This window comes from Nocardia sp. NPDC056000 (assembly GCF_042269265.1).
GTDB lineage: Bacteria > Actinomycetota > Actinomycetes > Mycobacteriales > Mycobacteriaceae > Nocardia.
Map to the genome: position 1 here is coordinate 1 of NZ_JBHJXS010000017.1, position 56176 is coordinate 56176.

Here is a 56176-nt window from a genome sequence, read left to right on the forward strand (position 1 = left end):
AGTCTGTTTCGCGCCACGGCGCGGTTCGTCTCGCCCGGCTAGATCGGGTAGTACCCGGAGCCGATGCCGCCGTGCCCGTTCAGATCCGCCATGATCGCGGACATATTGGTACCGACCTCCGGGCCGAAGCAGGCCAGGGCCAGGTACGCGTTCACCATGCCCACCAGGGTGGTGCCGACGACGACCGGAGCGCCGGAATCGCCCTCCACCACGCACATCTGGCTCCAGGTCTCCACATTGCTGGCGAAGACGTCACCCCAGGAGAGTCCGCAGGTATTGCCGGTGGTGCGGCCTTCCTTGCAGACGATCATCGGGAAGCTCGGCGGCCCGCCGAGTCCGGTGATGGTGACATTGCCGATCCGGTTCACCGGGACGACCCGATCCCCGAAGAACTCGATGACCGCGTAGTCCAGATCATGGTTCGAGTAGACGAACCGGCCGATCTGTCCTGCGCCGCGGTCCTTTTCGGCCCATACCTTCGCGCCCGCGTCACCGCAGTGCCCCGCGGTGAGCCCGACCAGCCGACCGGTGCCGTCATGCCCGATGGTGGTGACGGTGCACTCGAACATGTCATCGATGATGATGCCGGAGCCACCACCGATGACTGCCGGAGCGGGGTCGGCGTTCGCGGCCCCGGTGCCCAGCAGCGCGGTCCCCAGGGCGATTGCGAAGACGCCGGCCACACCGGCGAGTTTCCTGAACATGTCCCTCCAGACGTCGGAAGCCGCTCGAGTCAAGCTGCGGAACTCATCCTGTCAGTATTCGTTCCGGGTTGCTGCTTGTACTGCCACATGTTGCGGAGCCGTGTCCTGCTCGTCTTCGCGAGCGATACCGAGTTGGATACGAGTTATGGAATTAATGCATAACTCGCTTCGATTTCCGATAAATTCTCTCCCATTAATTCTTACCCGGCGAAGCTTCACATCTCTGGAAATCGTTCGCAAACACTTGCGAAATTAGAACAAGTTCTAGTTGTTTGCCTGGTTCTTTGTGACAAAAACCAACCGTGATCTGCCAGTTCACAACAGTTCATGCAAAGTGATCTGCCTCTATGACTGAAACCACAACGCGTGGTGTGTTTTTCCTAACTCCGTAGTAAGGTGCGTCAAGCAAACAGGTGCCGGAGGCGGGTAACCCGGCGTCGAGAGGGGTAGTCAGTGCAGTTGACCAAGAGCCCGGGTGGGCAGGGGAGCCCCACGGAGTCGCGGATGAACGCAGCCGTGGACTGGGCCAGAGGCTACTGGCAGGACCATCCACAGAAGTCGCTGGAAACCGGCGGCCGAATGATGGCCATGGGCGTCTCCGCAATCGCCGAGTTGTTCATCGCGATCTTCCGGAAGCGTTTCCCCTTCGCCGAGTTCGTCCGGCAGTGCGCGTTCATGGCGAATGTCGCCGCCGCGCCCACCCTGCTGGTCGCCATTCCGATCGGCGTCATCGTCTCCATTCAGGTCGGCTCGGTCGCCGGACAGGTCGGCGCGACCTCGTTCATCGGCGCGGCCAATGGCCTGGGCATCATTCAGCAGGGCGCGCCACTGGTCACCTCGCTGATGATCGCCGGTGCGGTCGGCTCCGCCATCACCGCCGATCTCGGCTCGCGCACCATTCGCGAGGAGATCGACGCCATGAAGGTGATGGGCGTCGATCCGATGCGCCGCCTGGTCGCCCCGCGACTCGGCGCGGCCATGCTGGTCTCGGTATTGCTCTGCGGCTTCGTGGTTTTCGTCGGCTTCCTGACCGGCTACGTCTTCAATATCTTCGCGCAGGGCGGCACCCCCGGCTCCTACGTCGGCACCTTCGCCTCCTTCGCGATCACGACGGATTTGTTTGTGGCGCTGCTCAAGTCATTGATCTTCGGCGTGCTCGCGGCGATCATCGCCTGCGATGCCGGACTGAACACCCGCGGCGGTCCGGGCGGTGTGGCCAACTCGGTGAACACCGCGGTCGTCATGTCCGCGGTGATGCTCTTCGGCGTGAATCTGATTCTCACGCAGGTCTACAACTCCCTGTTCCCCCCACAGATGGTCTGAGTCGTGTCAGCAACGTATGTTCCGCCGCTGCTGCGGCCGTTCCAACGGATCAAGGGTGTGGCCTCCTCGCCGCGTGACTTCGTCGCGCGCATCGGCCACCAGGTCTTCTTCTTCCTGCGCTCGCTCGGCTCGATGCCGATGGCGTTCCGGCACTACCCCAAAGAGGTGTGGCGGCTGCTGTCCGATGTCACCTGGGGCAACGGCAATCTCATCGTCGGCGGCGGCACCATCGGCGTCGTGCTCATCCTGTCCGCGTTCGGCGGTATGACGGTCGCCATCCAGGGCTACACCTCGCTGAACCTGCTCGGCCTGAGCCCGCTGACCGGCGCCATCTCCGCGTTCGCCACCACCCGTGAACTCGGCCCGATGCTCGCCACCCTCGCCTTCGCGGCGCAGGCGGGCTGTAGGTTCACCGCGCAGCTGGGCGCCATGCGCATCTCCGAGGAGATCGACGCGCTGGAATCGGTTGCCATCCGGCCGCTTCCGTACCTGGTGAGCACCCGCATGATCGCGGCCATGATCGCCATCGTGCCGCTGTACTGCCTGGCGCTGCCGTTCGCGTACATCTCCTGCTCGCTGACCGTGCAGTTGATCGGCGGCACCGCGTCCGGGACATTCCAGCACTACTTCTATCAGTTCCTGGTGCCGCACGATGTGCTGTACTCACTGCTGAAGGCGATCATCTTCGTCGCGATCACCACGTTCATCCAGTGCTACTACGGGTTTTTCGCCTCCGGCGGTCCCGAGGGCGTTGGTGTCGCGGCGGGTCGCGCGATCAAGCTGAGCATCATCGCGGTGGTGTTCGCGGACCTGTTCATCACGTTGGCCATCTGGGGCGTCAACCCCGGCATTCGGATCTCGGGATAAGGGGGCGCACAGCATGATTCTCGATCCCAGCGGCCGCGGCCCGACCATGCGGCAACTGCTCATCGCGGGTGTCGCCGGACTCGTCGTCTTCGCACTCATCCTGGGTTTCCTGATGGCGCGCTACAAGGGCGCGTTCGTCGACAAGGTCAATGTCACCGCGAACCTCACCACCACCGGTGACGGCCTGCCCGATAACGCCGACGTGAAGTTCCGCGGCGTGCTGGTCGGCGCGGTCAAGAACGTCTCGGTCGCCGCCAAAGGTGAACTGCAGCAGGTCCACATCGAGATGAAGCCGGAGTACACCGGCGGCATTCCCGCGAATGTGACCGCGCGCGTGGTGCCCTCCAACCTGTTCGCCGTCACCTCGGTGGAGCTGGTCTACAACGGCGCGGACGCCGCGCACCTCAAAGAGGGTTCGCAGATCTCCGAGGACCGCTCCAAAGGCACCATCGCACTGCAGGACACGCTCACCACGGTCCGCAATATCCTCGGCAAGATCGATCCGATCCAGTTCGGCCGGGTGCTCGGCACGCTGTCCTACGCCCTCGACGGTTCCGGTCGCATGCCCGGCTCCTCCATCGAGCGGGTGGACCGCTGGCTGCAGTCGGTCGACGATTCGATTCCGGATCTCGGCGTCATGCTCAGCGACTTCTCCAATTCCTTCCGCGCGCTCAACCAGTCCGCACCGGAATTGATGGGCGTGCTCAGCGAATCGGTGAAGACCGCGCAGACCATCGCCGATCGCCGCGCCGAACTCACCTCGCTGATCTCCGGCACCGCGGTCACCGTGGACAAGGTCAACGCCCTGTTCGCGCGAAACCCCAACGTGGGCAAGGACGTCACGACCGGCACCAGCGCACTGTTCGGCGCCCTGTCCGACGATCCGAACGCCATCCCGCAGGCCATCGCGAACCTGAACAACTCGGTGCGCAAGCTCGGGTCCACATTCCACTGGGGCCCGCAGAAGCAGATGATCTGGAATATGGGGCTCACCTTCACGCCCTATAAGCCGTACACCCGTGACGACTGCCCGCGCTACGGCGAACTGGCCGCCCCGAGCTGCGCCAGCGCGCCGCTCATCTCCGATCCCGGCACACTGCCGGAATCGTTGCGGCCCAAGTCCCTCGACGTCGCCGCCGGACTGCCGAAACTGCCGCCGCCCGCGGGCTTCCCGCTGATCCCGGGCCTGACGATGGTCGAGCCGACCCCCGCCGCCGGTGACACCGCGCCCGCCAACCCCTTCGCGGGCACCCCGCTGCAGGGCCTCTTCCCGAACGCCGCCCCCGCGGCGCCGGGCAATCAGCCGGGTGCGGCGCCCGCCGCCGCACCGGCGTCACAGCAGACGCTGCCCAAGGGCGGGACAATCTCCTACCCCGGTGACTCCGCTATTACCGCGCTGCTGGGCCGTCGCCCGTCAGCGGCCGAATACCTGCTGCTGAGCCCGATTCTGAGGGATGGAACCTTGCAAGTGACCGAAAGCGAGCCCGGTCGATGAGCATTCGCAAACCGCTGATCGGTTTCGGCATCTTCGCGATCGTGTCCGTCCTGGTGACCGCGGTCATCTGGAATACCCTGGCGCGCACCGTGGACGGGACCACCAACCGATACACCGCGACCTTCACCGATGTGCTCGGCCTGCGCAAGGGCGATGACGTCCGGATGGCGGGCGTGCGCGTCGGCAAGGTCGAAGAGATCAAGCTGGACAAGAAGAACGCCGCCGAGGTGACCTTCATCGTGCAGCGCGATCAAACGCTGTACGGCGACACCAAGGCGCTGGTCCGCTACCAGAACCTGATCGGCCAGCGCTATATCGCGCTGGCGGAGCCGGTCAAGGGCAAGCCGGTCTCCGGCACGCACACGGTGTTGCGGAACAACGGGGCCATTCCGGTCGAGCGCACCGAACCGTCCTTCGACGTGTCCGGTCTGCTCAACGGTTTCCAGCCGCTGTTCCAGGTGCTGCAACCGGATCAGGTGAACAACCTGTCCAACACCTTCATCCAGGCACTGCAGGGTGACGGGGTCTCGTTGAGCGCCTTCATCACCCAGGCCGCCACCCTGGCCACCGACTTCCAGCGCCGCGACGCCATCCTCTCGGATGTGATCACCAATCTCTCCGGTGTCATGTCCGGGCTGGCCAAGCGCGGTGACGAACTGGAAACCCTGGTGACGCAGACTCGTTCGCTGATCGGCGGACTGTACGCGCAGGGCCAGTCGCTGCAGACCTCCACCGTGCAGATCGCCGACGCGACCTCCGCGCTGGTGACCATGATCGGTCAGATCCAGCCGAAACTCGTGCTGGCACAGAACTCCACGCATGACGCGCTCGCGCTGCTGCTCGCCAATGGCGACAAGCTCGACAAGGGCGCGGTGGACTTCCCCAACATCCTCACCGATATCGGCAAGTTCACCCAGAACGGCACCTACGCCAACGCGTACGTGTGCAGCCTGGATGTCTCGCTGTACGGAATCCTCTTCCCGCGCGGTCTGTTCAACCAGATCGGCGGCAACTCCCACTCGGCGGTGTGCCGGCCATGATGGTGAAACTCAAGTCCCGCTTCAACGCCAATCGCAATATGTGGCTCGGCCTGTTCGGCGTGCTGCTCATCGTCGGCCTGCTGGCCGGGTCCACGCTGTACCGCCAGATCGGTATCGGCGAGAAGACCATCAAGGCCGAATTCGTGCAGACCGCGGGCATCAAGACCGGTGACAAGGTCGCGGTCTCGGGTGTCTCGGTGGGCACGGTCACCGGCGCCGAACTCGAGGGCGACCATGTGATGGTCTCGCTCTCGGTGAAGAACGACGTCAAGTTCGGACCCGATGCCAAGGCGTCGATCAAGATGGCGACCCTGCTGGGCGCGCGCTATGTCGATCTGGTGCCCGGTGACGGCTCCGGTCTGAAGAACAATCGAATTCCCAAGTCCAACACGTCCGTTCCCTACAACCTGGCCGATGTGGTGCAGGAGGGCACGCCGAAGTTCGAGGAACTCGACACCAAGAAGCTCGCCGATTCGCTCAATCTGATCAATCAGCAGATGGGTGATTCCCCGCAGCTCACGGTGCAGGCGCTGGATTCGGTCGGCGCGCTGGCCAAGACCATGAACGACCGCAAGGGCGAGGTCGACCAGCTGCTCAAGGATCTGGACCGGGTCACCAAGATCCTCGGCGACAACCGCAACAGCGTGCTGCTGGTCATCACCCAGGGCGAGGCCATCGCCAACCGGGTGATGGAGCGGCAGACCCTGCTGCGCACCCTGCTGGACAATGTGGCCACGCTCAGCAGCCAGTTGCAGCAGATCGGCGCGCAGAACGACAACCAGTTCGGCCCGACCCTGATCCAGCTCAACACCATGGCCGAGGGCCTGCAGAAGAACAAGGACAACCTGGATCGCCTGCTGTCCGCCATGCCGGTCGGCGTGCGCACGTTCAACAACGCGTTCGGTGACGGCAACTACGGCAATGTCGGTCTGCCGTGGCTGTTCCCGGACAACTGGTTGTGCTTCGCTCAAGTCATTCAGGGGTGCCAGGGATGAAATCGGTCAAGCTCAACATCGGGCGCATCGCCAAGGCCGCCATGATCGGCACCGCCGCGCTCGCGGTCGGCAGCTGCTCCATTGTGCCGCTCGGGGTGAAGGACGCGGTCGGTCAGACCCAGCACTTCACCGCCGACTTCCTCAATATCGCGGGCATGTTCGAGGGCAACCCGATCACCGTGCTCGGGCTCGATGTCGGCAAGGTCGACAAGATCGTGCCCAAGGGTCAGTACGTCGAGGTGCACATGACGGTGGACGCCGGCGTGGACATTCCGAAAAACGTGCAGGCGGCGCTGATTTCGCCGTCCATCGTGACGGACCGGCATATCGAGCTGACCCCGCGCTACACCGGCGGGGACAAGCTCAAGGACGGTTCGCACCTGACCACCCAGCAGACCAAGACCCCGGTCGAGCTGGACACCATGATCAAGACCATCGACACCTTCGCCGCGGCGCTCAAGCCGACCGACGGCAATGACGGTCTCGGTCCGCTGTCCGGTCGCGTGCTGTACCCGATGATGAACGGGAACGGCGAGAAGATGCGCGATGTGCTCAACTCGCTCTCGGGCGCGCTGAAGGTCGGTGTCGACAACAAGGACGCCGTCTCCACCATCATCATCAAGCTGAACGAACTGACCACCATGCTGGCCGACAACGACCAGTCGGTCCGGGATTTCAGCAATCGCATGACCCAGATGACCGGGCTGCTCGCCGACCAGGCCCCCGGCCTGCAGGCCACGCTGGAACAGCTCAATGCCTTCCTGGCCAACACCAGTGGCGCGTTCTCGCAGTACTCCGATCAGCTCAACGGCACCCTCACCGGCCTCACCAATGTCACCAATCAGCTGCGAGCCAACGCCGCCGGTGTCATCGAGGTCGTCGACACCGCACCGCTGCTCATGCAGAACCTGGACCGCTCGGTGAACCGGCAGGGCCAGTTCATCCGCCTGCACGCGGTGCTCGGCACGGTGCTGTCCGGCGAGATCATCAGCCTGTTCTGTGAACGCATCCAGATGAAATCGGACGGCTGCCGCACCGGCAAGGTGGAGGACCTCGGCCCCGATCTCGGCCTGATGGCGGCAATGTTGGGAATGACGAAATGAGCAACCGTTTCCGCCGAGAGTTGCGGTCGGGCAGGCGAACCCGGCACACCATCGTCGCGCTGGCGGTGGCGGCCTCCACCCTCGCGGTCTCCGGCTGCGGCCTGACCGTGGAGAGCCTGCCGCTGCCCAAGCCCGGCGCGGGCGATAAGACGTACACCATCCACGCGGTCTTCGACAATGCGCTGAATCTGCCGGACCAGGCCAAGGTGAAGATCGGCGGCTCCGACGTCGGCGTCGTCACCAAGATCAGCACCAAGGATTTCAAGGCCAATGTCGATCTGGCCATCCGTACCGATATCGAATTGCCCACCGGCAGTACGGCGGAACTGCGGCAGGCCACGCCACTGGGCGATGTGTTCGTCGCGGTGTCCAAGCCCAAGACCGATCCGGGCGTGCAGATGCTGAAAAACGGTGACACGCTGACGAATACGTCGGCGGGCGCCACCGTGGAAGAACTGCTGCTGTCGATTTCCATGCTGTTCAACGGCGGCGGTATCGCGGCCCTGTCCAAACTGACCTCCGAGATGGACTCCATCGTCGGCGGCAAGGGGCAGACGCTGGCGCACCTGATCACCGAAATGACCGGTGTGGTGGGCAGTCTCAACAACAACAGCTCGCGGGTGGACAGTGTGCTCGCCCAATTCAGCGCGCTGGCCAACACCATTCAGGCCAATCACGATCAGCTCGGCCAGGTGGCGAATACGCTGCCCGCCATGATCGGCGCGGTCGCGGAGAACAATCAGGCGCTCGGCGATCTGCTCACCAAGATCTCCACAACCAGTGCGGCCCTGGGCGATTACGCCAACACCACCTCCGGTGATCTGGCCAGTCTGCTCGACAATGTGCAGCAGCTGATGGCCGCGCTGGCTCGCACCGAACCCGACTTCGGTCCCATGCTCGACGCCATCCACGAGCTGCGGCCGTCGGTGGACGCGTCGTTCAAGGGCAATACGCTCGCGGTGGCGGCCACGCTCAGCATGCTCGATATCGGCCTGCTCACCGATCCGGCCAATAGCAAGTTCCCGGACCTGCGCGACCTGAACGACTTCGGGGGCAGCCTGATCCAGGTACTGCAGATCATTTACGGCCGGATCAACGGGGGCCACCGATGAATTGGGTGAAGAACCACAAGAACCTGGTGTCGAATTCGGCGCTGGTGCTCATTCTGCTCGTCGGCGCGACCTATCTGGCGATCAGCGTCATGCGGGTCAATCCGCTGCGCGAAACCTATAGGGTCACGGTCGATCTGGATCGCTCCGGCGGTCTGCAGTCCGGCAATGACGTCACCCTGCGCGGTTACCGCATCGGCAAGGTCACCGATATCAAGCTGGAGAAGGACGGCTCCGCCATCGCGGCGACCGTCGAGATCGACAAGAAGTACCGCATCCCCAGCGATACCGTGATTTCGGTGGGCGCGCTGTCCGGCGCGGGTGAGCAGTACCTGGACTTCCGGCCCAATACCGATAAGGCGCCGTTCCTGAACAACGGCTCGATCGTCCAGTTCGACAAGGACAAGGTCAAGACGCCGACCCCGGTGTGGTCGGTGCTGGACAATTCCAGTGAGCTGATCTCGCAGATCGATCCGGACAAATTCTCCACCATCCTCACCGAACTCGACACCGCGCTGTCCGGTGGACCGGATCAGCTACGATCGCTCATCAACGGCATCAGCCTGGCGACCACCGGCCTGGACAACCTGCTGCCGCAGACCACGAATCTGATCAAGAACCTGCAGACGATCAATGCCACCACCTCGTTGGCGCAGCCGGATCTGGCTACGCTGACCCGCAATTCGAGTGTGTTGTTCCAGCAGTTCAACGATGCCAATGCCGAACTTCAGAAGATCCTGGAGCAGGCGCCCGCGCAATTGCAGGCCCTCGGAGCGGTGCTCGACAAGACCGCCGATCCGATGACCAGCCTGGCCGCCAATTTCGCCGCCATCACCAAGGGCGCGATACTGCGGCAGCCCGCCCTGCGCGCGCTGTTCCCGGCGCTGGTGGTCGGCACCTCGGCCATGGGTGTGCCGGCGCACGACGGCGAGTTCTACACCATCGTCGATATCTGGCCGCGTCCCTTCTGCGACTACTCGACGAAGCAGATCCGCCCCGAAGCAGCGACCGACGCCACCCTCTCCAAGTGGGGCAGCTACTGCACCAATGGACAGGCGGACCAGCAGATTCGCGGTTCGGGCAACGCCCCGCGACCGGATGTGCCGAACAATGGCGCGTACCCGCCCGCGGGTGCCGACCAGAACGAGCGGACTCTCCCGCCGATCCGGTGAGCGGGCATACTCGCTGAAGAACCTAGAACGGTGCGCCCGCAGCGCACCGAGGAAGTGATCGATACATGTCGGATGACGCTGCCCAGGACAAGAAAACCGAAGACGACTCGATCGCCGAGGCCGATGTACAGGGCAGCGCCGACGTAACGCCGACGGCGAAGCAGGAAGCGGCCGAACCGGAAACGGTCGCCCTCGGCAAGGACACCGACGCCGCCGACAAGGCCGCCGCTGCCGCCGACAAGCCCGCCGACGCGATCCCCGCCGCACCGGTTGCGGCCGCGGCGGACTCCGAGGTGCCGCCCGTTCCGGCGAGCTCGGCTCCGGCCACCCCGCCGCCCACGGCGAAGTCGTCGTCCTCGCTGCCGTTGCCGTTGATCGCCGCCTTCGCGGCGGGCGTGCTGCTGGTGGCCGCGATCGGCGCGGTCGTGTTCTTCTGGTTGCAGTCGAACAACGACAAGAACGAACTCGCCGACCGCGACGATTCCACCAAGGCCGCCTGCGATTTCGTCAAAACCGTCTCGGTTTACGACGACAAGAGCCTCGGCGACTACGTGCAGCGCGTCCAGGCCGCCACCACCGGCGACTTCCGGGACATGTTCGACAAGATGTCCGGCGACCTCAAGGACGTGCTGACCAGTGTGCACGCCTCCTCGAAGCTGAACACGGTCCGCTGCGGCTGGGAATCCGGTGACGACTCCAAGGCCACCGTCCTGGTCAGCCTCACCCAGACCTCCAGCAACACCATGCGCGCCCAGCCCCTCGTGCTGACCCTGCCCACCTACGCCGAACTGGAGAAGAAGGACGGCAAGTGGCTCGTCTCCAAGTTCGAGCCCATCGCCGACAACGGCAACAACGGCCTCTTCCCCGGCGGCGGCTCCCCCTCCACCCAACAGCCCGCCCCCTCCGGAGCCCCGGCCCCCGCCCCCACCCCGGCCCCGGGTAACTGAGCCACCACGCGAAAAGGCCCGCCCCCGATAAAAATCGGAGGCGGGCCTTTTCTGATCGAGCGGTCGAGGCGGCGTCCGCCTGGGGGTTTGGGGGCGTAGCCCCCAAGACCCAGCGTCAGCGTCCCCCCATTTCCCCTGTTCTAGAACAGGGTCAGCGCGTCGGGCGCCGGAGTTTTCGCCGGGGTGGCCCTGCGACGCGGAGTCGCCGGGGCCGTATGCGCTTGCGCCACGATCTTTTCGGCGACCGCCGAGACATTCTCCACCGGCGAGATCACCGGAATCGGCTCCGTCATCGGATCGATCGGAATCGGCTCGGTGATCGGATCATCGGTGGTGACATCGGGCGCGGGCTCGAGCGTCCCGGCGGCGATGGCGCGCGCGGCCTGCCCGCACAGCGTGTCCGCCTGCTCGTTGAAGTAGTTGCCGACATGTCCGCGCACCCAGCGGAATCGCACGGGCCCGGGCCGGGTGCTGATGGCCTGATCGATCGCCCGGATCAACTCCAGGTTCTTCACCGGCCCCCCGCTGGAGGTCTTCCACCCGTTCCGCCGCCACCCGTTGATCCATTCGGAGGCGCACTTGATCGCATAGAGCGAATCGGATTCGATGAACAGCGGTTCCGAGCTGGGATGGGCGCGGATGGCTTCCAATAGCGCGCGTAGCTCCGCGATCTGGTTGGTGCCCGAGGCCGCACCGCCGCTGGCCGATCCGCCCGCGTGATTGACCCACGCCCAGCCGATGGCTCCGCCCGGGTTACGCAGGCACGATCCGTCGGTGCTCACGATGATCATGCTCACAACCCTACGCAATCCGGCCGACAAGATCCGTTCCGTGGAATTCCTCTATCTCCCTTCGCAATTGCGATTCGGTGCGTCGCACGGCCGATTGTACGGCGGCGGCCAGCATTCGGGAGAGCAGGCGGCCGGTGAGCCCGCGCGGAACGCGGTACTCGGTTTCCGAGGTCAGCACCGCACGACCGTAGCCGAGCGGATCGAATCGCAGGGTGATGACGCACAGCGGTGCGCCGATCGGTGTGCCGCCATCGTGCTGCTGCGCGGGCGCCGACTTCCCCGTCCTGCGTCTGCGCAGCGTGTATTCGATGACCGCGTTGCGGCGGTAGTCGGTGATCTCGCATTCGATGACCGGATGCCAGAAGCCGACCCGCAGCCGCGCCCCGAAGATGGCTCCCGAGCCGTGATCGCTGTCTCCGAGGGGTTCGAAGGCGGTGACGGCGAAGGCCCAGTCCGGTACGAACTGATGGTTGTCGGTATAGGTGAACGCGACCTCCACCGGTGCCCCGACGTCGCACGCGTATTTCATGTGGCCCATAGGTGCTCCCTGTCCCACGGCTGCCAACAAAAGTACTACAGCAATCCTATTTAATGAATGGATACCCGGATTTGCTGTGCGTGCGCAATTCGGTCAGTTGTCCAATTGTTCGGCGATATGTGCCGCGATCGGCAGTGCCGAAGTGGCGGCCGGTGACGGCGCATTGAGCACGTGCACCGACCTCGCCGTCCGTTCGATCAGGAAATCGTGCACCAGCGTGCCATCCCGTCGCACCGCCTGCGCGCGGATTCCGGCCTCGCGTGGCAACAGATCCGCTACCGTCAATTCCGGACAGTAGCGCCGGCACTCCGCCAGATATCCGCGCCGGAACATCGAATTGCGCATCTCGCGCAGTCCCGTTCGCACATTGGCCGCGGCCACCCGGTGAAAACCCGGGAATCCCAGGATTTCCCGCGCATCGCGCAGATTCACGCTGCCCTTGCGATATCCCTCGCGCGCCAATCCGAGCACCGCGTTGGGCCCGACGGTCAGCCCGCCGTCGATGGTCGGGCTCAAATGCACGCCCAGGAACGGCAATTCGGGATCGGGAATGGGGTAGATGAGCGTGCTGACCAGGCCCTTGCGCTCGGGCGGCAGCTGGTAATACTCACCGCGGAACGGCACGATGCGCAGATCGGGGCGCAATCCGGCGAGCGCGGCGAGCCGATCGGCCTGCAATCCACCGCACACCACCAGCCGGGCGGCCCGCCAGCTCCCGGCGGGACCGGAAACGGTTACCGCATCGGTGTTCTCGTCGATCGCGGTGATCTCCGCGCCGAGCCGGATCTCGCCACCGGCCGCGCGAATCGCCTCCGCCAGCGCCGCGGTGACCAGCTTGTAGTCGATGATTCCGGTGCTCGCCACGAACAGCGCGCCCACCCCGGTGATCCGGGGTTCGCGGCGCACCAGTTCGGCGGCGTCGAGCAGTTCCACCTCGACGTCATTGGTCACCGACCGCTCGTACAGCGCCAGCATCCGGGCGTGTTCGGCGGAATCGGTGGCCACCAGCAGTTTTCCGCACACCTCGAACGGAATGCCGTGCGCCGCCGCGAATTCCTTGGTCTGTTCGGCCCCGGCCCGGCACAGCCGCGCCTTGAGACTGCCGGGCTCGTAATAGATTCCGGAGTGGATCACCCCGCTGTTGTGCCCGGTCTGGTGCACGCCCAGCGCATCCGCTTTCTCGAGCAGCAGCAGGCTCGCGCCGGGATGCCGTTCGAGAATGCGGTGCGCGGTGGCCACTCCGACGATGCCGCCGCCGATCACGCAGTAGTCGTACACACCGGAAGTCTCACACAGTGGTGAGTTCCGGGCCGCCCGTGCGGCCGGATTCCGCTCCCGTGCCGGGCGAGACCTGCTGTGCTCCGGCCTCGTTCGGCGTGACCACCTGGCTCGGCCCGGCTGCCTGGTTCGGCACGGTCGCCGCGGCGGGTGTGTTGTGCCTGGCCAACTGGACGCCGTAGCGGCCGATCGCCGGATCGGACAGTGTCACCGTCACTTCACCGCTGTGCGTATCCACATCGGTGCGCAGCTGGGTGTTGGCCGTCGGATCGGATCCGATGCCCAGGGTCTCCCCGATCGGCGTGTGCAGCACCAGATCGGCGATGGTGGCGAACACATTGGTGTCCAAGGTCAGCGAGACCGAATTGCGCTGTACCGGAACGACTGCCGCGCCGACGTATGCGCCGCCGAGTCGCAACTGCCCGGCTATCGGCTCGGGTTTGGCCGCGCGGGTGGTTTCGGTGGTCGTTCCGACGCGGGTGGCCGGAATATTCAGCGGTGCAGGATTTTCCGTGACATGCGGTGTGAAAAACGCTGTGAGGCCGATATTGTCGGCGACCGGCGTATTGTCGACCGGTGCTGTGACGTTGCCGGGCGCGGTCACCGTCGCGTGCCGGTCACCCGGCGCGGCCACGATCGTGCCGGATTTCTGTGCGTCGGCCATTTGGTTGGCGATGTAGGAGCCGGCGGCGACGGTGAGACCGATGCTCGCCATTCCGGCGGTGACGATGGCGCCGTAGCGGAGCACCTGTGCCGCACGCCGCGATGATCCGGCGGCCTGCGTCGCGAGTTGATGCGACATGACTGGTGCGGTCCTTTCCCTCTCCCCTGGTCCCCCTGCGTCTTTCGACGCCCACGACCCGCACCATTGAAAGTCGTACGCCCGTCCAGGTTACGGTGACGCGCGGTGACACCCGCGGCCCTCGAGACCAGGATCACAGCGACTGTACCGACAGATGAGACTGCCGGGTCCGAAATGGGAACTTCGCCCGGGTTTCTGCATCGGCAGGTTTCCGATATCGGAAGGCTGGGTAAATACCAGAGAGCGGCGAGCGCCCACTCGACTGCCACTCGAGGACCTCCGGCCAATGTCGTCCGGTCGGCACCAGGCACGGCGCACCCAAGGGTGGCGCTCGCTCGCTCTACTCCCTGGGAATTGGGGGAGATCTAGGCCGGAGGCCGGGATCGGCGGCGGGTCAGTGGAACTGGCCCGCCGTCCGGCCGACTCCGGGCGGACCGGCGAAAGCCTGTGCCAGCCCGAGCCATTCGAGCGCCTGCGCACCCTCCACCTGCAAAGACAGGTCATCGAGATGCCTGCGCTGGGTGACGGCGAGGCAGAAATCCACGGCGGGACCGCTGATTCGCTGCGCCGCGTCCGCGGGACCCCAGGTCCACGCGGAGCCGTCGGGTGCGGTCAGTTCGATCCGGAACTCCGCATCGGGCGCGGTGCGCCCGTGCGTGAGGTACGCGAAATTGCGGGTGCGCACGCCGAGATGTGCGACGTTCTTCAACCGAGCGGTCGGTACCCGGGTGACCCCGAGCGCATCCGCCACATCCTGCCCGTGCGCCCAGGTCTCCATGAGCCGCGCGGTCACCATGGAGGCCGCGCTCATCGGCGGTCCGAACCACGGCAGTTTGGTTCCGGCGGGCACCGTTCGCAAAGCCTCGACCAGCACCGCGCGATCACGCCGCCAGGCCGCGAGCAATTCCGGCGCGGGCGTCCTGGCCTCTTCCTCGGCGGCCTCGTCCACGAAGGTGAGCGCCTTGGGCAGCGCCGCCCGCACGAGCGCGTCGAAGGCGACCGTATCGGTGGCGGCGATCGCGGCGACGCGATCGGTCCAGGTCAGGTGTGCGATCTGATGGGCGATGGTCCAGCCGGGCGCGGGGGTGTCCCGCTGCCACTCGGCGGCATCGAGATCGGCGATGAGCCGGTCCAGGTCGTCGCATTCGGCGGTGAAGTCGGCGAGCAACGCCTCGAGATCGGCCATCGAAAGTCCTTGTCGCTCAAGCTCGCTGTGCCGAGACAGGCACAGAACGGGCACACACGCCATTGTGTGTGCCGTCGCCGCCAGCATCGCAGTGCGAGCGAAAAAATGCAAGCACGCGTGCTTGTATTTGCCTCGAAGCGGTCGTCTACCAGCCGAACAGGATCAGATGCACCGCGCCAACGCCGAGCCCGAGCGCCGCGCCGTGCAGATACAGCAGCCACGCGTCCTGTTCCACCGAGGCGTAGAACATCTCCATGAACTCGCCCGGCGTCAGCTGCTGGAGTTTGCGCGCGGCGAATTCGTCGATCTTCTTGGCCTGCGCCGCCGCGAATTCCTCGTCCTCGACCAGGCTCGGCGCGAGTCCGGCGGCCGCGGCGGTCGCGCCGACCTTCAGATTGTCGAAATTCCGGGCACCGAACACGGTGCGCACGAAGGTGTGCGTCGGCCCGAGCTGCCGGTGGATCTCGGCGGCGATGAGACGCTCGAGCAGCTGCCGGGTCTTGTCGCCATTGGTGCCGTCGAGCAATTCCTTGGCCAGATTGGGCAGCGTCAGCACCTGGTAGGCCAGGATGTGCGCGAGATCGGCCGCGGCCTCGGGCTGCCGCTTGGCCAGCAGCGCCTGCTTCCACAGGTACTTGTAGCGCGGTTGCGGATCGCCGGGCTCGAACACCATTTTCACCGCGATCACATTGACCAGTACGCCGATGGCGGCGGCCGCGGCCAGGATGACCACCCAGCTCGGCACCCAGCCCACGACCGGAATGCGGTGGTGCACTTGCATATACAGCGCCAGCAGCAGGCCGAACGGCGCGCCGAGCAGTCCGATGCGCACCATGAATTTGAGTTCGGGCGCGGCGATGGTGGTGGTGAGGTCCTTCAGGATGTGCGGATTCTCCTGCAGGTACCGAATGACGAAACTCTTGATGTCGATGAGCTGATCGACATTGTCGCCGAGCTGTTCGAAAGCCCGCCGGGCCAGCGTCGGCAATTCGCGTTCCACGCGCTGGTACAACACATTTCGGGCCGCGCGCGGGACCGCGCCCCACAGATCCGGGTTCTCCCGCTTCATGATCTCGTTGACCATGGACGGCACCTGTTTGCGGCCGACGTCGGCGATGTAATCCGCGATGCCGTCCAGATCCAGTTCATGGATGAAATCGCGCGGACTGCCGATGCGCATGATGGCGACGTCCACGCAGATGCTGGCCATTTTCTCGGCGCGTGCGGGGATGAAGCCCTGGAAGCCGAGCTGTTTGCCGTCGCCGGAGAAGGTCGGCAGCACCTGCACGCGGCGCGGCAGATAGGGATAGAGAATGTCCAGGCCCGGAATGCGGATACCGCGAAAGTAGAGCGGCCAGAACAACATCAGCACGCCGGTCCAGTTGGTGAGCCAACCGGCGATGGCGCTGAAGATGGGGAAACTGATCAGGTCGACGACGAGTTTGGGTTGGCCGGTCAGCTGCTCCCAGTCGAGGAAGACACCCGAGGCCATTGTCGTCATTACTGCGTCCCCCTGCGGCCGATGGTGAGAAAACGGACACACAACACTCTCATTGGCCAAGTGTGCTGTCAAAAGGTCGATGGCCTCGGAGAACGTGTCATATTGTGCGTGGTTTCACGGGACCGGCAATACTGGTCGGGCGACCAAATAGGGTAGTCAAGGGAGAGATGAATGAATGTCGACCGCCGCGGCTTTCTGACCGGCGCCGCCACCGCCGCCGGCCTGGCCACCGCCGCGAGCCTGGCGACCACCGCACCCGCCGGAGCGCAACCCGCGCCCGGCAAACTGCCCTTCCCCGACGGCGGGCCGCTGCGCATTCTCGTCACCGGTGACGCGGGCACCGGGGCGCGCCCGCAGTGGGCCGTCGCCGACGCCGCCCGCACACTGCACGCGCAACAGCCCTTCTCCTTCGCCATCGGACTCGGCGACAACCTCTACGAACAGGGGCCGCAGTCCGATGACGACGCCCAGTTCAACGCCAAATTCGAAGACCCCAACCACGATCTGGACTTCCCCTGGATCATGGTGCAGGGCAACCACGACAACAGTTCCATCCTGCCCGGCGACGGCGGCTGGCTGCTGCGCGGCGATCACGAGGTCGCCTATCACTCGCGCTCACCGCGCTGGTGGATGCCGTCCCGCTACTATTCGGTCCCGATCGGCGATCTGGTCGAATTCTTCGTGCTGGACCTGAATCCCATTGCCGCGTACCTGCCCCCGCTGTTCGCGCCGTACTGGGCGGCGGACGGCCAGTTCATGACCGAACAGGCCGCCTGGCTCGATCGCGCGCTCGACGCATCCACCGCCAAGTGGAAGATCGTCTGCACCCACCACCCGTACCTGAGCAACGGCAGTCACGGAAACGCCGGGGAATACGAGGGTTTGAGCATCGAACCCGTCAACGGCATCCACGTGAAACGCTTCTTCGAAGCGCATGTGCTGGGCCGCGCCCAGTTCCTGCTCTCCGGGCACGATCACTGCCTGCAGGTGCTGGAACCGAATCCGGCCTGCAAGGGCACCCGGCAGATCGTGTCCGGCGCGGCCGCCAAGACCAATTCCGGTTCGCACGAGAAGGATCCGGCCCGCATCACCCCGGCGCTGTTCGAGAACTTCACCGATCTCGGCTTCATGGTGCTGGACCTGACGGCGAGCTCGGCGGAGCTGACCGTTCACACCGTCGATCCCTCGAACGGTCAGCCCACCAACGTATTCCAGCGTCGCCTCTGAGCCTCAGGGCTTGAGCACGATCCGAATCGGGTTGCCTTCCTTGGCATCGAGGGCATGCACCGCCTTGGCGGCATCGGCCAGCGGCACCACCGCGCTCACCGATCGCGAGAAGTCGACCCGCTGCAAACCCTGCAACTTCACCAGCTGCGTGACGTGCTCCGGCCCGGACCCGTAGTGCCCGCGCAATTGCTGCTGGAAGAAGCTGAAAGCTGTTCCGCCGGTAATGGTGATCGGCTTGTTGGTCAGCCCGACCAGCACCAATCGCCCCTGCGGTGCGAGACAGACCACGGCCTGTTCGCGCACGGCGGCGACACCGGCGAAGTCGAAGGCCGCGGCCAGCCCGGTCCCGGTGGCCGCGAAGATCTTCTGCCGCAGATCGGGATCGGCCGGATCGAAGGCGAGATCCGCCCCGAATTCCAGCGCCCGCTCCCGCGCCGCGGGCAGCGGATCGACCGCGATGATCGGGGCCGCGCCGACCAGCCGCAGCAACTGCACCCCGTGCGCCCCGAGTCCGCCGACGCCCCAGACGCCCACGGCCTCACCGGCTTTCACCTCGGCGGTCGCGGTGACGGCGGCCCACGGCGTGGAGACCGCGTCCGGAATGAAGCAGGCCTGCTCGAACGGCAGGTCATCCGGAATCGGCACCAGCGTATCGATGCGCGCCAGCGTGTACTCCGCCCAGCCGCCGTCGTAGTCGACGCCGCGCGTGAAGGTGGCTCCCCCGCGAATCTCCCCGGCCTGCAACAGCACTCGATCCCCGACCTTGGCCGCGGTGACCCCCGGCCCGAGCTGATGCACCGTTCCGGCGACCTCGTGCCCGAGCGTCACCACATCGCCCTCGAGGAACAGCGGCGACAGCGTTCCGTCGATGAGATGCACGTCCGACAGGCAGACGCCCGCCGCCTCCACCTTCACCAGCACATGATCCGGGCCGGGCTCGGGCACCGGAACCTCATCCAATTCCAAGCGGCGATTCGGTCCCAGGTGTAGTCGCGCGGCCAGCATGATCATCGACTCCTATGGCGGTTGGAAGCATTGCTCACTGCCAGCCATGCTAGGTCGAGAATTCGAGTGAATGGTCTGCTTCGTCCGCTACCCGGTCGACGCGCGCCGCCGGGTCCGGGCGCTCCGATGGGTATCGGAGGACGTCGACTCCAGGAATCCGGTGATGATCGCCGTCACCTCGGGTGCGCGTTCGAGCATCGGCACGTGGCCGCAGCGATCCAGCCATTCCGCGCGGTCCGGGCGGAGCTGTTCATTGAGCGTGCGCCCGGCGGCCGCGGACAGGATGCGATTCTCGACGCCCCAGATGGTGCAGACCGGCGGCATGCTGTCGCGGTCCGGCCAGCTATCCAGTGCGGCAAAGGATCCCAGGTCGCGCACCAGCCCGACCAGCGCACGGGCCGGAAAACCGTCGGACAGCGGCTGCACGTACGGGCATTCGCGATAGGCCCGGCCGCTCGAGAACCAGGTGCGAATGGTGGTGCGGGCGAACCATTTCGGGGTGTGCCAGCCGAACAGCGCGCGAGCGCCGGAATCGGGCAGCGCGCGGGTGAGCCGGGCCGCCGCGCCCAGATCGCCGCGCATGGCGGTGGATTCGGTGAGCGGGTTGATCGCCACCACCGCGTGCACCAGGCCGGGATGGGTGCGGGCCAGCGTGAGGCTGATGGCCGAGCCCAGGCAATTGCCGATCAACCGGACATCGGTGAGCTCATGGTGCAGCAGGAACGCGTGCACCAGTTCGGCATAGCGCGCGAGGGTGAAGCCGTCGGCGGGCTGATCGGAGGAGCCGTAGCCGGGCAGATCGAGCGCGTAGACCCGATGGTTCCTGGCGAGCGCCGTGGTTTGCGCGGTCCAGATCAGATGGGAGGATCCGGCATTGTGCAGCAGCACCACCGGTGGTCCGCTGTCACCGCGCTTCAGATAGGCGATGCGGATCCCGTCGAAGGTGAAGTCTTCCATGACGCTCCAGGTGGCTTCGTTGCCGGTGTCGTGTCCATGGTCCTCCGGAATGCGGCCGCGTCATAGGAGTTCGGCTCAGGCGGTGCCGATTTGGCCGAGTCCGCGGTCCAGGAAGCGGATCATCCAGTCGAAGCTGTCCTCGGAGTCGTCGCTCCACTGGAAGCCGTCCGACGCCTGCAGCGTCGCGAAGCCGTGGAAGGTGCAGCGCAGTGTGCGGATGGCGTGCACCATCTCGTCGTCGGGGATGCCGTAGCCGCGCAGTACCGCCCGCATGGATTCCATGACGCGCGAACTCGATTGCAGCAGTGGATCGTCCGGCCCGGTGAAGGTGGCCCCGACGGTGGCGCTGTACCGGCCCGGATGCGCGACCACGTATTCCCGGAACGCGGTGGCGAAGGCCGCGAGCGCTTCGCTGCCGGACAGCCCGTGCATGGCGTCGCGCAGCCGCTGATCGAGTTCGGTCATGGCGAGCGTGGCGACGCCGTGCTGCAGATCGGCGAGGCTGTCGATGTGCTTGTACAGCGACGGGGTGCGAACGCCGAGCCGCTGAGCCAGCGGGCTCAGGGCCAGGTTCGCGAAACCGGCGTCGTCGGCGAGTTGCGCTCCCGCCGCGACGACATCGGTTTTGCTGAGCCCGGCTCTAGGCATTCGCGTGCTCCTTCAGGAACGGCAGGATCAATTCGGCGGTCCGCTCCGGCAGCTGCGCGTGCGGGTAGTGGCCACCATTCTCGACGAGTCCGAGGCTGCCGAGTCCGGTGGGCAGCGCGGCGATGATGGCCCGGCCCTCGGCCTCCGGGTTCGGGAAATCCGGATCGGCGGTGCCGATGACGATCAGCGCGGGCTGGGTGACGTTGGGCAACTGCGCCTGCGCATCGGCGGGAGTCGACTTGCCGGTCTTCATGAATTCGGCCATCCGGCCCGGCTCGCGGAGCTTGGCGGCGTTGGCGGCCATGTACTCGTCGTAGTCGGCGGGCTTGGTCGGGTAGGCGATGTTCAGGTACTTCAGCCACTGGTTCACGCTCTTGAAGATCATGGTGCCCATCAGCGCGGTCATGCCGCGGCGGTACCGGGACACGGTGAAAAGCGCTCCGACGGAGGGGGTTTGGGTCAGCGTGAAGGGGTTGATCTCGACGATGGCGCGCACCAGTTCGGGTGATTTGGCGGCGGCGATGGTGGCCGAGCCGCCGGAGAGCGAGTGGCCCACCACGATCGCGGGTCCGGCGTTCAGTCCGGCGATCACCGCGAGCAGGTCATTGGCGACATCGGTGCGGCTGATGGCTTCCTTACCGGTCTCGGACACCCAGTTCATGCTGGAATCCCCGTGTCCGCGCATATCGGTGCTCACCACCCGGTAACCGGCGGCCGCGATGATCGGGGCCAGGAACCGGTAGGCCTGGCGGCGGTCGCCGATGCCGTGCGAGAGCACCGCCAGGGGGCCTTCGCCGATCGAGTCGTATGCGATCCGGCCGCCGTCGATGTCCATGTACTCGGTCATATCGTCCGCTCCTTCGTGTGGCTAATTCCTGTAGCCATAAAGCTAATAGCTTTAGCCAAAGTCGTCAACCCTCAGTTTTCGGCGTGTCTCCGGCGGATAGTTGCCATATAAACTGTCCGGCGTGGCGGATACCGAGAGTGATGTGAACGCGAACGTCGGCTATCTGGTCTGGCGGCTCTCCACCCGCTGGCGCGCCATCCTCGATCGCGCTCTCGCGCCGCACGGTCTCACCCAGGCGCAGTATTCGGTGCTCGCCCCGCTCTACGGTCTGACCAGTGATGGGACGCGTCCGAGTCAGCGAAAACTGGCGGACCTCACCGGTTTGGACGCCGTCTACATCTCCAAACTGGTCCGCGCCCTGGAACGCCAGGGGCTGGTCACCCGCGCGGCCAGTTCCGTCGACCCGCGCGCGGTCGAACTCGCGCTGACCGAACAGGGCGCCGAAACCGCCCGCCGCACAATAGAACTCGTGCACGGCATGCGCGACCGCCTGACCGCGCCGCTGGGTGGGAACGACAGCGAGCGCACCGCGGAGCTCGCAGCCATGCTGCGCGAACTCCTCGATGCGCCCGAGGGTGCCGAATAGCGCTGTCGCTAAGGCTTTTTCACAGCGTCTCGCCCGCGCGCAGCTTCTTCGCCCGCTCGATGACCGAGGCCAGCACCCGATGCGCGATGGCCAGTTCCTCGGGGTCCGAACCGCCGAAGATCGGCCGTGTCAACGGCGCGATCGTCTGCATCAGCGTCTTCAACTCGGCCGAACCCGCGGCGGCCAATTCCACCGGCCCCGGCCCGTCGATCGCGGATCCGCTGACGAACCCCTTCTTCTCCATCCCGGCGAGCAGTTCGGCCGCCCCCGCCGCATCGATTCCGAGTTGCCGCTGCCCGGCCAGGTAGCGATGGAATTCGCCGGGTTCGGCGACCGGACCGCGGACGGCGAGCGCCCGCAGTACGGCGTATTCATTGGCGCTGGTGCTGAAGCCCTGCGCCACCAGGGTCGCCTCTAGCAGGGCGGTGACCGCCCCTTCCGCCTCGGCGATGTCCTGTCCGGTGAGTGTGGGTGCGGTGGTCATGGTGACTCCCTGTATCGACGAGTAAGCCGTCCTATCGCTTACTGTACATGGAAACTATGTCTATGGAATCTATATTCCGACCGGGGTGAATCCGGCGTTCGCCCGGGGCGAACAAGGTCGCGGAATTACTCGGCGGGGGCCGGAGTTGACTGGGTAACGCTCAACCTGAGTTGAGTAGGAGACGCTCAATCTTGGAAGAGGTAGAGAAGTGACCAACCCTCAGAACCTGCCGGTGCTATTCCTGACCGATCCGATCGTGCTCCCCGGCATGATCGTCCCGATCGAGCTCGACGAGTCCGCCCAAGCCGCCATCGATGCCGCCCGCGCGGGCAAGGTCAACCAGGTGTTGGTCGCGCCTCGCCTCGATGAGGGCTACGCCACCTACGGCGTGGTCGCCACCATCGAACAGGTCGGCCGCATGCGCGGCGGCGCACCGGCGGCGGTGCTGAAGGCCGAGGGGCGCGCGAAGATCGGGCACGGCGTGACCGGACCCGGCGCGGCGCTCTGGGTCGAGGCCGAACCGGTCGAGGTGCCCGAGCCCGACGGCCGCACCAAAGAGCTCGCGGCGGAATACAAGAAGCTGGTCGTGGCGGTGCTGCAGCGGCGTGAGGCGTGGCAGGTCATCGACGCGGTGAATCAGCTGAACGATCCGTCGGCCATCGCCGACGCGGCCGGCTGGGCCCCGTACCTGGGCCATGACGAGAAGCGTGAGCTGCTCGAAACCCTGGACACCGCAACCCGTTTGACCAAGCTGATCGAGTGGACCAAACAGCACATCGCCGAGACCGAGGTCAACGAGAAGATCAGCGAAGAGGTCCGCGAGGGCGTCGAGAAGTCGCAGCGCGAATTCCTGCTGCGCCAGCAGCTCAACGCGATTCGCAAGGAACTGGGCGAGGGTGAGCCCGACGGTGCGGACGATTACCGCACCCGCGTCGAGACCGCCGATCTCCCGGACAATATCCGCGAGGCCGCGCTGCGCGAGGTCGATCGCCTGGAGCGTTCCAGCGATCAGAGCCCGGAATCCGGCTGGATCCGGACCTGGCTGGACACCGTCCTGGAGCTGCCGTTCAGCGTGAAAACCGAGGACAGCACCGATGTTTCGGCTGCCCGCGCGGTGCTGGACGCCGATCACCACGGCCTGGACGAGGTGAAGGACCGCATGGTCGAGTACCTGGCGGTGCGCGCCCGTCGCGCCGCACGCGGCCTGGAGGTCGTGGGCGGTCGCGGTTCCGGCGCGGTGCTGGTGCTGGTCGGCCCGCCCGGTGTGGGTAAGACCTCGCTGGGTGAGTCCGTGGCACGTGCCCTGGGCCGCAAGTTCGTTCGCGTCGCACTCGGCGGCGTGCGCGACGAGGCCGAGATCCGTGGCCACCGGCGCACCTACGTCGGCGCACTGCCCGGTCGCATCGTGCGTGCCATGAAGGAGGCGGGTTCGATGAATCCCGTTGTCCTGCTGGACGAGATCGACAAGGTCGGCTCCGATTTCCGCGGTGATCCGGCGGCGGCGCTGCTCGAGGTGCTGGACCCCGCGCAGAACCACACCTTCCGCGATCACTACCTGGACCTGGATCTGGACCTGTCGGATGTGCTGTTCATCGCGACCGCGAATGTCATGGACACCATCCCCGGCCCGCTGCTGGACCGCATGGAACTGATCACCGTGGACGGCTACACCGAGGACGACAAGGTCGCCATCGCCCGCGACTTCCTGATCCCGCGTCAGCTGGAGCGCAACGCGCTCACCGGCGCCGAGGTCCAGATCACGGACGAGGCGCTGCGTGAGGTCGCGGCGAACTACACCCGGGAGGCCGGTGTCCGCCAGATGGAGCGCCTGATCGCCAAGGCGCTGCGCAAGGCGGCGACCAAACTCTCCGAAACCGCGGACCTGGGCGATGCCGAAAGCATCATCACCGCAGGTGAATTCGTGCCGGACTCGGCCGATCAGCTGGTGATCGGTCTCGGTGACCTGAAGGACTACCTGGGCCGTCCGCGCTTCACCCCCGACGGAGTGGAACGCACCGCGGTCCCCGGTGTCGCAACGGGTTTGGCCGTGACCGGCGCGGGCGGCGATGTCCTCTACATCGAGGCCAATGCCGCCGAGGGCGAGCGCTCGCTCACCCTCACCGGTCAGCTGGGTGACGTCATGAAGGAGTCGGCGCAGATCGCCCTCACCTACGTGCGCTCACACCTGGAGGAGATCGGCATCGAGCCGAAGGTGCTGGACCGCAATATCCACATCCACTTCCCGGCAGGCGCGGTCCCCAAGGACGGCCCGTCGGCAGGCGTCACCATGGTCACCGCCCTGGTGTCCCTGGCCCTGGACCGTCAGGTCCGAGCGGATGTGGGCATGACCGGCGAGGTCACCCTCAACGGCCGCGTCCTGCCCATCGGCGGCGTCAAGCAGAAGCTGCTGGCCGCCCAGCGCGCGGGCCTGAAGACCGTCTTCATCCCCGCCCGCAACGAGCCCGACCTCGACGAAGTCCCCGCCGAGGTGCTGGCCGCCCTGGATGTCCGCCCCGTCGCCGACGTGGCCGAAATCCTGGCCTACGCCATCGAACCGGTCATCGAACCGGCCCTGGAAGGCCGCCCCCTGAGCGCCACCGCCTAACCGCGAGCGCTCCTCATGAGGAGCCGTGCGTGCGTCCCACACGCACGGCTCCTCCCCTGTCAACTACCCAGACCGCGCGTGTTTCACATGAAACGTGAATCCCGCGCGGTCCGTTTGTGTCTCGTAACGTGTGCTGGGTGATCACTGTTGCCACTTGGAATGTCCTGCATCGGGTTCATGCGGACAACTGGGACAGCTCGTTTTCCGGGCGCTGGCCGGAGGAGAAGGTGCGGATCGAAGGGGTCACCGCGGTGGTGGCGGGGAGATCCGAGCAGGTTATCGCGCTCCAGGAGGTGAGCGGTGATCAACTCGCGAGTCTGCGGGAAGCGTTGCCGGGGCGGGAGTTCCATGTGCTGCGGTATCCGCGGGTGCCGCGGCCGCGGCGGGTGCCCTCGGCGCTGGAGGACCGCGGTGAGTTCCTGGTATTGATCGTGGACGGCACCGCGCGTGACTTCGCCGCCGGAGCCTTCACCAGTGATCCGGGGAAGGGCTATGTCGCCGTGCTGCTGGACGAGGTGCTCGTGGTCGCCACGCACGTGACCGGCGATGATCGGCGCGGTGGGCAGTTCGCGCGACTGGCGGAACTGACCGCGGGCGGACCGGTGGTGCTGCTCGGCGATTTCAACGCGCCCGCCGCGGAAGTCGGTGCGGCACTGGGGCCGGACTACACCGTCGCCGCGCTCCCGGCCGCTGCCATCGCGACGCGCCCGCGCAGCTCCGGTGCGGAGAAATCCCAGTTCATCGACCACGTGGTGACGCGCGGCATCGCCGCGCGGGACACGGCCGTCGAGGATGTGGCCGGGGTGTCCGACCACAATCTCGTACGCGCGACGATCGGCTAGAACTCCCCCGCCACGGCGAGCACGGTGCGGCCGGAGTGGTTGCCCTCCAGGATGGAGTGCAGCACGGCTTCGGCCTCGGTGATGGGCGCGTAGTTCTCCAGCAGTGAAAGATGCTGGGGCTTCAGGTCTTTGGCCAGGCGCGCCCACAGTTCGCGGCGGGATTTGATCGGGAAGTGCGCGGAGTCGACACCGAGCAGGGAGACCCCGCGCAGGATGAACGGCATCACGGTGGTGGGCAGATCGGTGCCACCGGTGAGGCCGGAAACCGCCACCGCGCCACCGTATTTGATGGTGGACAGGATGTGCGCGAGCGAGGTGCCGCCGACGCTGTCCACCGCCGCGGCCCACTGCGCCTTGCCGAGCGGGCGCAGCTTCTCGCCTTCTCCGGGCAGGCGGCCGATCACGCTGGACGCGCCGAGCGCGGTGAGAAGTTCGGTGGCCCCGAGCTTTCCGGTGGAGGCGATCACCTCGAAGCCCAAGCCCGCGAGGATATCCACGGCGACACTGCCGACGCCGCCGGTCGCGCCGGTGACCAGCACCGGACCCGATTCGGGCGTGATGCGATTGTCCAGCAGCGCCTGCACGCTCATGGCCGCGGTGAACCCGGCGGTGCCCAGGGCCGCGGCTTCGCGCGGGGTGAGGCCGTCGAGCTTCACCACCCAGTCGGCGGGGACGCGGGCGTACTCGCCGAAACCGCCGTTATGCGCGACGCCGATGTCGTAACCGTGCGCGACCACCAGATCGCCGGGCGCGAATTCCGGGTTGTCCGAGGCGAATACCTCACCGGTGAGATCGATGCCGGGGATGATCGGATACTCGCGCACCACGCCGCCGCCGGGCGTGATGGCCAGCCCGTCCTTGTAGTTGGCGCTCGTGAAGTGCACCTTGATCGTCACCTCGCCCGGGCCGAGGAAGTCGTCGCCGACCGTCTCCCGCGCGAGTGCGATCCCGCTGTCCGTCTTGCGTGCCACCATCGCCTGGAACTCCATGCACCGAGCATAGGACTCGAACCGCTGGTCAGGGCGATGTTCCGGGGGAAGCGGCGACTTTACCCCGCACGTAATCGCTTTCGTTCCCGTACTGCGGCAACCTTGTTCTCAGCACAGCGGGAGACATTCTCCCCGCATCGCGAAAGACCAAGGAGCGCAGCAGATATGCCTTATTTCCAGACCACCGACGGCACCACCCTCGCCTACGAGGAGTACGGCACCGGAGCGCCGCTCGTCTTCATCGCGGGCTGGTCACTGCACGCGGATATGTGGGAGTACCAGCTGCACTACTTCGTGGAGCGCGGTTACCGCTGCATCCTGCTGGACCGGCGCGGCCACGGTCGTTCCGATCGCCCGGCCGCCGGATACGACGTGAACACCCGCGCCGACGATATCGCCGCCCTGATCGCGCACCTGGACCTGAACGACTTCACCATGGTGGCGCATTCGGCGGGCGGCGCGGAGGTGGTGCGCTATCTGGCCCGGCACGGTCAGGACCGGGTGAACCGCATCGCCCTGCTGGCCCCGGCCATCCCGTACATGTTGCAGACCGAGGACAACCCGGTCGGCGCGCCCCGCGCGGCCTTCGAAGCCTCTGCGGCACAATTGAAGTCGGATCGTCCGCAGTGGTTCGCCGAGCGCGCACAGGGCTACTTCGCCACGCATCTGCGGCGCGGCACCTCGCAGGCGGTCATCGATATGGAGATTCAGCGCTGCCTGTCGGCGTCACCGTATGCCACGATCGCGGTGCAGCGGGACCTGTTCCATTCCGATCACCGCCCGGATGTGGCCGCGGTGACGGTCCCGTTCCTGCTGCTGCACGGCCTGGCCGATCAGTCGATTCCGATCGAGATCAGCAGCCATCAGGCGGTCAAGCTGGCGCCGCACGCGGTGCTGAAGGAGTACTGGGATGCCGGGCACGGCCTGTACATCACCCATGCCGCCGAGGTGAACGCGGAAATCCTGGAGTTCCTGAAGAGCTGAATGCCCGCGTTCCTCGGCGAATCACGATGTGGCTCAAGCGAATTTGGGCGACCGCTTGTCGAGGAACGCGGCAATGCCTTCGACGCCGTCCGCGGATTCCGCGGCGTGGGTGATGAAGGAGGCCTCGGTGGCCAGCTGCTCCTCCAGGGTGTGCTGCGACGAAACCAGCAGCAGCTTCTTCACATTCGCGTTGGAACCCTTGGGCCCCTGCGCGAACTGCTGCGCCAGCGCGTCGACGGTGTCGGTGAGCGAGCTGTCCGGCACCACCTGGTGCACCAGGCCCCAGTCCAGCGCCTCGGCCGCGCGCAGCACCCGATTGGTGAGCATGAGTTCCTGGGTGCGGCGCACACCGATCAGGCGCGGCAGATAGTAGGACGCGCCGCCGTCCGGGCTCAGCCCGACCTTGGTGTACGCCATGGTGAACGCGGCGGATTCGCCCGCGACCACGAGATCACCGGCGACGGCCAGGCTCATGCCCGCCCCGGCGGCGGTACCGTTCACCGCCACGATGAGCAGCGCGTCCATTCGCGCCAGCGCCGATACCGCCTGGTGCAGGGTGTCGGCCAGTTTGGCGATGAACTCACCGGTGTCCGGGCTCTCGGACATGGCGCGCAGATCGCCGCCCGCGGAGAAGAACTTGCCCGCACCGGTCAGCACCACGACCTTCACGGCCGGATCCTCGGAGCAGTAGGTCGCGGCGGCTGCCAGTTCGTCGGCGAGCGCCTGGTCGATGCCGTTGGCGGCGCTGGGCCGGTTCAGCGTGATGCGGGCGATCGGGCCGTCCGCCACGAAGCTGATGTTCTGGTAGTTGCTCATTGTCCGGTGGTGCCTTCCGTCGGTATGCCTGATCCCAGCATGACAAACGCGGTGTGCCCGCCTGCGGTTCGGTCATTCCCTCCCGAATTCCACGCGCACGCCGAGCAGGCGAATCGGGCGATCCAGCTCGAAGGTGTGCAGGATCAGCAGCGCGGTCCGGACGACCTCGTCCACATCGGTGGTGGGTCGCGGCAGCTTCTTCTGTTTGGTGCGGGTGAAGAAGGTTTTGGTGCGCACCGTGACCCCGACCCGGCCGATACCACGGCCGCCCGCGATGGTCTCCTCCGCGACCTGGGTGGCCAGCCGGGTGATGGCGGTATCGAGTTCGGCGTGTTCGGTGAGATCCGCGGGGAAGGTCTCCGAGCGCGAATGACCCACCGGCTCACGCGGTTCCGAGATATCGGTATCGCCCGCACCGTGCCCGAGCACCCACAGGTAGGGGCCGGTATTGGGCCCGAATTCCTTGGCGAGCAGATCACGATCGGAGGCCGCGAGATCGGCGATGGTCTCGATTCCCAAGGCGCTCATGCGTTTCGCGATGCGCGCGCCGATGCCCCAGAGCGCGGTGGTGGGGCGGTGCGCCATGAGTTCGGTCCAGTTGTCGGCGGTGAGCCGGAAGATGCCGGTGCCGGTGGCCTGGGTGGCGTCCGAGTCGGTGTTGTCCGTATCCCCGGTCTTACCAACGGCTTTGGCGAATCCGGTGGCGAGTTTGGCGCGCAGTTTATTGTCGCCGATGCCGACCGCGCAGGTCAGGCCCAATTCCTCGATGGCGGAACGGATATCGCGGGCGATCTGCTCCGGATCATCGGTGTCGACCGCGAGGAACGCCTCGTCGAAGCCGAGCACCTCCACCCGTCCGGGAAAGGTGCGCAGCAGCGTCATGATCTCCTCGGACGCCTCCGCGTAGGTGGCGAGATCCTGCGCCAGGAACACCCCGTCGGGACAGATCTTCAGGGCCGATCGCAACGGCATGCCCGCGCGCACCCCGTAGGCCCGCGCCGGATAGGACGCGCAGGACACCACCTTGCGCGGTTCCTTCGGATCCCCGTTGCCGCCCACGATGACGGGCTGACCGCGCAGCTCCGGATGCCGCCGGAATTCGACCGCGGCCTGGAATTGGTCGAGGTCGACGTGCAGCAGCCAGCGCGTCACCCTTCCGTCATACCGCATGGTCTGTCGAAATGCCCGGATACCGGCTCACCCGCGCGGTATCGGTGCGGTGACGGGGCTAGCGATCCCCGCGCAGCCACGCCTTCGGCGAGCGGTACGCATACCGCGCCTTGAGCACCCCGGTTTCCACCCGGCCCTCGATGCGGATCAGCGGCGCCCCCGGGAAACGCGGCAGCGTCACGCGATTCGAGACATGTCCCCCGGTGCCGAATTCCACGGCTTCGAGGTCGACCCGCCAGCCGCGCGGCACGATCACGATGATGGTGCCGGAGCCCGCGATGACCCGCATATCGATTTCGCGCCGGGAGCAGTAGGCCTGGGTGAAGTCGACGACGACCTTGCCCGAAGTGCATTCCGCGACCAGCTTTTCCGGCACCGTCCACTGTTCCTCGGTGCGCCGGGATTCACCGGTCACGCGCAATTCCAGCGGCGGGGCCGCCGGGGCCGGCGTTCGGACCTGCTCACCGCTTCTCCGCGCGGCGGCAGCGAAACGCTGCAAATCATCGAAACCGAAGGCGGGCACCCGCCGCTGCTCCGTGGTACGGCTCACCGAAACTCCTCCCCCGGCATGTGAAACAAGCGTCCGACTGCTGTGCCAGGGAACCCGAATTATGCCGTACAGCAGGGCATTTGAGACCGGCCGTACCTTAACGGAACGGTCACAGGAGGGACTCGCACCGATACCATCGTCGATGCATTCTCAACTGATCTTGCAAACGTCGTAGCACCGATTCGCTATGAATCCGTTCGCCCCGCGCATGCGCGGTCATCCCGGCGGCAGCGCCGCGCTACCGCCGGGTAGGTGAAATGCGATGCGGGACAGGATTATCGGCGTCCGATATGGATCGTGCTCGCACCGAGAACGAAGAGATCGTCGCGGTTGGCGACGTAGGTGGGGGCGTTCCGGTCCAGCAGCGCGTCCAGAGCCTCGAGATCCGCGGCGGTGATGGCATCGCTCACGTGGTCGCGCAGCGATTCCAGCCAGGCGGCCACGGACGCGCGGACCTCGGGAGTCGCGGTGGGGTGATCGGTGAGGACGCTGAACGAGGTGACTTCGGTCAGTCCCGCGCGGGTGAGGGTTGTGGTCCAGCCGTAGGGCATGGGGACCGTGCCGGTGATCTCGGCGCGCATGCGCACGAAGGCCGCGTCCCGGGCCGCGAGCAGCCGGTCCTGCAGGCCGGGTGCGCCGATTCCGATGTCCCAGGGCAGATTTCGGGTGCTGAGCCCGCCCTCGGACAGTGCCAGCCAGCCGCCGGCGCGCACCAGTTTGGCGAGCCGATCGGCGCCCGCCTGCTGATCGGGCAGATGGTGCACCATGCGCGAGGCCCAGACGATATCGGCCTGCGCGACCGTCTCGAGCACGCTGTCGGCGGCGGCGTCCACCACCACGGTCTCGATGGTCACCCGATCATCGCCCGCGAGGGCCTGTTCGGTGTGCTCGCGGGCGGCGGTCAGCAATTCGGGCACCGCGTCGGCGATGATCAGCCGTCCGCCGCCGCGCTTGGCCAGCGCCACCGCGAACGCGGCGCTCTGCCCGCCCGCACCGGCCCCGATATCCACGATCACGGGCTGCCCGTCGGATCCGGTCGGCAGGCCGATGAGCCGCTCGGCGATCCGCGCCTGCGCGTCGGCGGTGATCAGATCCTCCCGGCGCAGATTGCCGATCTGCTCGGTCCAATCGATCCCGTCATAGGTGTGGCCGTGGTGATGGCCGACGGTATCGGGTGAATGCGAGTGCCCGTGCGTGTGTGCTCCCATTCCTACGACCGTATCGAATTTTCCCGTATTGCCAACTTTGTTTGCCGGTCCGGCAAAAGGTGTCCGGACCGGCAAATAGCGATCAAGCCGCGGCGGGCTCGCTGTCGTCGGCGAACTGGGTGCGGTAGAGGTCGGTGTACCGCCCGCCCGCGGCCAGCAGTTGGGTGTGCGTGCCGCGTTCGACGATGCGGCCGTGTTCGAGCACCAGGATCTGATCGGCATTGCGGATGGTGGACAGCCGGTGCGCGATGACCAGTGCGGTGCGGCCGTCGAGCGCCTCGGCCAGCGCCTCCTGCACCGCCGCCTCGGAGGTGGAGTCCAGTGAGGCGGTGGCCTCGTCGAGGATCACCACGCGCGGCTGCTTGAGCAGCAGCCGGGCAATGGTGAGCCGCTGCCGTTCGCCACCGGAGAGGCGATAGCCGCGTTCACCGACCACGGTGTCCAATTTGTCGGGCAGGGAGGCGATGAGCTCGCCCAGGCGCGCCCGCTCCAGGGCATTCCAGAGTTCGTCCTCGGTGGCCTCGGGCCGGGCCAGCAGCAGGTTGCCGCGAATGGTGTCGTGGAACAGATGCCCATCCTGGGTGACCAGGCCGACGGTGTCCTGGATGGACCGCCCGGTCAGCTCGCGCACATCCGCGCCGCCGAGCCGCACGGATCCGGAGTCCACGTCGTACAGTCGCGAAACCAATTGCGCGATGGTCGATTTGCCCGCCCCGGAGGAGCCGACCAGGGCCACCATCTGCCCGGGTTCGGCACGCAGGCTGACCTCGTGCAGCACTTCCTCGCCGCCTCGGGTGTCCAGCGTCGCCACATCCTCCAGGGAGGCCAGGGACACCTTGTCGGCCGACGGGTAACCGAAGGTCACGTTGTCGAGCTCGACCGCGATCGGGCCCTCCGGCACCGCGCGGGCATCCGGTGCGTCCTCGATGAGCGGTTTCAGATCCAGGATTTCGAAGACCCGCTCGAAACTCACCAGCGCGGACATGATGTCCACCCGTGCGCTGGCCAGTGCGGTGAGCGGTGAGTACAGCCGGGTCAGCAGCAGCGAAAGCGCCACCACCGCACCGGGTTCCAGCTGTCCCTTCAGCGCGTAGTAGCCGCCGAGTCCGTACACCAGCGCCAATGCGAGCGCCGACACCAATGTCAGCGCGGTGACGAACACGGTTTGCAGCATGGCGGTGCGCACCCCGATATCGCGCACGCGCCCGGCGCGCACCGCGAATTCGGAGGATTCCTGCTGCGGGCGGCCGAAGAGTTTCACCAGGGTCGCGCCCGGTGCGGAGAACCGCTCGGTCATCTGGGTGCTCATGGACGCGTTCAATCCGGCGGCCTCGCGCTGGATGCCCGCGATCTTCTCACCCATGCGGCGGGCGGGCAGCACGAACACCGGGAGCAGCACCAGCGCGAGCAGGGTGATCTGCCAGGACAATCGGAGCATGACCGCGAGGGTCAGCGCGAGCGTCACCACATTGGTGACCACACCGGACAGCGTGGAGCTGAACGCGCGCTGCGCACCGATCACATCATTGTTGAGCCTGCTGACCAGCGCACCGGTGCGGGTGCGGGTGAAGAACGCGACCGGCATCTTCTGCACGTGATCGAAGACCGCGGTGCGAAGATCGAAGATGAGCCCCTCCCCGATGCGGGAGGACAGCCACCGAATGACCACCCCGAGCGCCGCGTCCAGCACCGCCACCAGCGCGATGACGGCCGCGAGAATCAGCACCGTCCGGGGTGCCGAACCCTTCACGATGTCGTCGACCACCCGCCCGGCCAGCACCGGTGTCGCCACCGCGAGCAGCGCCGAGACAATGCTGAACGCCAGGAACGCGGCCAGCCGCCGATGATGCGCCCGCGCGAACACCAGGATCCGCCGCGCGGTCCCGGCCCGCAGCGGCCGCTGCGCGGTAGGCGCGTTCGCCTGCCGATAGAGCTGACTCCAAGCGATGGATTCCATGGTCATAACCGCACTCCTCACCGTCTGAAGTTCATCGAACCTCAGACCACCGACAGTAGGACCTCAACAAAGGTTGAGGACAAGCCGTTACCAGCAGAGATTCGCTGCTGGCGAACATCGGATCTCCTTACGAAGGCTCCGGCTCTCCTGTCGTCCCAGACGTGGTGTGTGCGCGTTCGGCCCATCGCGGCCCCGGACTCATAGGCTGGCGGGGTGCGGATGGAATCGGCGATGCGGGAGTTGCGCGGGCGGATCGACGGCGAGGTCGACCGGTCCGAGCGGCGGCGAGCCGAGTATTCGTCCGATGCCTCCAACTATCGGGTGCTGCCCGAGGGCGTGGTGTTTCCGCGCGGCGACGCGGATGTGCGCGCGGCGCTGGAGTTCGCGCGGACGGAAGGGCTGGGGGTCACCGCGCGCGGCGGGGGCACCTCGGTGGCCGGAAATGCCATTGGCGCGGGCATCGTGCTGGATTTCAGCCGCCATATGAACGAGCTCCTCGAGCTGAACGCCGAGGAGCGGTGGGCACGGGTGCGTCCCGGGCTGGTGCTCGGGGACCTGCAGCGCGCGGCCGCCCCGCACGGGCTGCGGTTCGGGCCGGATCCTTCGACGCAGAATCGCTGCACCCTGGGCGGGATGATCGGCAATAACGCGTGCGGGCCGCACGCGGTGGCCTGGGGCCGAACCTCGGATACCGTGCGTGAACTGCGAATTCTCGACGGTACGGGTACCGAGCGGCGGTTGGGAACCGACCTGTCGGCGGTGCCGGGGTTGAGCGAGTTCACGCTGGCGAACCTGGCCGTGCTGCGCACCGAAGTCGGCCGATTCGAGCGGCAGGCGTCCGGATACGCGCTGGAACATCTGCTGCCGGAACACGGTTCGTCGATTGCCAAGGCGTTCGTCGGCACCGAGGGCACCTGCGGCCTGCTGCTGGATGCCATCGTCGAGCTGGTGCCGATCCCGGCCGCGACCGTCCTCGTCGTGCTCGGGTATCCCGATATGCCAACGGCCGCGGACGATGTCGCGGCCGTCATGGCGGTGCGGCCGGTCGCCGTGGAAGGTATGGACGCGCGCCTGGTCGACGTGGTGCGCAGGTATCGCGGTGGGGTGCCGCCGCTGCCGCGCGGCGGCGGCTGGCTCTTCGTCGAAATCGAGGGTGAGACTCCGGAACGGGCGCGCGAGACCGCCGAACTGCTGTGCCGCTCCACCCACGCCGTGGATTCCCGGCTGGTGCTCGATGCTCGGGAAGCCAAGGCGCTGTGGGCGATTCGCGCCGATGGCGCGGGCCTGTCCGGCCGCACCCCGGAGGGCAATCCGGCCTGGCCGGGTTGGGAGGACGCGGCCGTCCCACCCGAGCGACTGGGTGACTACCTGCGCGAATTCGAGAAGCTCATGACCGAGCACCGCGTGGACGGACTCCTCTACGGTCATATCGGGGACGGTTGCATCCATGTCCGCCTGGATCTGCCGATAGCCGATGCCCCGCAACGCTTCCGGGACTTCCTGGAGGATGCCGCCCGTCAGGTGGTGTCGTTCGGCGGTTCCCTCTCCGGGGAGCACGGCGACGGCCGCGCCCGCTCGGAACTGTTGCGCCACATGTACTCCCCCGCCGCGCTCACCGCGTTCGCCGATTTCAAGGCGCTATTCGACCCGGACGACGTTCTCAATCCCGGTGTTCTGGTGCGCCCCAGGAACATCGACGCCGATCTGCGGGTGGCGGGACTGCTGCCGACTCCCGCCGCAGGCGGCTTCGCATTCCCCGCCGACGGTGATCTGGGAACCGCCGTGCACCGCTGCGTCGGTGTGGGCAAATGCCGCGCCGACACCCGCGGCTCCGGTGGTTTCATGTGCCCGTCCTATCTGGCCACCTCCGATGAGAAGGACAGCACCCGAGCGCGTGCCCGCGTCTTGCAAGAGGTGGTGCGCGGTGCCCTCGACTGGCGCTCCGACGCCGTCGCCGAATCCCTCGATCTCTGCCTGTCCTGCAAGGCATGTCACTCCGACTGTCCCGCCGGAGTCGATATGGCCACCTACAAATCCGAAACCCTGCACCGCCGCTACCGGGGCCGCCTCCGCCCCCTGGACCATTACGCCCTCGGTCGCCTCCCACAGTGGCTGTCCGCCGCCACCCGTCTCCCCCGCCTGGCCAATGCGCTGTCCGGGAACGCGATCCTGCGCCGAATCGGGTCGCGGGCGGCGGGAATCGATTCCCGCCGCACGGTGCCGGAACTGGCGCGCACGAGCTTCCGCCGCGGTTGGAATGCTCGCCGCAAGCCGTCGCTCCCCACCGCACCCGATCAAGCGGTCGCGATGGGTGAGATCGGAAAGGCCGGTGCTGTTCCCGTTGCGCCCGCGGTGCTGCTGTGGGTGGACACCTTCACCGATGCGTTCGATCCCGAGATCGCCTGGGCGGCGGTCGAACTGATCGAATCGCTGGGCCATCGGGTCGTCGTCGCCGATCGGCGCGTGTGCTGTGGGCTGACCTGGATCAGCACGGGTCAACTCGACGGGGCCCGAAAGCGCCTGCGCGCCACCGTGAACGCGCTCGATGAGCATGTGCGCGCGGGCGGAGTGGTGGTCGGACTGGAACCGTCCTGCTCCGCCGCGCTGCGCGAGGATCTCCCCCGGCTGTTGCCGGATGATCCGCGCGCCGGTCCGGTCGCGGCGGCCGTTCGCACCCTCGCGGAATTCCTCGAGGCGCAGCCGGACTGGACGCCCCCGGATCGCTCGGATCAGACGGTGGTGGTGCAACCGCACTGCCATGAGCACGCGGTCTCGGGTTTCACGGCGGACCGCCGCATCCTCGAGCGGACCGGTGCGACCGTGCGGGAGATCGCGGGCTGCTGCGGTCTGGCCGGAAACTTCGGCATGCAGCGCGGCCACTACGACGTCTCGGTCGCCGTCGCGGAGAACGGCCTGTTGCCCGCGCTGCGGGACGCACCCCCCGGTGCGGTCTTGCTCGCCGACGGCTTCTCCTGCCGCACCCAGGCCGCCCAGCTGGCGGGCAGGTCCGCCCGGCATCTCGCCCAATTCCTGATCGGGGATTCGGGCACTGGCAGAATGTCCCGGTGACCACCGCGCCGATCGCCACCGCATTGACGCGCACGGTGCGGTCGGAGCGTCCCATCGATCTCGCGGCGACCGTCGCGCCGCTGCGTCATGGATTCGGCGATCCCTGTCATCGGGAGACGCCGGACGGTTCGCACTGGCATGCCTCGCGGATGGCGTCCGGGGTGGTGACCTATCGGTTGCGGCAGGTTGATCGGTGCGCGGTGGAGGCTCGGGCGTGGGGTCCGGGGGCCGAGGAGTTTCTCGAGCAAGTGCCGACCATGTTGTGCCTGGACGAGGATCTGAGCGGGTTCGCGCCCGAGCATCCGAAGGTGGCCGAGGCGCATCGGCTCAATCCGGGTCTGCGGATGTTGCGGACCGGGCTGGTGTTCGAGGCGCTGGTGCCGTGCGTGCTGGAGCAGAAGGTGCACACCAGGACCGCGCATGATTCGTGGCGGAAGCTGGTGTGGCGGTACGGAACTCCCGCGCCCGGACCCGCGCCGGACGGATTGCGGGTGATGCCGGACGCGGAGACCTGGCGGCATATTCCGTCGTGGGTCTACCACCGCGCGAATGTGGGTCCGCAGCGCTCGAAAACCATTGTGCTGGCGGCCCGTATCGCCGGGAAGCTGGAGGAGGCGGCGGCCATGAGTCATGCCGACGCCGAGCGCCGGCTGCGCACCGTGCCCGGTATCGGGGTGTGGACGGCGGCGGAGATCGCACAGCGCGCCTTCGGTGATCCGGATGCGTTGTCGGTGGGCGATTTTCATCTCGCCGCGATCGTCGGCTGGACACTGCTGGGCCGTCCGATCGACGATGCCGAGATGATCGATTACCTGGAACCGCTACGGCCGCATCGCTATCGGGCCGTTCGGCTGCTCGGTCTGGCGGGGTTCGCGCACAAGCCGAAGTTCGGTCCGCGCACGCCGTACACCGATCACAGCCGCATCTGACCCGCCCCCTTTGTTCGCGGCCGTGCCGGGCCGACGTCGATCAACGCTGGTCCAGGGCCGCGTTCCCGGCATCCTGCGCACGCCGCAGCGCCACGTCCACGGGTACCCGGCCGAGGAACATTTCGGCGAGGATCGGATCCATGGCTTCCAGGGCCGCCGGGAATCCGGGCCCGCTGCCACCGGCCATCCGCCCGTCGCGCAGCACCTCGAAGAACGGTGTCACATCCACCCCGTGCCGCGCCCAATAGTCCCGGTACACATGCTGTTCCGACAGCACCGCCGGAATGGTGGCCCCCGTCAGCCCGAGATGGCGATTGCCCGCCGCGCTGCCCAGCCACGCCAGCACCCGTCGGGTCTGCTCGGGATGCGCTGAGGCCGCATTGCCCGCCACCGCGATCGAATTATTGGTGCTGATCCGGCCTTTCGGCCCCTGCGGTATGAGGGTCAGACCCCACCGGAACCCGGCCTGCTGCGCGATGGTCGCGAGCGTGAAGCTGCCGGATTGGAACAGCGCCATCTTCCCCTGCAGGAATGCGTTTTTCGCGAAGTCCCCGCTGGTGTTCGTATCGGCGGCGGACGGCGACAAACCATCCCGAATGAGCCCCACCAGATAGCCGAACGCCGCGTTGCCCTGGGCATTCGCGAACTCGAACCGTTCGTCACGCTGTAATTCGGCTCCCGCCGAACCCAGGTACGGCAGTTCGATGGATTGAAAGTCCTTGGCCGCGTTGTACGGCCACGGCGCGGCGGCGTGCAGTCGGCGCAGCAGCGGCCGGAAGGTATCCACCGCGTCATCGGGACTCCAGCGCGCGGCGGTCACTGCCCCCGGATCGACTCCGGCGTGCTCCAGCAGGTCCCGGTTGTAGAACACCGCACTGCCGCCGTCGACGAATTGCGGTACCGCCCAGAGCTTTCCGCCACGGGTGAACTGATCGACCGCGCTGGGATCCCAGGCCGCGGCAGCCTGCGGCCCCAGCGCCGCACCGATATCGACCAGTCGCCCGCTGTCGGCGTAGTCCTCGTACAGTCCGGTCCAGAACAGATCGTCGGCGATCCCGCCCGCCACGTCGAGTCGCAGCTTGCGCGCGTAGGAAGCCCACGGCACCAAGGTGATTCGCACCTCGATATCCGGATTCGCCCGCTCGAATTCATCGAGCGACGCCCGGTACGCCGGAACGAAGCTCTCATCCCAGATCCGCAATCGCACCACCGTGCGCCCACTCGATTCCCCGTCCCGCCCCAGCCACAGCGCCGCCCCCACCAGCATCGCGATGACCAGTGCGATCCCGAGCACGACCCGGGTGGAATCCTTGACCCTCATTTGAGCCCCGTCCACGCGATGGACCGCAGCACCTGCCGCTGGAACACCACGAACACCACCACCAGCGGTGCGATGGCGAGCGTGGTCGCCGCCATGATGAGCGGCCACTGCGAGTTGTACTGCGTCTGCATATTCGCGGTGGCAACCGTGAGCACCTGCCACTTCGCCCCGCTGGCCGCGACGAGCGGCCACATGAAGCTGTTCCATTGCGTGACAACGGTGATCACGGTGAGCGTGGCCAGGATCGGCCTGCTCATCGGCACCACCACGTGCACCAGGATGTCGAGCGTATTCGCCCCGTCCGTCCGGGCCGCGTCGATGAGTTCACCGGGGATGGCCCGAAAGTACTGCCGCAGCAGGAATATGGCGTACGGCGAGCCGAACAGGAACGGCAGCACCAGCGCCCAGAAGGTGTTCAGCCACCCGAGCTTCGCGAACATCAGATACAGCGGAATGAGCGTGACGGCGCTGGGCACCATCATGGTGCCCAGGTACACCCAGAACAGCGCTTCCCGTCCTGGAAAACTGGTGCGCGCGAACGCGTATGCCGCCAGGATGGAGACCAGCAGCTGTCCGATGGTGATGCACACCGTCATCAGCGCGGTCACGATCACGGCCCGGCCGAGGCCCTGATCCAGCACCGTGCGGAAGTTGTCGAGCGTCACCGGATGCGGTGGCGTCAACGCGGATTCGCCACTGAACTGCCCCGGGGTCTTGAACGCGGTGGATGCGCTCAACACCAGCGGCGCTACGGTGAACAGCGCCCCCGCGATCAACACCAGGTACGCCACCCCGGAACGCACCGCGCCCCTGCGCGATTCAGTATTCATAGCTGGTCCGGTTCCGGAAGTATCGATGCTGCGCGAAGGTGATCGCGAACATCACGGCGAACATCACCACCGCGATGACGGCGGCCCGGCCCGGCCGCGCCGCGTCGAACGCCTCCGAATACAGCCGCATGGCAACGACATCCGTGCGATGGTCGGGCCCGCCCCGGGTGAGCGCGTACACCGCGTCGAATGTCTGGAATGCCGTCAACACCCCCGTGGCCAGCACGAAGAACATCGTCGGCCGCAACAGCGGCAACACCAGCCATCGTGTGCGCCGCCACCCGGTTGCCCCGTCCAGCGCCCCCGCGTCGAGTATTTCCCCGGGTATAGCCCGTATCCCCGCGACGAAGAACAGCGCCACATACCCCACGTTCATCCACACCAGCACCGCCGCCACACACGGCAGTGCCAGCACCGGCGAACTCAACCACTCCACCCGCCGCCCCAGCACCGCACTCAGCGCCCCACCCGTCGGCGCGAATATCCACTGCCACACCACCCCCACCGCCACCGGCGCACACATCCACGGCAGCGCATAAACCACCCGCAGCACCGTCCCCCCGCGTCCCCGGCCCGCCAGCAGCGCCGCCACCCCGAACCCCAGCGCCGTCTGCACCGGCACCACCATCGCCGTCAGCGCGAGCGTCACCAGCAGCGAATGCCCGAACTCCCGATCCCCCAGCACCGCCCGCCAGTTCGCCAGCCCGCTGAACTCCATCGGCCCCAGCAGATTCCAGCTGTGCAGACTGAGCCAGAGCACCACCCCGATCGGAACCAGCAGAAAACAGCCGACACCGATCAAACTCGGCAACAGCAGGACATAACTGGTGGCCACACGCCTAACGGCCCGGTTCATGAGCGCCGACGCTACCGCCGCGATAACCCCGACGCGAATTCCCGCCGCCCGGTGTGTCCGCGATGAACACCGAAAGAAATCGCGGTGGTTTCGGAAGTGAAACTGGTCGATAACTCGTGCGCGAACACCGGTTCGGGGACGAAACATATTCCGGCGCAACCGATGACAAGATCTTGGGAAACGCTCACACTGGAAGGACGAGTTCGACGACGAGCCGTATCCGGTCGGCTCGTGGAGGGGGATCGATGAGGATTCGACCGCGCCAACAGCTGCTCGATCTATGGCGTTCGCATCTGGAAACGTCGTATCGGGACGGGGTCTGGGTCTGGGGTGGGCGGGACGGCAGCAATTCGATCTGCGATGCCGAACAGTTGATGTGTCTTTTGTATCCGGCGACGGAGCTTTCGAGTTTCGCGCTGGATCCGGAGCGAATCGCTACGGCCGATGATGTCGCCGCGGTGGTGTCGGTGCTGGGTGAGGATCTGCGGATCGGTGAATTCCTGGTCGAGGTCATCGAGCAGTTCTTCGATCGCTACACCGATGCCGAGGGGGAGCCGATCTTCGCGGGTGGCAGCTACTTTCGCGATGTCGGGCAGGGTGCGCCCACCGAAGAACAGCGCGCGCTCGACGTGGTCGACTCCTATTCGATGTCGCTGAGCCTGTGTATCGCGGTGCTGCGCTTCGTACGCGGTCTGCAGCGTTATCTGGGCGGGGAGGTGCGGTTGCAGGCGGGACGGCTGGGCAAGCGCATCGAGGCGCTGACCCCCCGGGTGCAGAGCCGTCTCACCGCCGCCATGATGGGTTTGATCCGCAGTTTCGTGATTCACACTCCACATTTCTCCTCTCCCGCCGGACAGGAGATTCTGACGCTGGTCAACCAGACCGGTTCCGCGTTCAAGGATGTCATCACCGATTTCTCCGGCACGCTGGAACGCATCCGCGTGCAGGCGCGCAACGATATTCGCAGCCTGCAGACGCCGGACACCGATCTGCGCGATGACAACCTGCTCTTCGAATGCGGGTGGAGCTGGAGTATCGACGGCAGGTCCGCACCGCGCGGGGAGCTCGACACCCGTATCGCCAGTCAGCCCGGTGTCGCGGTTTCCGAACCGTATCTGTATTTCACCCTCGTCGCCCTGGACGGTGTCAAAGACCTCTATTCGCAACGGACCCAGGAACCGGACCTGCTGGAGGGCGAACAATTGGCGCTCGCCGAATCGCTCAAGCGGCGTGCGGAACTCACCCAACGCTACTGGTCCACCATTTCCCGTTTCGGCACCGGGCGCTGGCCGCTGGAGGATCTGCCGTGGCGGACCTCGGACGGTAAGCAATCGGACTATTACAGCCTGGTCGTCACCTCCTTCCTGATCCAGGACATGCTGGATCGGGAGTCCACCACCGATCTGCCGCGCACCGTCGCGGTGCTGACCCAGCTGGCGCAGCGGGCGCGGATCACCAACCGGGAGATTCCGGAGGATCCGGCCGCCACCCTGCACTATCCGGGAATCACATTGACCCTGAAGGGATCCCAGGACGTGGGGGACGGTCCGATGATGGGATATCACGTCGCCGACTTCACCACCCTGTTGCTCAAGCGCTGTCTACAGGCGGCGCGGCTGGCACGCGATGTCGAAACCCGGGAGCAGCTCCTCGATCTGGCGGCCTCGGCCATGGAGCATATGCAGGAGCGCAGCGTCACCCGCGGGCGTTCCTCCGGCCTGTGGGACAACCTCGCGCCGACCGACCATGCCGCCGAGCCCGCACCGTCCTGGTTCCTGACCGAACGAATGATGGAATCCCTTGTGGTCGCGCACAATACGTTCTCGCGCCCGCCGGTCGCCACCGCGAGCATGGTGAACAGCGCGACGGGCCGGATCAGCGAGGCCGACCACCTGCTGAACCAGGAGTTCCTGGAGATCGGCGATACCGCGTACTCGCCCCGGCGCAAGGAACTGGAGGCGATCGAGCAGTCGCTGGACCGCGCCCGCGCCATCGCCGCGAAACGCCCGCATACCGCCGAAAGCCTGGCCGCCGACGCCCTGCTGCGGCTCAACGCCCTGGCCTACGCCCGCGAGGACGCGACTCGATGAGCGTCCGGGGCATGGACCCGATGCTGGTGTTCGCGACCTCCGACAAGGGCGGCACGGGCCGATCGGTCACCAGCTGCAATATCGCGTACCGGCTCAGCCTGCGCGGTCACGATGTCGCGTACGTCGACTTCGACTTCGGATCACCTACGGCCGGTGCGCTTTTCGAGATCGGCAAGGTCGAGCGCGGTAATCCGGGTGGCGGTGGTGTGCACTCGTACCTGCTCGATCAGATCGGCGAGCCGGAGCGGCTCAATGTCGCCCGCACCACCGATCGGATCGCTTTGCGCAAGGTCCCGTCCGGGGCCGGAAAGCTGGTGTTGCTGCCGGGTGATGAGGGCGGCGCGGAATTCGCCGGATGCGATGACGCGATGGTGGCGCGCGGCGTCGCCCTGCTGTCCTCGCTCCTGAGCGAATTCAGCGTGGTCATCGTGGATCTCAGCGCCGGGCGTTCGGTCGCATTGGAGATCGCGTTGCGTGCGACCGCGTCGAATGGCTTGCGGCGCAGGCCACATCGCTGGCTGGTCTACCACCGCTGGACCCGTCAGCATGTGCTGGCGGCCGGTGGGCTGGTGCACGGCCCGCACGGATTGCTCGAGGCCGGGAGTGAATGGGGGCACGATCGCGACGCACTGCTCGCCGCCACGCGCTGTGTGCGTACCGCCGTGGCTTCGGATCGCACCCCGAGCGGTGATCGCGCACCGCAGGGCACCTGGCTGGATACGCAGGCCAAATCGCTGACGGAATTGGCGCTGGCGAACGGTCTCGGCACCGCCATGCTGCTGGGCAAGACGCCGATCGAACCGGTGCTGCAGTGGCGCGAGCAGCTGATCATGGATGTGGACGTGAATTCCAAGATCGCCAATGTGGCGACGGTGGACGCGTACATGAGCTTGGCCCGGAAGCTGACCGACAAGTCGACCTGGGATATCGAGTGATACGTCAACCAACCTACCGAGAGTCCTCGGAGGAATCGGCCGTCGCGCCGCTACCCATGGCCCATCTGTCGATCGAGATCGGCCACTTCTCGCTGGACGAGATAGTCGACGAGACCGATAAGATCCGGGCCGAATTCCGTCGCGCCGTCCCGCTGGTGCGGGCCTTCACCGAATCGGCCCGGGTCGAGTTCGGTCCCGACGCCCGGGTCAGCACCTGCTACCTCGCGGACGACTATTTCCAGACCGACCACAAACCGGCCGAGGTGCTGGACCGGCTGCTCGGCGTCGCCGCCGACGCCGGACTGACCATCGACTATCTGGCGCGCGAGTCCGGCTGCCACGAGGCCCCGGTCTTCACCGGCGGAGTCGCTGTGGGAGAACCGATTCCGGTCGCGGCCATGGTCGCCGCCCGGTTGATCGCGCAGCCCGAGGAGGAGGAGACGGCCAATGGCCGCCGCCCGCCGACCACCGAATCCGGCTGGCTGTGCAATGGGCGGCGGGAGCAGACCGGCAGATCCCGGGCGGCGATGCACCGCGAGGAATACGTTCCCCCGCGCGAACACGGCGCGCGTGAGCATTCCATCTTCCTGGACGTCGAGCTGTGGCACGACCGCAGGGATGAGCGCCGCTGGTCCTGCCCGTTCCTGGCCGCGGTCTGGCAGCTGTTGCGGCTGGGGATGCTCCGGTATCACGGTGCGGCGGTGGTCGAACCCCAGCAGTGGCTGGAGGGGCGGGACTGGCCGACCGCCTGGCGGGATCTGCCACCGGTGGTCCGGCTCAATGAGCAGGCCGCGCCGTTCACGGCCTATCGAACGATGTCCATGCTGCCCAAGCGCTATCTGCCCATCGAACACGCGGTGCGGGTCATCCTCGATCACCTCGCGATCGATGACGATATCGCCGCGTACGTCACCGCGCAGGGCTTCGCCGAGGGGGTCGGGGTGCCCGCCAAAGTCGTTGAACGCGTGGGACATCTGCTGCTCGAGGGGACCTGATCATGACGGCGAATACGCGTTCCGCGCCCGCGCGCGGCCGCCGGGTGTCACAGGCGCCGCTGGCGGCGCTGGGTGAGATCCGCACCTGTCTGCTGCCGCATTCCACCGCACTCGACGGTCAGGGCACCGAGGAATTCCTGGCGCTGGTCCCGGGCGCGTCGGTCAGCCGCCGGGAAAGGCCGGGGCCGCTTGCCTTTTCGCCGCCGCGCGCGGTCGGGGTGGATTGTCATCTGTCTCGCGGCGATGCGGCGAAGGCGCGCATCGTGGGTACCGTCGCCTCTACGGCCGTCCTGGTCGGCGGGCGGCTGGCGCAGATGTCCTCGCACGTCACGGTGGTGCGCGCTCCGCAGCAGCAACGCCGGTCCTGGTCGCACTACGTCGGCCGGGTCGGAACGGTGGAGGTGATCGGTACGCTGCCCGATCGCGAGGGCGCCGATCAGCAATTGACCGACGCGTATCTCGCCGCCTCGGGTCCCGGCATCCTGGATATCGCGTCCGTCTGCGCCCGGCAGTTGGATGAATTGCGCAAATCGCCGCTGCTGGACCAGAATCCGCCGCTGCTCGCGCCGATCACCCGGCTGCGCTGGACGGCCCGGATGGGCCGGGAACGGGGCACCTCGGTGTTCTTCCGCGTCGGCGATGACGAGCGCCCCAGGTCCGTGACCGTCACCGTGCAGCACGCCGAGGATCTGCCCGCCGCACTGCGCTTCTGCCAGGACGTCGCGGCGCACGACTGGCTGCTGACCGTCATCAATGCGAAAGTGCTGGCCGCAGACGGATTCGGCGGCGGGTACGACCGGCAGGTCGAAGTGCTGGCCCCGGTGCTCGAACATCTCGCGCACCTGTGGATGCCGGGTGCGCACGTCCCGGACAGCATGCGGGCGCTGTGGCGGAATCTGCAGTCCGATGCGGGATTCTCGCGGCAGTGGGACACCAAGGTCGCACAGCTCGAGCATCGCATCGGGGTGGCGACGTACTACGCCGCGCGCGGCGGACTCGACTATCGCTGAAACTGCTAGAGCCGGAACCACTTTCGGACGAGCAGGGCGAAGAACACCGACATCGACACCACGCCCAGCCACGCTTCGACCGCGAACAGCGCCTCCGCGGGCGGGGCCATATCCTTGGTATTGCCCGGATCGAGCGGATTGAGGAAGCCGACGGTGCACAGGTAGACGACATCGCCCCGCGATACCGTTCCCCGCCAGAGCAGGCCGAGCAGCGAGAACACCACCAGTTGCACGGCCACCCAGCCGAGTAGCCAGAACGGCCGATATCCGTAGCCGCACAACAGATCCGAGATTGCGCCCGGTATCCGCCGCCAGACCGATGCGGTGGCGCGACGGCGCGCGCGAGCCAGCTCGAGTCCACAGCGATCCTCGGCCTGCACATCCTCGGTGAGGCGATGCAGTGCGACCGCCCGCCGCCAGGCCAGCACCGCGTGCGCGGGCAGTCCGGCCTTGCGCAGTTCCGCCGCCAACGTCTCGAATTCCGCTGCGAGCAGCATGTTCTGGGTCTGACTCAGCCGCAGCGGGCCGCGGAATTCGATCTCGGCGGCGAGCAGTCCGGCCAGCAGCGGCGCACGCCAGGCTTCGGTGCCCGGGGTCAATTGCGGTGCCCGCTCGTACAGCGTCACGAACATCAGCCGATTGCCACGGCGGCCCAGGCTCAGCAGTTCGGATCTGTCGATCAGCGCTTCGACGCGGCCGTGGAAGTCGTCCAGCGCAGTGGGTTTCGAGAGATCGGCGGCGCTCGTCGCATCGAGTTTCTCGGTGTGCCTGGCCGCGCGGTCATCGATGTTCTCGATGACCGAATTCAGCCGCCCCCACCGCTCATCAGTCGTCGGCATTCGGTTACTCCCCCAACTGCGAACCGCCAATCAGGTTCCAGGGTAACCGTTTCAGGGCAGCAGGGCGGGTAACGGATCGGGTACCCGGTGCACCTTGTAGATCAGCACATCGCGGGGTTCGTCATCGCCGAAATACCGTTCATCGCGCTCGTGCAGTACGAACCCGAAATCCTTGAACAGGTTGTAGGCGGGCTGATTCTTGGGGTCGACGGTCAGCAGTACCTCGTCCACATCGCCCTTTTCGCGGCAGACGTCGACGGTGTGCTGGAGCAGGCCCCGGCCGTAGCCGTGGCCCCGGGCATCGGGGGAGACGGCCAGACTGATCAGCCAGGCGCGGCCACCCTCGCCGATGGTCAGGGCGTAGCCGACGACCTTCTCCTCGCCGTCGTCACCGAGTTCGACGGCGACGACGCAACCGGAACTGTGCGCGTCCAGCAGTTGGCGGAGCACGAAATACGGATAGCGGTCGCGGAAGGCCGCCGCGTCGATGATCTGGATGTCGGGCAGGTCCGCCCGCTCCGGCACCCGGTACACGGGCGACGATCGAACTGTCTCCGCGATGGTGGTCATCTGCTCCCTTGCGTTCGTACACAAGTCTCTGAGTCAAGCCTAGACGGCACACCGGGCCGGTGTCTCCGCAAACGAGCCAGGAGGCAGTGTACTCACAGGTGGGAGCCGTGGTGGGATGCGGTTCGGCCCGCCTGCCGTCTGCCGGACGGGCGGGCCGAACCGCGCTGACGCAACGCGGCGGGGGTCGGCCGGCGCACCCAGGAGGTTGGAAGGTGCGACGGCTATCGAAAGGCGGTGCGGCAGCTGTTCTGGCGGCCAGGGGCCTTCCCCGGCCCTTGGACGCGGCGCCGGCGGATGAACGCGCGGCGGCGATCGAGCATCCACCACAGTGCGCGAAAGACCGCGCGCTCATACCGGTCGGCGCCGTTTGTCATGGCAGGGCGCGCTCGTCGAGGACGCAGCGCCCCTCGTCCACCAGCGTCGCGCGGGCGCGGCGCCGCACCTTGCAGGTCTGAACCGTGCAATCGAGGTGCAATTGCATTGCGGCGTGGGCCTGTTCGGCGCTCATGACACCCGGATCCCTGCGACACCGCAGCAATCCGGCTACATGCATATTGAGGGCGGTCAGTTGCATGATCCGACCTCCGCAAGAGAGAGGTGGTAGGGGGTGACTGCTTCGGCCATGACTCCTCGTTCCGCATGGAATTCCTGAAGTGCCCGGAGCATTCAGGAAACGAAAGGGGACTGGCAACACCGCCCCGGGCACATATCCAGCACACCATGAGCAGCCGCCCGGCGGGTGATTTTCGAAGATGAGAACGCAAAATTGCGCGAATTCCCAGCAGTGAATCCAACTGGGAGAGGAAGATTCTCCATAGTGGACGAAGCCCCCAGCCGATGAGAAGTGCGTCCGGGCGGGAGCCGGTGTGCCGCAACACTATCGTGCCGCCAGCCCTCCGGCATCGTCGTGCCGCCGCCCCGCTCGTGCCCGCGACCGAGAACGGAGCGCGCTGTGTCAGAGAGCCCTGCGTCATCGACCCTGCCCCGCCGCCAGCTCGGGCGCTATTTACGGGATTGGCGGATACAGGCGGGATTGACCATCGCCGAGGCCGCCAAACTCATGGAATGGGGCGCGAGCACGCTGCAGCGGCTGGAGAAGGGCAATGCCGATCGCATCCGCACCATCGACATCCACGAGCTGTGCCGCATCTACGGCATCCCGGCCGAAATCGCCGAGGGGCTCAAGGGTTTGGCGCAGCAGGCCGCGGTGAAGAGCTGGTGGCACTCCTACGGCGACCTCATCCCGGAGAACTTCGACGTCTACGTCGGCCTGGAAGCATCCGCGCAGCAGTTGTCCTGCTACCAATCGGAATTGGTGCCCGGACTGCTGCAGATCGCCGATTACGCAAGGGCCCTGAACACCCTCGGATATCCGGAAGAGTCTGCGGCAGAGGTGAATCGACGCGTCCAGCTGCGGTTGCAGCGGCAGGCGCTGATCACCCGCCGCATGCATCCGGCGACGGTCGCCATGGTGTTGCACGAATCGGTATTGCGCCGGTCGGTGGGAGGTGCAAGGGTGATGGCGGCGCAGGTGCGGCACCTGGCGGAGGTGAGCACCAGACCCAATGTCGCACTGCGCATCCTGCCCTTTGATGCCGGTGTCCCCCTGGGACTTTCGACCGGCCCATTCGTGATTCTCGAGTTCGGGACAGATGGCAAAGGGCAGCCGGTGGAACCCCCGGTGGTGTACGTGGAGGGGTTCACCGGCGATCTGTATCTCGAAAGACAGGGCGATGTTCAGCGCTATCGCCGGGCGCAGGGATGCCTGGAACGCTGCGCGCTGGAGGTCCAGGACAGCAGAAACCTGCTGCGGCAGGTGGCGAAGGAGTATTCGGCATGAGTGTGCGGGATCTGGCTGGTGCGCGCTGGTTCAAGAGCAGCCGCAGCGGGGCCGGTAAGGAGTGCGTCGAGGTGGCGTTCCTGACCGGTGGACAGGTGGGGGTGCGGGACAGCAAGAATCCCGGCGGCCCCGCCCTGGTGTTCGGTGCGCGGGAATGGGATTCGTTCACGGAATTGATCGTGCGCGATTGATAACGGTCGCCGGGCGATGAATCTCCTGTTCATCGTCCGGCCCGCCCAAGATCACGAAACGGTGGCCGTTGCATATCGAAAACATGTTTGCGACGGCTAAAGTTGGGTATCCAAGTATTCGTGGACCGAGGGCTGAAGAATTCCCGACCCCGGTACCGCAAAGTAGGTCCCGATGACTGGATGGAACGGCTGATCGTAGGGATGCTCTTCGCGGTATCGGCGATGGGCATATACGTACTCACCGGAGCATTGGTATCGGCGGTGGCCGTGGGGCTGCTGGTCGGCGCGGTGGCGCTGGGCGTCGTCGCGATGCTGTGATCCCTTCCGCCATACCGTAAAAAACTGCCCGCCGTTCCGTGGAACGACGGGCAGTCTGCGGTCTCAGCGCCGGAAGAGCTTGTTGCCCAGCCAGACCAGCGGATCGTACTTGTGATCGGCCACCCGCTCCTTGAGCGGGATCAGCGCGTTATCGGTGATCTTGATATGTTCCGGGCACACCTCGGTACAGCATTTGGTGATATTGCAGAATCCGAGCCCGGCCTCGTCCTGTGCGAGATCGCGCCGATCGGCCACGTCCAAAGGATGCATTTCGAGTTCCGCGATCCGCATCAGATAGCGCGGCCCGGCGAACGCTTCCTTGTTCTCCTCATGATCACGGACGACGTGACAGGTGTTCTGGCACAGGAAGCATTCGATGCACTTGCGGAATTCCTGCGACCGCTCCACATCCTGCTGCTGCATGCGGTAGTCGCCCGGTTTCAGATCCACCGGGGGAGTGAAGGACGGAATTTCCCGTGCCTTCTGATAATTGAAGGACACATCGGTGACCAGATCCCGGATCACCGGGAAGGTGCGCAGCGGCGTCACGGTGACGACGTCATCCGGTGTGAAGGTGTTCATGCGGGTCATGCACAGCAGTCGCGGCCGCCCGTTCACCTCCGCCGAACACGATCCGCACTTGCCCGCCTTGCAATTCCAGCGCACCGCCAGATCCGGTGTCTGGGTGGCCTGCAGGCGATGGATCACATCGAGCACGACCTCGCCCTCGTTCACCTGGACGGTGAAGTCCTGGAGCTCGCCGCCCTCGATATCGCCGCGCCAGACCTTGAACTTCGCGTCGTAAGCCATGGCTATTCCGCCTCTCCGGCGTCGCCGTCCCGCACGGGCGCGAGATCGGCGGTGCTGTAATACTTTTCGAGTTCGTTCAGTTCGAACAGACGCAGCAGATCGGTGCGCATGGGGATCTGCTGTTCGGGCGTGACTGTCACCGACGGCACCGAGAAACCGATCTCGTCCGGATCGATGCGGCAGACCAGCAACTTGTTGCGCCACACCGGATCCATGCCCGGATGATCGTCGCGGGTGTGCCCGCCGCGAGATTCGGTGCGCAGCAACGCCGCCTGCGCCACGCACTCGCTGATGAGCAGCATGTTCCGCAGATCCAGCGCCAGATGCCAGCCCGGATTGAACTGCCGGTGCCCCTCGATGGTGACGCCGTCGTAGCGGTCGCGCAGTTCGGACAGCTTCTCGATGGCCTGCTTCAGCTCACCCTCCTTGCGGATGATGCCGACCAGATCGTTCATGGTCTGCTGCAGGTCCAGGTGCATGGTGTACGGGTTCTCGCCCGGCCCCTCGGCGGGCGGATCGAACGGCACCACAGCGGCTTTCGCGGCGGCCGCGATATCCTGATCGGTGATCTTGGGCCGCCCGGCCAGCTGCTCCACATAGGTGGCCGCGCCCAAACCGGCGCGCCGCCCGAACACCAGCAGATCCGACAGCGAGTTGCCGCCGAGCCGGTTGGAGCCGTGCATACCGCCGGAACACTCACCGGCGGCGAACAATCCGGGCACGGTGGCCGCGCCGGTATCGGGATCGACCTCGATGCCGCCCATGACGTAGTGGCAGGTCGGGCCGACTTCCATGGGCTCGGCGGTGATGTCGACATCGGCCAGTTCCAGGAACTGGTGATGCATGGACGGCAGCCGCTTCTTGATCTCGGCGGCGGGCAGCCGGGACGAAATGTCGAGGTACACACCGCCGTGCTCGGTGCCGCGGCCCGCCTTGACCTCTTCGTTGATGGCGCGCGCCACCTCGTCGCGGGGGAGCAGATCAGGGGTGCGGCGCGCGGAGTCGTTGTCCTTCAACCACTGATCGGCCTCCTCCTCGGATTCGGCATACTGCCCCTTGAAGACTCCGGGGATGTAGTCGAACATGAAGCGCTTGCCGTCCGAGTTCTTCAGCACGCCACCGTCACCGCGCACGCCCTCGGTGACCAGGATGCCCTTCACCGACGGTGGCCAGACCATGCCGGTCGGGTGGAACTGCAGGAACTCCATATTGATCAGCGTCGCGCCCGCCCGCAGCGCGAGGGCGTGGCCGTCCCCGGTGTACTCCCAGGAATTGGATGTCACCTTGTAGGACTTGCCGATTCCGCCGGTGGCCAGCACCACGGCCGGGGTCTCGAACAGCACGAACCGGCCCGATTCCCGCCAGTAGCCGAACGCGCCGGAGATCTTGTCGCCGTCCTTGAGCAGTTCGGTGATGGTCAGTTCGGCGAAGACCTTGATGCGCGCCTCGTAATCACCGGTGGCGGCGAAGTCCTCCTGCTGCAGCGAGACGATCTTCTGCTGCATGGTGCGGATGAGTTCGAGCCCGGTGCGGTCGCCGACGTGCGCGAGCCGCGGATAGGTGTGGCCGCCGAAATTGCGCTGGCTGATCCGGCCGTCCTTGGTCCGATCGAACAGCGCCCCATAGGTTTCCAGCTCCCACACCCGGTCCGGGGCCTCCTGCGCGTGCAGTTCGGCCATCCGCCAGTTGTTGAGGAATTTGCCACCGCGCATGGTGTCCTTGAAATGGGTCTGCCAATTGTCCTTCTCATTGGCATTGCCCATGGCGGCCGCGCAGCCGCCCTCGGCCATGACGGTGTGCGCCTTGCCGAACAGCGATTTGCACACCACCGCCACCGAGAGGCCGTGTTCGCGGGCTTCGATCACCGCGCGCAGTCCGGCGCCGCCCGCACCGATGACCACGACGTCGTACTTGTGCCGTTCGACTTCAGGCATGGAACCGAATACTCCTGACAGACTTGAGGATTGGGATCAGTCGTACCGTGCTCAGCCGATGAGACGCGGATCGCTGATGGTGCCGCTCGCGACCAACATGACGTAGAAGTCGGTGAGGATGAGCGTGCCGAGGGTGGTCCAGGCCAGCAGCATGTGCCGGGTGTTCAGCGCGGACACCTTGGTCCAGAACCAGTAGCGCACCGGATGCGCGGAGAAGTGCTTGAGCCGCCCGCCCGCGATATGCCGGCAGGAGTGGCAGGACAGCGTGTACGCCCACAGCAGCAGCGCGTTCCCGGTGATGATGATGGTGCCCAGGCCGATGCCGAAGCCACCGTCCTTGCCGTGGAACGAGATAGCCGCGTCATAGGTGTTGATCACCGCGATGATGGCCGCCACGAAGAAGAAGTAGCGGTGCGCGTTCTGGATGATCAGCGGCAGCTTGGTCTCGCCGGTGTACTTGGCGTGCGGTTCGGCCACGGCGCAGGCCGGCGGGGAGAACCACACCGCGCGGTAATAGGCCTTGCGGTAGTAGTAGCAGGTGAGCCGGAACAGCAACAGGAACGGCAACACCAGGAAGCCCAGCGGAATCCACATGGGCAGGTGGCCGATCGGCGTGCCGAGGTGACTCGAACCCTCGACGCACGACGCGCTCAGGCACGGTGAGTAGAACGGCGTCAGATAGTGGTAGTCGTTCACCCAATATGCCGCGCGCGCAAACGATCTCACGGTGGCGTAGATGACGAAGGTGCCGAGGCCCAGCACGGTGACCAGCGGTGGAACCCACCAGCTGTCGGTCCGCAGGGTGCGCGCGGAGATGGCCGCACGACCCTTGCTGAATACCCCGGTTGTGCTCGATTCAGGACCCTTGACTGGTGCGGCGCTCACTGCTGGATGCCTCGCTGCTCTACCCCGTGGAACGTCATCGTTACCTCCGGCATCGAATGTGATGGTGAGCACCCTACGACAGGGCAGCTATCACTCGAGCTCGGTACCGCGAATTCGTGATCCCGTGATTTGCGCCACAATCCGCGATTTTCCCGGCCCGTCGTTTGATTGGTGAACAAACGGCTATCTCAGCCGTCACACAGCAGCAACAACACTGTGGGACCTTGCCCTGTAGTGAGTTAGGAGCTGTTGTGATGAGAAGAGCCGCAATCGTCATGCCGATGCGCACACCGGTCGGTCTGCCGGGCGGCGCCCTCGCTGCGGTCGCCCCGCAACGGCTGATCTCCACCGTGCTGAGCGCGGTGGTGGGCCGGTCGGGCATCGACCCGTACCGCATCGAACAACTCGTCACCGCGGTGCCGGATCAGCGCGCGGTGCGCGCCGCCGTCCCGCTGGCCGGATTGCCGCCCACCGTGGGCGAATTCCCGCTCGGCGCGGGGCCGGGCGGGGGACTGCGCGCGCTGATCACCGCGGCCATGATGGTGCAGACCGGATCGGCGGATGTGGTGCTCGCCCTCGGCGCCGAATTCCCCTGCGCCCCGGTGCAACCCAGGGGACCGGTCGGTCCGGGACCGCTGGGTGCGGGACCGCTGCCGACCGGTCCGCGCAATGGCAGGCCCATCGGCGCGCAGCGGGTCGCACCGCCCGCGCCGAACGGTGTGGCCGTGGGCAGCGGTGTGGCCATGGGTGTCGACACCGGCGAACAGCTGGCGGTGTGGGCCGCGGCCGAGGGTGTGCGCCGTCCGCAGGAATCCAAGTACGCCGATCTGCTCGCGCAGCACTACGGGATTTCCCGGCTGGAAGCCGATGAGTTCGCCGCGGCCAGTCATCGCCGCGCCGCGCGCGCCCGGCGACAGGGCATCTTCGGTGAGGAGACCGCGCCGGTGGTGGTGAACGCCATCGCCGGTGATGTGAATTCCGGTGTGGTGCAACTGGTCGACCGCGATGAGGGGCTGCGTGACGATGTGTCCGCGCGCGCCTTCGCGGCGCTGGAACCGTTCCTGCCGGGCGGCGTCACCACCGTCGGCAACAGCAGCACCCGCACCCTGGCCGCCTCGGCCTGCCTGGTGGTGGCCGAGGACCGCCTCGTCGATCTGGGCCTGGAACCGCTCGGCTATCTGGTCGGCTGGGCCGCCGCCACCGGTGAACCCGATCAGGCCGTGCCCGCCGCCGCTCCCGCCATCGAAAAAGCTTTGGGGCGCAGCGGTTTCGGTCTGGAAGCGCTGGATCTGCTGGAGATCGACGAGACCAGCGCGGTGGAAGTGCTTGCGCTGACCCGGCTTTGGGAGCGCGAGGGCTGGGAATTCGAGTCCGCCGAGCGGCTCAATGTGCACGGCGCGGCCATCGCGCTCGGTGATCCGGGTGGGGCGGCCGGCCTGCGCATGGTGACCACGCTGCTGCACGAATTGGCCCGCAGCGAAGGCGGTTACGGGCTGGCTGCCATTCCCACCGGTCCGTCCGAGGCGCTGGCCGCGGTCTTCGAATCGGCCTATACCGAACAGGTCGCTCCGACCCCGCGCGGTGCGCGCTTCCACGGGGCGCGTCCGCCCCGGCGTTTCGGCAGGCACCGCGCCTGATCCGATTTCGACACGCCGTTCGACACGCCGACTGTTGCTGCTGAACGGAAACGATCCGCGCGCCCGAATAGCACGGGGTCGGCGGTAGCGGAAGCCACTGTTTTCGGGGGAGTGCCCAAATCAGCTGTGGTTGCTGAAAATTCGCCTGATCGATAGTGCGCGTGGCGAAGAATTTTTCGCGTGATGTCTTGATCATAAAGTGGTCGCTTGTTATGTTGCCTGCGTCACGTTCATTGATGAACGTGGACGTTTCTCTTTGCGGGCAGGCGCCGTTCGCACGGGGCAACGACGAACGCGTACAAGGAGATTCACGATGGGTTCGTTGAGCGATCTGCTCGGCTCCATAATTCCGGCTCTCGGTTCCGCGGTCGCGGGCGACAGCCTGCTGGACACCTTCCTCGGCTCGCTCGCCGCCTTCCGCGGCAAGTAGCCGACGAATTCGCTAAATCACAAGCACGACAAGGAGATACACCATGGGATCACTCTGGGATGTCCTCGGTAAGGGCAGCGGGAGCATCGGCAGCCTGGGCACCACGATCGTGAACGCGCTGATCACGCTGAGCGGCGGCACCCCCGCCGCGGGCAAGTAAGACCTACGGATAGTCGATTACGGGGGCGCACCGACTCGGGTGCGCCCCCTTGGCGATAGCACAGGGGCACAGGCGATTTCATGAGTACACGGCGGTTGCGCAACACCGCGTTCGGGCTGAGTCTGCTGGCCGCGGCGCTGCTGTGGACTCCCGTCGGCCCGGCCCCGGCCCCGGCGCAGGCCGCCGTTCCGGCCCGGCTGATATCGCAGACCGCGGGCACGGGACGCCTGCTGCAGATCACCGTCTACTCACCGGCCATGGACCGCGATATCGCACTTCAGGTGCTGCGGCCCGTCGACACCGCGACCCCGGCCCCCACGCTCTATCTGCTGAACGGCGCGGGCGGCGGCGAGGACGCCGCGAGCTGGGTCGCGCAAACCGATCTGAACGGCTTCTTCGCCGATAAACAGGTCAATATCGTGGTCCCGATGGAGGGCGCGTTCAGCTACTACACCGATTGGCAGCAGGACGATCCCGGCCTGGGCAAGCTGCTCGGCAACAACGGCCGGAACAAATGGGCCACCTTCCTCACCGAGGAACTGCCGCCGGTCATCGATCACGCCTTCGGCACCAATGGGGTGAACGGCCTGGCGGGCATCTCCATGGCGGGCACCTCGGTGCTCGACCTGGCCATTGCGGCCCCCGAGCTGTATCGCACCGTCGCCGCGTACAGCGGCTGCGCCATGACCAGTGATCCACTGGGACAGTCGTTCATCAACTTCGTCATCAGCCTCGGCGGCGGTCGCGCCCAGAATATGTGGGGTCCGCTGAACGGCCCGGAATGGCGCGCGCACGATGTGC

The 56176-nt window shown here is 66.4% G+C and carries 52 protein-coding genes (1 of these 52 cut by a window edge); 25 read left to right on the plus strand and 27 right to left on the minus strand.

Features of this window, described 5'->3' with window-relative positions; translation table 11 throughout:
* Nucleotides 1-38: 38 nt before the first annotated feature.
* Complete coding sequence (locus tag ACFC4D_RS39530) at nt 39-704, minus strand: serine protease (protein WP_375961440.1); 666 nt, start codon at nt 702-704, stop codon at nt 39-41.
* A gap of 504 nt (nt 705-1208) precedes the next feature.
* On the opposite strand from ACFC4D_RS39530, the gene ACFC4D_RS39535 reads away from it, so the two are divergent.
* From ACFC4D_RS39535 to ACFC4D_RS39575, 9 genes are all read left to right on the plus strand, one after another.
* Entirely contained in the window at nt 1209-2027 is an 819-nt protein-coding gene (locus ACFC4D_RS39535; RefSeq protein ID WP_364636745.1) for an ABC transporter permease, read from the plus strand.
* A gap of 3 nt (nt 2028-2030) precedes the next feature.
* The gene (locus tag ACFC4D_RS39540) at nt 2031-2894 is read left to right on the plus strand and encodes an ABC transporter permease (RefSeq protein WP_364636743.1); all 864 of its coding nucleotides are present in this window, start codon (nt 2031-2033) and stop codon (nt 2892-2894) included.
* A gap of 13 nt (nt 2895-2907) precedes the next feature.
* Complete coding sequence (locus ACFC4D_RS39545) at nt 2908-4389, plus strand: MlaD family protein (protein WP_375961436.1); 1482 nt, start codon at nt 2908-2910, stop codon at nt 4387-4389.
* Nucleotides 4386-5429: an MCE family protein gene (locus ACFC4D_RS39550; RefSeq protein WP_376071248.1), complete on the plus strand. Its 1044-nt coding sequence runs from the start codon at nt 4386-4388 to the stop codon at nt 5427-5429. The genes ACFC4D_RS39545 and ACFC4D_RS39550 overlap by 4 nt, the downstream gene beginning before the upstream one ends.
* Nucleotides 5429-6424 carry an MCE family protein gene (locus ACFC4D_RS39555; RefSeq protein WP_375963783.1) on the plus strand — a complete coding sequence of 332 codons (996 nt, stop codon included), beginning with the start codon at nt 5429-5431 and terminating at the stop codon, nt 6422-6424. Before ACFC4D_RS39550 ends, ACFC4D_RS39555 begins: the two co-directional genes overlap by 1 nt.
* Entirely contained in the window at nt 6421-7527 is a 1107-nt protein-coding gene (locus ACFC4D_RS39560) for an MCE family protein (RefSeq protein WP_375961431.1), read from the plus strand. Before ACFC4D_RS39555 ends, ACFC4D_RS39560 begins: the two co-directional genes overlap by 4 nt.
* A complete protein-coding gene (locus tag ACFC4D_RS39565) occupies nt 7524-8639 on the plus strand; it encodes an MCE family protein (RefSeq protein WP_375961429.1) in 1116 nt (371 codons plus the stop codon). Before ACFC4D_RS39560 ends, ACFC4D_RS39565 begins: the two co-directional genes overlap by 4 nt.
* Nucleotides 8636-9808, plus strand: a complete 1173-nt coding sequence (locus ACFC4D_RS39570; protein WP_364636733.1) for an MlaD family protein — start codon at nt 8636-8638, stop codon at nt 9806-9808. The genes ACFC4D_RS39565 and ACFC4D_RS39570 overlap by 4 nt, the downstream gene beginning before the upstream one ends.
* 65 nt (nt 9809-9873) lie before the next feature.
* On the plus strand, nt 9874-10755 hold the full coding sequence (locus tag ACFC4D_RS39575) for a hypothetical protein (protein ID WP_376071250.1): 882 nt from the start codon (nt 9874-9876) through the stop codon (nt 10753-10755).
* Nucleotides 10756-10895: 140 nt separating this feature from the next.
* On the opposite strand, the gene ACFC4D_RS39580 is transcribed toward ACFC4D_RS39575, so the two are convergent.
* The 6 genes from ACFC4D_RS39580 to ACFC4D_RS39605 all read right to left on the minus strand — a co-directional run bounded on the left by ACFC4D_RS39580 (nt 10896) and on the right by ACFC4D_RS39605 (nt 16851).
* Entirely contained in the window at nt 10896-11546 is a 651-nt protein-coding gene (locus ACFC4D_RS39580) for a ribonuclease H (RefSeq protein WP_364636729.1), read from the minus strand.
* 10 nt (nt 11547-11556) lie between these two features.
* A complete protein-coding gene (locus ACFC4D_RS39585) occupies nt 11557-12084 on the minus strand; it encodes an SRPBCC family protein (protein WP_375961423.1) in 528 nt (175 codons plus the stop codon).
* A gap of 93 nt (nt 12085-12177) precedes the next feature.
* A complete protein-coding gene (gene lhgO / locus ACFC4D_RS39590; RefSeq protein ID WP_376071252.1) occupies nt 12178-13362 on the minus strand; it encodes an L-2-hydroxyglutarate oxidase in 1185 nt (394 codons plus the stop codon).
* A gap of 10 nt (nt 13363-13372) precedes the next feature.
* On the minus strand, nt 13373-14164 hold the full coding sequence (locus tag ACFC4D_RS39595) for a hypothetical protein (protein ID WP_376071255.1): 792 nt from the start codon (nt 14162-14164) through the stop codon (nt 13373-13375).
* Nucleotides 14165-14558: 394 nt separating this feature from the next.
* A complete protein-coding gene (locus tag ACFC4D_RS39600; protein WP_376071258.1) occupies nt 14559-15350 on the minus strand; it encodes a TIGR03084 family metal-binding protein in 792 nt (263 codons plus the stop codon).
* 145 nt (nt 15351-15495) lie between these two features.
* The gene (locus tag ACFC4D_RS39605) at nt 15496-16851 is read right to left on the minus strand and encodes a hypothetical protein (protein ID WP_375961414.1); all 1356 of its coding nucleotides are present in this window, start codon (nt 16849-16851) and stop codon (nt 15496-15498) included.
* 171 nt (nt 16852-17022) lie between these two features.
* Here ACFC4D_RS39605 and ACFC4D_RS39610 point away from each other — a divergent pair, with 171 nt between their 5' ends.
* Nucleotides 17023-18078, plus strand: a complete 1056-nt coding sequence (locus tag ACFC4D_RS39610) for a metallophosphoesterase (protein WP_376071261.1) — start codon at nt 17023-17025, stop codon at nt 18076-18078.
* Between the two features lie 3 nt (nt 18079-18081).
* Here the strand turns inward: ACFC4D_RS39610 and ACFC4D_RS39615 are convergent, their stop codons facing one another.
* The 4 genes from ACFC4D_RS39615 to ACFC4D_RS39630 all read right to left on the minus strand — a co-directional run bounded on the left by ACFC4D_RS39615 (nt 18082) and on the right by ACFC4D_RS39630 (nt 21535).
* Nucleotides 18082-19089, minus strand: coding sequence for a zinc-binding dehydrogenase (locus ACFC4D_RS39615; RefSeq protein ID WP_375961411.1), 1008 nt, complete (start codon nt 19087-19089; stop codon nt 18082-18084).
* 81 nt (nt 19090-19170) lie between these two features.
* A complete protein-coding gene (locus ACFC4D_RS39620; protein WP_376071264.1) occupies nt 19171-20040 on the minus strand; it encodes an alpha/beta fold hydrolase in 870 nt (289 codons plus the stop codon).
* A 75-nt stretch (nt 20041-20115) separates the two neighbouring features.
* Nucleotides 20116-20688 (minus strand): WHG domain-containing protein, encoded by a 573-nt coding sequence (locus ACFC4D_RS39625; protein ID WP_364636711.1) that lies wholly within the window; start codon nt 20686-20688, stop codon nt 20116-20118.
* Nucleotides 20681-21535 (minus strand): alpha/beta fold hydrolase, encoded by an 855-nt coding sequence (locus tag ACFC4D_RS39630; protein ID WP_376071266.1) that lies wholly within the window; start codon nt 21533-21535, stop codon nt 20681-20683. Before ACFC4D_RS39630 ends, ACFC4D_RS39625 begins: the two co-directional genes overlap by 8 nt.
* Nucleotides 21536-21656: 121 nt before the next feature.
* Between ACFC4D_RS39630 and ACFC4D_RS39635 the strand changes: the two genes are divergently transcribed.
* Nucleotides 21657-22121, plus strand: coding sequence for a MarR family winged helix-turn-helix transcriptional regulator (locus tag ACFC4D_RS39635; RefSeq protein WP_376071269.1), 465 nt, complete (start codon nt 21657-21659; stop codon nt 22119-22121).
* 19 nt (nt 22122-22140) lie between these two features.
* On the opposite strand, the gene ACFC4D_RS39640 is transcribed toward ACFC4D_RS39635, so the two are convergent.
* On the minus strand, nt 22141-22605 hold the full coding sequence (locus ACFC4D_RS39640) for a hypothetical protein (RefSeq protein ID WP_376071271.1): 465 nt from the start codon (nt 22603-22605) through the stop codon (nt 22141-22143).
* 268 nt (nt 22606-22873) lie between these two features.
* Here ACFC4D_RS39640 and lon point away from each other — a divergent pair, with 268 nt between their 5' ends.
* Nucleotides 22874-25210, plus strand: coding sequence for an endopeptidase La (gene lon, locus ACFC4D_RS39645; protein ID WP_376071496.1), 2337 nt, complete (start codon nt 22874-22876; stop codon nt 25208-25210).
* A gap of 137 nt (nt 25211-25347) precedes the next feature.
* Entirely contained in the window at nt 25348-26052 is a 705-nt protein-coding gene (locus ACFC4D_RS39650; protein ID WP_376071273.1) for an endonuclease/exonuclease/phosphatase family protein, read from the plus strand.
* Here the strand turns inward: ACFC4D_RS39650 and ACFC4D_RS39655 are convergent.
* Nucleotides 26049-27041 carry an oxidoreductase gene (locus ACFC4D_RS39655; RefSeq protein ID WP_376071275.1) on the minus strand — a complete coding sequence of 331 codons (993 nt, stop codon included), beginning with the start codon at nt 27039-27041 and terminating at the stop codon, nt 26049-26051. The genes ACFC4D_RS39650 and ACFC4D_RS39655 overlap by 4 nt on opposite strands.
* A gap of 165 nt (nt 27042-27206) precedes the next feature.
* Between ACFC4D_RS39655 and ACFC4D_RS39660 the strand changes: the two genes are divergently transcribed.
* Nucleotides 27207-28025 (plus strand): alpha/beta fold hydrolase, encoded by an 819-nt coding sequence (locus ACFC4D_RS39660; protein ID WP_375961389.1) that lies wholly within the window; start codon nt 27207-27209, stop codon nt 28023-28025.
* A gap of 33 nt (nt 28026-28058) precedes the next feature.
* Here the strand turns inward: ACFC4D_RS39660 and ACFC4D_RS39665 are convergent, their stop codons facing one another.
* From ACFC4D_RS39665 to ACFC4D_RS39685, 5 genes are all read right to left on the minus strand, one after another.
* Complete coding sequence (locus tag ACFC4D_RS39665) at nt 28059-28841, minus strand: enoyl-CoA hydratase/isomerase family protein (protein WP_375961386.1); 783 nt, start codon at nt 28839-28841, stop codon at nt 28059-28061.
* Nucleotides 28842-28913: 72 nt separating this feature from the next.
* Nucleotides 28914-29993: a DNA polymerase IV gene (locus tag ACFC4D_RS39670; protein WP_376071278.1), complete on the minus strand. Its 1080-nt coding sequence runs from the start codon at nt 29991-29993 to the stop codon at nt 28914-28916.
* Nucleotides 29994-30069: 76 nt separating this feature from the next.
* Nucleotides 30070-30561: a hypothetical protein gene (locus tag ACFC4D_RS39675; RefSeq protein ID WP_375961381.1), complete on the minus strand. Its 492-nt coding sequence runs from the start codon at nt 30559-30561 to the stop codon at nt 30070-30072.
* A 275-nt stretch (nt 30562-30836) separates the two neighbouring features.
* Nucleotides 30837-31769: a class I SAM-dependent methyltransferase gene (locus ACFC4D_RS39680; RefSeq protein WP_376071280.1), complete on the minus strand. Its 933-nt coding sequence runs from the start codon at nt 31767-31769 to the stop codon at nt 30837-30839.
* An 82-nt stretch (nt 31770-31851) separates the two neighbouring features.
* On the minus strand, nt 31852-33732 hold the full coding sequence (locus tag ACFC4D_RS39685; protein WP_375961376.1) for an ABC transporter ATP-binding protein: 1881 nt from the start codon (nt 33730-33732) through the stop codon (nt 31852-31854).
* Between the two features lie 213 nt (nt 33733-33945).
* Here ACFC4D_RS39685 and ACFC4D_RS39690 point away from each other — a divergent pair, with 213 nt between their 5' ends.
* Nucleotides 33946-36795, plus strand: coding sequence for an FAD-binding and (Fe-S)-binding domain-containing protein (locus tag ACFC4D_RS39690; protein ID WP_376071498.1), 2850 nt, complete (start codon nt 33946-33948; stop codon nt 36793-36795).
* Nucleotides 36792-37724 carry a DNA-3-methyladenine glycosylase 2 family protein gene (locus tag ACFC4D_RS39695; RefSeq protein WP_364636685.1) on the plus strand — a complete coding sequence of 311 codons (933 nt, stop codon included), beginning with the start codon at nt 36792-36794 and terminating at the stop codon, nt 37722-37724. The genes ACFC4D_RS39690 and ACFC4D_RS39695 overlap by 4 nt, the downstream gene beginning before the upstream one ends.
* Nucleotides 37725-37764: 40 nt before the next feature.
* Here the strand turns inward: ACFC4D_RS39695 and ACFC4D_RS39700 are convergent, their stop codons facing one another.
* From ACFC4D_RS39700 to ACFC4D_RS39710, 3 genes are read right to left on the minus strand one after another with little or no spacing between them, the layout of a single operon-like run.
* A complete protein-coding gene (locus tag ACFC4D_RS39700) occupies nt 37765-39045 on the minus strand; it encodes an extracellular solute-binding protein (protein WP_376071282.1) in 1281 nt (426 codons plus the stop codon).
* Nucleotides 39042-39875: a carbohydrate ABC transporter permease gene (locus ACFC4D_RS39705; RefSeq protein WP_376071285.1), complete on the minus strand. Its 834-nt coding sequence runs from the start codon at nt 39873-39875 to the stop codon at nt 39042-39044. The genes ACFC4D_RS39700 and ACFC4D_RS39705 overlap by 4 nt, the downstream gene beginning before the upstream one ends.
* Nucleotides 39865-40731: a carbohydrate ABC transporter permease gene (locus ACFC4D_RS39710; protein WP_376071287.1), complete on the minus strand. Its 867-nt coding sequence runs from the start codon at nt 40729-40731 to the stop codon at nt 39865-39867. Before ACFC4D_RS39710 ends, ACFC4D_RS39705 begins: the two co-directional genes overlap by 11 nt.
* 245 nt (nt 40732-40976) lie before the next feature.
* Between ACFC4D_RS39710 and ACFC4D_RS39715 the strand changes: the two genes are divergently transcribed.
* The 4 genes from ACFC4D_RS39715 to ACFC4D_RS39730 are packed head-to-tail and all read left to right on the plus strand — an operon-like array spanning nt 40977 to nt 45761.
* Entirely contained in the window at nt 40977-42821 is a 1845-nt protein-coding gene (locus tag ACFC4D_RS39715; protein ID WP_376071290.1) for an SCO2524 family protein, read from the plus strand.
* Nucleotides 42818-43756, plus strand: a complete 939-nt coding sequence (locus ACFC4D_RS39720) for an SCO2523 family variant P-loop protein (protein ID WP_375961365.1) — start codon at nt 42818-42820, stop codon at nt 43754-43756. Before ACFC4D_RS39715 ends, ACFC4D_RS39720 begins: the two co-directional genes overlap by 4 nt.
* Entirely contained in the window at nt 43753-44751 is a 999-nt protein-coding gene (locus tag ACFC4D_RS39725; protein WP_376071292.1) for an SCO2522 family protein, read from the plus strand. The genes ACFC4D_RS39720 and ACFC4D_RS39725 overlap by 4 nt, the downstream gene beginning before the upstream one ends.
* A gap of 2 nt (nt 44752-44753) precedes the next feature.
* Nucleotides 44754-45761 (plus strand): SCO2521 family protein, encoded by a 1008-nt coding sequence (locus ACFC4D_RS39730; protein WP_375961359.1) that lies wholly within the window; start codon nt 44754-44756, stop codon nt 45759-45761.
* Between the two features lie 5 nt (nt 45762-45766).
* Here the strand turns inward: ACFC4D_RS39730 and ACFC4D_RS39735 are convergent, their stop codons facing one another.
* From ACFC4D_RS39735 to ACFC4D_RS39745, 3 genes are all read right to left on the minus strand, one after another.
* Entirely contained in the window at nt 45767-46600 is an 834-nt protein-coding gene (locus ACFC4D_RS39735) for a hypothetical protein (RefSeq protein ID WP_376071295.1), read from the minus strand.
* 51 nt (nt 46601-46651) lie between these two features.
* A complete protein-coding gene (locus tag ACFC4D_RS39740) occupies nt 46652-47170 on the minus strand; it encodes a GNAT family N-acetyltransferase (protein WP_375961354.1) in 519 nt (172 codons plus the stop codon).
* Between the two features lie 370 nt (nt 47171-47540).
* Nucleotides 47541-47744 (minus strand): hypothetical protein, encoded by a 204-nt coding sequence (locus tag ACFC4D_RS39745; protein WP_364636657.1) that lies wholly within the window; start codon nt 47742-47744, stop codon nt 47541-47543.
* Between the two features lie 378 nt (nt 47745-48122).
* On the opposite strand from ACFC4D_RS39745, the gene ACFC4D_RS39750 reads away from it, so the two are divergent.
* From ACFC4D_RS39750 to ACFC4D_RS39760, 3 genes are all read left to right on the plus strand, one after another.
* Entirely contained in the window at nt 48123-49010 is an 888-nt protein-coding gene (locus ACFC4D_RS39750; RefSeq protein WP_376071297.1) for a helix-turn-helix domain-containing protein, read from the plus strand.
* Nucleotides 49007-49201, plus strand: a complete 195-nt coding sequence (locus ACFC4D_RS39755) for a DUF397 domain-containing protein (RefSeq protein WP_364636653.1) — start codon at nt 49007-49009, stop codon at nt 49199-49201. The genes ACFC4D_RS39750 and ACFC4D_RS39755 overlap by 4 nt, the downstream gene beginning before the upstream one ends.
* Before the next feature lie 180 nt (nt 49202-49381).
* A complete protein-coding gene (locus ACFC4D_RS39760; RefSeq protein WP_364636651.1) occupies nt 49382-49519 on the plus strand; it encodes a hypothetical protein in 138 nt (45 codons plus the stop codon).
* Nucleotides 49520-49582: 63 nt separating this feature from the next.
* On the opposite strand, the gene ACFC4D_RS39765 is transcribed toward ACFC4D_RS39760, so the two are convergent.
* From ACFC4D_RS39765 to ACFC4D_RS39775, 3 genes are read right to left on the minus strand one after another with little or no spacing between them, the layout of a single operon-like run.
* A complete protein-coding gene (locus ACFC4D_RS39765) occupies nt 49583-50329 on the minus strand; it encodes a succinate dehydrogenase/fumarate reductase iron-sulfur subunit (protein WP_376071300.1) in 747 nt (248 codons plus the stop codon).
* A gap of 2 nt (nt 50330-50331) precedes the next feature.
* Entirely contained in the window at nt 50332-52263 is a 1932-nt protein-coding gene (locus ACFC4D_RS39770) for a fumarate reductase/succinate dehydrogenase flavoprotein subunit (RefSeq protein ID WP_375961345.1), read from the minus strand.
* Between the two features lie 51 nt (nt 52264-52314).
* Nucleotides 52315-53148: a hypothetical protein gene (locus ACFC4D_RS39775; RefSeq protein WP_364636645.1), complete on the minus strand. Its 834-nt coding sequence runs from the start codon at nt 53146-53148 to the stop codon at nt 52315-52317.
* Between the two features lie 254 nt (nt 53149-53402).
* Between ACFC4D_RS39775 and ACFC4D_RS39780 the strand changes: the two genes are divergently transcribed.
* Nucleotides 53403-54785, plus strand: a complete 1383-nt coding sequence (locus ACFC4D_RS39780; RefSeq protein ID WP_376071303.1) for an acetyl-CoA acetyltransferase — start codon at nt 53403-53405, stop codon at nt 54783-54785.
* A 670-nt stretch (nt 54786-55455) separates the two neighbouring features.
* Nucleotides 55456-56176 carry the 5' portion of an alpha/beta hydrolase gene (locus tag ACFC4D_RS39785; protein WP_376071306.1) on the plus strand. It continues 314 nt past the right edge of the window, so only the first 721 of its 1035 coding nucleotides appear in the window; it begins with the start codon at nt 55456-55458; its stop codon lies off the right edge, out of view.

Excerpts from the sequence above, each read along its gene's own strand:
- ACFC4D_RS39530 (WP_375961440.1), bottom strand. The coding sequence starts at position 704 with ATGTTCAGGAAACTCGCCGGTGTGGCCGGCGTCTTCGCAATCGCCCTG.
- ACFC4D_RS39535 (WP_364636745.1), top strand. The coding sequence starts at position 1,209 with ATGAACGCAGCCGTGGACTGGGCCAGAGGCTACTGGCAGGACCATCCA.
- ACFC4D_RS39545 (WP_375961436.1), top strand. The coding sequence starts at position 2,908 with ATGATTCTCGATCCCAGCGGCCGCGGCCCGACCATGCGGCAACTGCTC.
- ACFC4D_RS39550 (WP_376071248.1), top strand. The coding sequence starts at position 4,386 with ATGAGCATTCGCAAACCGCTGATCGGTTTCGGCATCTTCGCGATCGTG.
- ACFC4D_RS39555 (WP_375963783.1), top strand. The coding sequence starts at position 5,429 with ATGGTGAAACTCAAGTCCCGCTTCAACGCCAATCGCAATATGTGGCTC.
- ACFC4D_RS39560 (WP_375961431.1), top strand. The coding sequence starts at position 6,421 with ATGAAATCGGTCAAGCTCAACATCGGGCGCATCGCCAAGGCCGCCATG.
- ACFC4D_RS39565 (WP_375961429.1), top strand. The coding sequence starts at position 7,524 with ATGAGCAACCGTTTCCGCCGAGAGTTGCGGTCGGGCAGGCGAACCCGG.
- ACFC4D_RS39570 (WP_364636733.1), top strand. The coding sequence starts at position 8,636 with ATGAATTGGGTGAAGAACCACAAGAACCTGGTGTCGAATTCGGCGCTG.
- ACFC4D_RS39575 (WP_376071250.1), top strand. The coding sequence starts at position 9,874 with ATGTCGGATGACGCTGCCCAGGACAAGAAAACCGAAGACGACTCGATC.
- ACFC4D_RS39580 (WP_364636729.1), bottom strand. The coding sequence starts at position 11,546 with ATGATCATCGTGAGCACCGACGGATCGTGCCTGCGTAACCCGGGCGGA.
- ACFC4D_RS39585 (WP_375961423.1), bottom strand. The coding sequence starts at position 12,084 with ATGGGCCACATGAAATACGCGTGCGACGTCGGGGCACCGGTGGAGGTC.
- ACFC4D_RS39595 (WP_376071255.1), bottom strand. The coding sequence starts at position 14,164 with ATGTCGCATCAACTCGCGACGCAGGCCGCCGGATCATCGCGGCGTGCG.
- ACFC4D_RS39600 (WP_376071258.1), bottom strand. The coding sequence starts at position 15,350 with ATGGCCGATCTCGAGGCGTTGCTCGCCGACTTCACCGCCGAATGCGAC.
- ACFC4D_RS39605 (WP_375961414.1), bottom strand. The coding sequence starts at position 16,851 with ATGACGACAATGGCCTCGGGTGTCTTCCTCGACTGGGAGCAGCTGACC.
- ACFC4D_RS39610 (WP_376071261.1), top strand. The coding sequence starts at position 17,023 with ATGAATGTCGACCGCCGCGGCTTTCTGACCGGCGCCGCCACCGCCGCC.
- ACFC4D_RS39615 (WP_375961411.1), bottom strand. The coding sequence starts at position 19,089 with ATGATCATGCTGGCCGCGCGACTACACCTGGGACCGAATCGCCGCTTG.
- ACFC4D_RS39620 (WP_376071264.1), bottom strand. The coding sequence starts at position 20,040 with ATGGAAGACTTCACCTTCGACGGGATCCGCATCGCCTATCTGAAGCGC.
- ACFC4D_RS39625 (WP_364636711.1), bottom strand. The coding sequence starts at position 20,688 with ATGCCTAGAGCCGGGCTCAGCAAAACCGATGTCGTCGCGGCGGGAGCG.
- ACFC4D_RS39630 (WP_376071266.1), bottom strand. The coding sequence starts at position 21,535 with ATGACCGAGTACATGGACATCGACGGCGGCCGGATCGCATACGACTCG.
- ACFC4D_RS39640 (WP_376071271.1), bottom strand. The coding sequence starts at position 22,605 with ATGACCACCGCACCCACACTCACCGGACAGGACATCGCCGAGGCGGAA.
- lon (WP_376071496.1), top strand. The coding sequence starts at position 22,874 with ATGATCGTCCCGATCGAGCTCGACGAGTCCGCCCAAGCCGCCATCGAT.
- ACFC4D_RS39655 (WP_376071275.1), bottom strand. The coding sequence starts at position 27,041 with ATGGAGTTCCAGGCGATGGTGGCACGCAAGACGGACAGCGGGATCGCA.
- ACFC4D_RS39660 (WP_375961389.1), top strand. The coding sequence starts at position 27,207 with ATGCCTTATTTCCAGACCACCGACGGCACCACCCTCGCCTACGAGGAG.
- ACFC4D_RS39665 (WP_375961386.1), bottom strand. The coding sequence starts at position 28,841 with ATGAGCAACTACCAGAACATCAGCTTCGTGGCGGACGGCCCGATCGCC.
- ACFC4D_RS39680 (WP_376071280.1), bottom strand. The coding sequence starts at position 31,769 with ATGGGAGCACACACGCACGGGCACTCGCATTCACCCGATACCGTCGGC.
- ACFC4D_RS39685 (WP_375961376.1), bottom strand. The coding sequence starts at position 33,732 with ATGACCATGGAATCCATCGCTTGGAGTCAGCTCTATCGGCAGGCGAAC.
- ACFC4D_RS39690 (WP_376071498.1), top strand. The coding sequence starts at position 33,946 with ATGGAATCGGCGATGCGGGAGTTGCGCGGGCGGATCGACGGCGAGGTC.
- ACFC4D_RS39700 (WP_376071282.1), bottom strand. The coding sequence starts at position 39,045 with ATGAGGGTCAAGGATTCCACCCGGGTCGTGCTCGGGATCGCACTGGTC.
- ACFC4D_RS39705 (WP_376071285.1), bottom strand. The coding sequence starts at position 39,875 with ATGAATACTGAATCGCGCAGGGGCGCGGTGCGTTCCGGGGTGGCGTAC.
- ACFC4D_RS39710 (WP_376071287.1), bottom strand. The coding sequence starts at position 40,731 with ATGAACCGGGCCGTTAGGCGTGTGGCCACCAGTTATGTCCTGCTGTTG.
- ACFC4D_RS39715 (WP_376071290.1), top strand. The coding sequence starts at position 40,977 with ATGAGGATTCGACCGCGCCAACAGCTGCTCGATCTATGGCGTTCGCAT.
- ACFC4D_RS39720 (WP_375961365.1), top strand. The coding sequence starts at position 42,818 with ATGAGCGTCCGGGGCATGGACCCGATGCTGGTGTTCGCGACCTCCGAC.
- ACFC4D_RS39730 (WP_375961359.1), top strand. The coding sequence starts at position 44,754 with ATGACGGCGAATACGCGTTCCGCGCCCGCGCGCGGCCGCCGGGTGTCA.
- ACFC4D_RS39735 (WP_376071295.1), bottom strand. The coding sequence starts at position 46,600 with ATGCCGACGACTGATGAGCGGTGGGGGCGGCTGAATTCGGTCATCGAG.
- ACFC4D_RS39740 (WP_375961354.1), bottom strand. The coding sequence starts at position 47,170 with ATGACCACCATCGCGGAGACAGTTCGATCGTCGCCCGTGTACCGGGTG.
- ACFC4D_RS39745 (WP_364636657.1), bottom strand. The coding sequence starts at position 47,744 with ATGCAACTGACCGCCCTCAATATGCATGTAGCCGGATTGCTGCGGTGT.
- ACFC4D_RS39755 (WP_364636653.1), top strand. The coding sequence starts at position 49,007 with ATGAGTGTGCGGGATCTGGCTGGTGCGCGCTGGTTCAAGAGCAGCCGC.
- ACFC4D_RS39760 (WP_364636651.1), top strand. The coding sequence starts at position 49,382 with ATGGAACGGCTGATCGTAGGGATGCTCTTCGCGGTATCGGCGATGGGC.
- ACFC4D_RS39765 (WP_376071300.1), bottom strand. The coding sequence starts at position 50,329 with ATGGCTTACGACGCGAAGTTCAAGGTCTGGCGCGGCGATATCGAGGGC.
- ACFC4D_RS39770 (WP_375961345.1), bottom strand. The coding sequence starts at position 52,263 with ATGCCTGAAGTCGAACGGCACAAGTACGACGTCGTGGTCATCGGTGCG.
- ACFC4D_RS39780 (WP_376071303.1), top strand. The coding sequence starts at position 53,403 with ATGAGAAGAGCCGCAATCGTCATGCCGATGCGCACACCGGTCGGTCTG.